Origin of the sequence: Arthrobacter alpinus (assembly GCF_001445575.1) — a bacterium.
Taxonomy (GTDB): Bacteria; Actinomycetota; Actinomycetes; order Actinomycetales; family Micrococcaceae; genus Specibacter; species Specibacter alpinus_C.
In genome coordinates this window covers 2,822,961-2,880,631 of sequence record NZ_CP013200.1, presented here as the reverse complement: position 1 = coordinate 2,880,631, position 57,671 = coordinate 2,822,961, and the positions used below count along the sequence as shown (strand labels likewise).

Genomic DNA, 57,671 nt, shown 5'->3' with positions numbered 1-57,671 from the left:
ACCCGGCGGCTGGCACCGCAGTCACGCTGCTGCTCGCGGTCCAGGGGCTCGCTCTGTCCTCTCGGGTGCTCCTGAAGATGGGCGTCTTCGAGGAATCCTTGGCGGAGCTGGCCAAAATGCTGGAACGCTACCTCACGCCGCCGGCCCCCTGCGGTGTTGAACTCGAGGGAGTCACGAAAGCCGCGTCTATGGAAGAAAATCTTCTGACCAACAAGTTTAAAGGGGACTAACCATGGGCGCTGTGGCCACTCCGAATCCGAGCTGGATTAATGACCAGACACGACGGCGTTCGCTGGCACACCTGGGCGGTCATGCCGTCGATGTGGCGGTTGTTGGCGGCGGCATCACCGGGGTGGGGGTGGCCCTGGATGCGGTGAGCCGGGGCCTGAGCGTTGCACTGTTGGAAAGCCATGATCTGGCCTCCGGAACCAGCGGCTACAGCTCCAAGCTCATCCACGGCGGGTTGAGGTATCTGGCCACGATGGATTTCCCCGTTGCCTGGGAATCGGCGGTGGAACGGCGCTGGCTAATGAGCAGGATTGCCCCGCACCTGGTCCACCCGCTGGCATTTGTCATTCCTGACGCCCGCAGTGCACCCGTATGGGAAGGTCTGGTGGCCGGTGCCGGAACGCTCATTTAAGATGTGTTGCGCAGGCTTTCGGGACTGGGCAGCACGGTGCTGCCGCGCCCCCAGCTGCTGTCCCGCCAAGCCGTGGGTGCCCTGGTGCCGGCGCTGGATGGGAAGGAGTTGCGCCGCGGCTATCTTTACTGGGACGGGCAGCTGGCCGACGATGCCCGGCTGGTGCTCGGCGTTGCCCGGACAGCGGCTGGCCTCGGCGCGCATGTTCTCCGGGATGTGAAGGCCACGGCCGTGACAGCGGAGAGCGTGGACGCCGTCGACACCAGGACGGGTGCGCTGGTGCACATCCGGGCTCGCAGCGTGGTGAATGCCACTGGGGTGTGGAGCGCCGATTTCGAGCCGCGGCTGAGAGTAAAACCCAGTCGCGGCACGCACCTGGTGGTTCGGGCCGAGCGGCTGGGTAATCCCCACGCCGCACACACCGTAGCGGTGCCGGGACACTTCGGCCGGTACGTGTTCGTCCTGCCCCAGCCTGGCGGCGTCGTCTACATTGGGCTGACCGATGAGGAGGACCACACCTCCAACGGTCACCATCCCGAGGTGCCGGAGTACGACGTCGGCTTCCTCCTTGGCATCGTCAACACCACCTTGGCCGTGCCGCTGACCCGCGATGACATTGTGGGCACCTTTGCCGGACTACGGCCGCTGGTGGAGGCTGCAAAAGACCATGGCGTCACAGGAGCCGGGGGTACGGCCGATATCTCCCGGCGTCACCTGATCCGTGACGTTCCGGGCACGCCCATTACGGTGGTCGGCGGGAAAATGACCACGTACCGACGCATGGCTCAGGACGCGGTGGACGCCGTCACCTCCCGGCTCGGCATCGAGGTTCCCTGCCGCACCAAGACCCTGCCACTCGTGGGTGCCGGATCTGCGAAGCAGCTGCGCGCCGTGGCAGCCCCGGCTAGGTTGGTGGCGAAATACGGCACCGAAGCCGCCACCGTGCAGGCCCTGGGCCAGCAGTTCCCGCACCTTGCGGAGCCCTTGTTTGATGGGACGGCCATTACGGGCGCGGAATTGCTGTTCGCGGTGCAGGCGGAAGGGGCCGCCAGTGTGGCAGACCTGCTGGAACGCCGCACCCGGTTGGGCTTCGTGCCCGCCGACGCGCGCAAGGCCCAAGGCCCGGCCACGGAAATTCTGGCGTTCGCCGCCACGCTGGCGCCAGGGGACGGAGCGCGTACCTGAGCGCCATGACTGGCGGCAGTGCCCTGCCCCTGGGCAACCCAACGGCAGGCCCCGGGAGCGGGATGCGGCTGATGCACAGCGGATCGGGAGAACTCGCGGAGTTCTGGGAGCAGAATTCCTTTCTGACGGCACTATAGAGTCACTATTATCTGGCATGCATCACCTAAAAAGAGGGCACTTTCATAATGGAACTGAACTAGGTGATGACCGAGGGCGCTCCGGTACCTGTGGGCCCATACTCCCAAGCGTGTGGCGTCCCTAACGGCCTGTTGTTCCTGTCGGGGCAGACGCCCATCGACCCTGAGACCGGCCAACTGGTCAGCGGTGGGATCGAGGTGCAAACTGCTCGTGTCTTCGACAACCTCGGCATCGTTCTCGAGGCAGCCGGTTGCAGCTGGCGTGACGTGGTCAAGGTCAACGTCTACCTCGTCAACATGGATGATTTTGCCGCGATGAACTCCGTGTACGCCAGATACTTTGACTGTCAATATCCTGCGCGGACGACGGTTGCTGTCGCCGGCCTCCCCCTCAAGGCACGTGTGGAGATCGAACTGCAGGCGATGAGCCGCCTGCACTGACCATGCCGGGAATCTGGTCAGAGCGCTCAGGGGTGTGGTCACTACCGATGTCTTTGCTGCTGCAGTGGATCACCCGGTTCGGGTCAGCCGCCGCGATGGCGAGGCGCTTGTGCTGACGTCGGAAAGCGCAGATCAGGCGTGTGCCGCGCTGTTGGAGCTTGCGTTTCAGCTGGTCGCCGTGTCGACGAGTACGGATGGAAGTCTTGCATCTCCCGTGAGCGACCGCTTCCCTTGGATGCTTGCTCTGAGCCCACTTGCTCTGAGCCCACTTGACCGGGAAGCCCGCGCGAATTCGAGCGTCGGTCCGCATCTGTTCTGGTGAAAGGTTGCTGGAAAGATCTGAAAGCTACTCCCAGGAATCAGTTGACCGATGAACGATGGCAGACCAAACCAACGATTAGAGGTGACGCGCCATCTGGTTCAAGTCCCACTTCGGGCCCCGAAACTCGAAAACCTCCTGTTTGCAGGGAATTCCGGGAAGGTCCTTGGATTCACTTCTTATGGGCCCGCACACATTCAGGATCATTCCGGGATGACAGCCAATATCCGGTCATCCTCTGCGCCTGGCGTGCCACGACCGTCGGTGTTATTGGTAAGGACCCACAACGCCCCGTTCGGAGCAACGGTGACATCTCGGAGCCGGCCGAACTCCCCGCCGAAATAATCGGTGGAGGTGGTGGGGTCTGCGACCGGAACCGCGCGCAGCACTTCGCCGCGCAGGTTGGCGATGTACAGCATGCCGTCACGTTGGGTCATACCGCTGGGGCTGGCCCTATCAGGTGCCCATTGCTGGACCGGGTTGGTGAAGCCGCCCGCCGTAGCGATTCCCTCCACTGTTGGCCAGCCGTAGTTGGCTCCTGCGGTGATGATGTTCAGCTCGTCCCACGTATTTTGCCCGAACTCCGTGGCGAACATGGTGCCGTCCGCGGCCCAGGCCAGTCCTTGCGGATTGCGGTGCCCATAACTGAAGACGAGGGAACCGGAAAAGGGGTTGTCCTTCGGCACGTCACCGTCGGGCGTCATGCGCAGGATCTTGCCGCCGAGTGAACCGAGGTCCTGCGCGAGGGACCGCTGTCCGGCGTCGCCCGTGGTGGCGTACAGCATGCCATCGGGGCCAAAGGCGAGGCGGCCGCCGTTGTGGTTGCTGGCCGAGGGAATGTCCTCGAGGATGGTTTCGGCTTGCCCTAGGGCCAGCGACCCAGGCTTGCCGGAGATTGCGAATCGTTGGATTCGGTTGCCTCCGGCCGCGGTTGAGTAAGCATAAAGGCGGCCTTGTTCATCGACCGCTATGCCCAACAGTCCGCCTTCACCTGTCCCTTCCACACCCTGGATGGTTCCGACGGCGCGTGTGGAACCGTCGCTGGCAACCTCCAGAATGCGCGAACTGTCGCGTTCGCTGAGCAGCGGGGTGTCATTGAGAAACGCCACCGACCACGGTGCGTCCAGTCCTGTCGAGACGGTTGTAGGGGTGCCCATGCCCGACGCCGGCATCTGGCTTCCCGAGCCCGGCTTGCTGGATGTGGGGTCATGGATTGCGGCGGTGTGGCTGACGGTTGGGCTGTTGTGCACGATGACAGCAGGATGCTGGCAGCGAGACTCAAGCCCAAGAAGGTGGCGGCGGACGAACGAGTGCGGGTCACAAGTAACTCCTGAGGTAGTTGCGCCCCTGACGGCTGCGCACGGTAAGGGCATGGCTCAACAGCGTGTTCACTTCACGATCTCGACACTGATAGCGCCACCTTCGAGTTGGGCCAGCTGTGCGACGGTGGCGTTGTAGGTGCCCAGATGGATGGTTTGATCGGAGTACCCGATCCCGTCGGCGTTGTAATAGAAGCCGAGGTTCCCCCACGGGATGAAGTAAATGAGATCTCCGTCTTCGGGGTCGGAGCCGGGGGAACCCTCCGTCGCCAACTCCCGGGGGAGCGCCCCTAGTTTCTCCTTACCGGCGAATTCCTCCACCGGGATGGTCAGCGGGAGCAACGAAAGGAAGTCCCTAGCGGTGGGATTGTCGGGGGCAATGCTGACATCAACAGCGGTTTCCCCGGAGGTGAAGCGGACAAGCACCTTCTCTGCCGGGGAAACTGTTGCTCCTGTTGCCGTTGTTGCCGGATCTGATGCGGCGTTGCTGCTGACCCCTTGGCCCTGGTTTAGCTGAGTTCCGGTTCCGCTCGCTGTGCCGGTAGGTCCTGATTCAGTGGCTGATGTGCAGCCGGCCAAGGCCAACAGTGCTGCCAAAGACCCGATGGTGAGGAAGCGTCGCCGCATGGGGTTACCTTTCTGAGGCCGGAACCCCGGGGCTGGCGGGGTCGGCTTAGCTAGTTACAGTGTGGCTGTGTCTATGACAAAGCGGTAGCGGACATCGGAGGCCAAGACGCGTTCGTAAGCATCATTGATCTGCTCAGCGGAGATGACCTCGATTTCGGCGCCCAGTCCGTGTTCGGCACAGAAGTCGAGCATTTCCTGTGTTTCGCGGATGCCGCCAATGGTGGAGCCGGCAAAGGCACGGCGTGCCGGGATCAATGTGAATGCCTGAACGGGCAGTGCCTCCGGGGGTGCTCCCACCAAGACCAGCGTGCCGTTAACTGCGAGCAATCGCAGATAAGCGTTGATGTCGACTTCAGCGCTGATGGTGCTGACGATCAAATCGAAGCTGCCAGCTAATTCGGTGAACGTCTCCGGGTCGCTCGTTGCATAGTAACGATGTGCACCAAACTTAAGTCCGTCGTCGCGCTTGCTCAAGGTTTGAGACAGTACGGTGACGTCGGCACCCATGGCCGCAGCGAGTTTCACACCCATGTGGCCCAGACCGCCCATGCCGACGATCGCGACCTTCTTGCCCGGGCCCGCGTCCCAATGGCGCAGCGGCGAGTAGGTGGTGATGCCGGCGCAGAGCAGAGGGGCAGCGACGTCGAGAGCGAGCCTGTCGGGGATGGTGACGACGAAGTTTTCGGTGACCACCACGTGAGTGGCATATCCGCCTTGAGTGATGGTTCCGTCGCGATCAACGGCGCCATATGTTCCGGTATTTCCTTTGAGGCAATACTGCTCTTCGCCAGCCTGGCAATGGGTGCATTCGCCACAGGAGTTGACCATGCAGCCGACTCCCACGCGGTCGCCCACTGCGTGACGGGTGACGGCGGAGCCAATCTCAGTCACGATGCCGGCAATTTCATGGCCGGGTGTTAGAGGGAAGCTTTGCGGGCCCCAGTCGCCGCGGACCGTGTGGATGTCGGAGTGGCAGATTCCGGCAAACTTGATGTCGATCAGGACATCATGCGGGCCCACATCGCGGCGGGTGAGCGTGGTCGGCACGAGTGCCTCAGTGGCGGACGGTGCGGCGTAGGCCTTGACGGTGAGCATGATTCTCCTGGTGTTAATGGACTGGTGTTAATGGGCTGGTGTGGATCGGTGGTCGCGGGTGGATCGTGCAGGACGGGGACAGCGCAGTCCCGCACCGGTGTTAGTGGTGGGCGGGGAATGCTGTACGGCGGGCGGTGAAGACGATAATCAACGCTATCGCGCCCAGGGCCACCATCACGAGTGCCAGGAGCGTTGCGTCGTAGTTGCTGATCAGAATAGCCCCAGCACGCCGGCGCCGAAAATAGCGAGGTTGAACGCCACCCGAGCAAAGAGTTGGCGACGTCAGCGTTCTCGCCACTTGCCTCACTAATGGCCGTTTGCAATTGTGGCGCTGCTCCGCCAAAGGCAACTCCCCACAACACTAGCGCTGTGAGCACAGCCATGAGGGAGTGGGATCCTGCGAAGAAGATCACGCCGGCCGTGAGGAACAGGGCCAGGCTAGCCAGCACCAGGGGTCTGGGTGCGCGGTCAATGAGGACACCGGTCAGGGCGATGCCGATCAGGGCGGAGACGCCGAACACCACCAGCGCCACATCAACGCTCAAGGGAATGTTTGCCGAGCGCAGATAAGAAGCGATGTAGGTGTAGGCGGTGTTGTGTGCCAGCATCCACGCGAAAATGACCACAAGGATCACGCTGACACCCGGGATGGCAAAAACGCGCACCATGGGGATCTGGGATTCGGCCCGCTGTCCCGACGCGTCTGGGACAAATAGTAGGGCCAGCAGGGCCGTGAGAGTGGTCAACACCGACAGGACCGCAAACGACCAACGCCAATCGAACGTGGTCCCCAACCATGACCCGAACGGCGTTCCCAGCGCCAATCCCAGCGGGGTGCCAAGGGAAGCGATGGCCAGAGCTCGGCCTGCCAGCTCCGGTGCGGTGATGCGGCGGGCGTACCCGGCAAGCATGCCCCACAGCAGGCCCGAGAATGCCCCGGCCAGGAAGCGGACAGCCAAGGTCAACAAAATGTCGGCAGAGAAGGCCGCAATGGTGTTGGCGAGCAGAAATCCCAGGATGCCCACAAGGAAGACGGGTTTGCGCCGCATGCCGCGGGTCAATGCGATAGCGGGGACCGTCAGAATGACTGTGCCGAGGGCGTAGGCGCTGACCAGCTGACCTGCGGTCCCTTCTGCAACATTTAGGCCGCCCGCGATTTGCGGCAGCAGCCCGGCCGGCATCGTCTCGGTGGAGATCAGGATGAATCCCATCAACGCCATAACCAACAAGGCTGGCAACGGCAGACGGTGCCCCACCGCGACCTCTGGAATCTCCTGCTTGGGTAGCTCGGTTGGGAGCACCGGCACGGTGCTGCTGCCCTTGCTACTTGGCGTAGTTTTTGAAGTCAAGGTGCTCAGACTCTTCCTTGTGGCTGGGGCAATTGAGGGGTGGTGAGACAGCGTTGCTGACTGCTGTGAGTCAAGTAAACACTGGTTGAAGGGCTCTAGGGAGTCCCGGTTGGTAGGGGCACTGGCAGGGACTCCCTCAAGGGGCGGACCGTAGATAGGGTGGGGATATGAACAATCGAGCAGAAGTGCGTGAGTTCCTTTCCTCACGCCGCGCCAAGGTCAGCCCGGAGCAGGTGGGGCTCCCCGCTGGCACCAACCGGCGGGTCGCGGGTCTGCGACGCAGTGAAGTGGCCACCATGGCCGGAGTGAGCATCGAGTATTACACCCGCATGGAACGTGGCGCCATCAGCGGCGCGTCACCGGAAGTCCTCGATAGCCTCGCCAAGGCGCTGTGCCTTGACGACGCCGAACGCGCGCACCTGTTCGATCTCGCCCATGCGGCCAGTCCTGTGGCCAGGCCGCCGCGGCGCCGCAACTCCAAAACCTGGGCGGGGCACCAAAGTCTGCAGTGGACGCTGGACGCAGTCACTGCCGGCCCAGCGTTCGTTCGCAACGGACGCATGGACATCTTGGCCGCCAACCCGCTGGCCCGGGCGTTCTACAAGGACGTCTATGACATGCCGGGCCAGCCGCCCAACATCGCCCGCTACACCTTCCTGGACGAGCGGGCACAGGACTTTTATCCCGATTGGGAGTTGTTCGCGGAGGTGACGGTCGCCATCTTGCGCACTGAAGCGGCCCGCGACCCGCACAACAAGGACCTTCACGAGCTGATCGGGGAGATCAGTACGCGCTCCGAGGACTTCCGGCGACGGTGGGGCGCACACAACGTTCGCCATCACGGGACCGGATCCAAGACCTTCCACCACCCGATTGTTGGCGAGCTCACCCTGGCCTTCGAGGGCCTAGAGATGGCTGCCGAACCTGGTCTGACACTGACCATTTATGCCGCCGAACCGGGCTCCGCCTCCGAACAGTCGCTGCGCCTGCTCGCCTCGTGGGCGGCTACCGAATATGGTGCCCAGCCCACCGCAGTCCAGAACTCCGCAGTTCCGGCACCGGAATCCACTGACCGCTGATGCCGGCTGGCTCCGGATCGCACGGACGCTTTCAAGGTACCCCAGGACCCCAGGAAAGTGGCAGCCAAGGTGGCTGGCGAGGAGCCAAGGAGTAATATGTCGCCATGACCAGCACGGAGCATGGCAAGAACGCTGCCACACCTTCAGGCGTGCCCAGCGCTACGTCAACCCATGGCAACTTCGAGCTGCACGTGGCCATGACCGGCAGGGCAAGCCCCGCGAAAGCGGCGGTTGGCGACAAGCCGGTGTTCGCGTATATCGCCAGTCTTCCGCAACCTCAGCGAGGTATTGCCGAGGCTGTGGATGCACTGGCGGCCAAGACTCTGCCGGGCCTGGAGCGCTCCGTTAAGTGGGGCATGGCGTACTACGGTGTAGGTGAGGGCTGGTGTTTCAGTAGCGGTGCCTTCGTGGACCACGTTAAGCTCATGTTTGTGAACGGAGCAGCGCTCCAGCCTGTCCTCCGGTGACGCCAGTGGGCATGGGCAAGGCGACGCGCGGCGTAGAGATTGAGTCTCTGGCCGCCATGGACCAATCCCAGATTGCCACGTGGATGCAGCAAGCCACCTCCGTGCCCGGCGTGGGTGGTAAGCGGCGTTGACCACGCCTTCGCTGATGGCCACCGATGCACCTCATCGATTCGGCTCGTGCAACCGGTTGCCAGCCACTATGGTTGGTCTGACAAGTCCACATGATTCAAGAGCTAGGTTGGCTGATATGGCAGAGACATTTTTTCAGGTTGTTGTCCGTTACACCGTGAAATCCGGGGAGGTTAATACTGTGCTGGCGTTGCTCGGCGAGATGGCTGCTGCCACCCGCCAGGAGGCCGCGAACGTGTCTTACGATTTCTTCCAAGGCACCGAGGACCCCGAGAACATCGTCATCCTGGAACGCTACACTGACGCCGCAGGATTTGCCGCCCACCGCGAATATGAACATATTGAGCGGATTGGCGCATCGCAGATCATTCCGCGCTTGGCCAGCCGGTCCATCCAGACCTTTGCGAACGCCACCGATTCTTAGTCAGGGCCTTAGCAGGCTTACCCCGGGTACCTAGCCGAGCTGCTCCATGGAGCTCAATGACGGGGGAGCGGCCGCCAGAAGGGATCGCGTGTACTCATGCGCCGGCGCCGTGAAGACCGATTCGGTAGCCCCGGACTCAACCACTTCCCCTGTGCGCATGACCAACACGTGATCGCTCATGTGTCGGATGACCGCAAGGTCGTGGGAGATGAGTAGGTAGCTCAGGCCAAGGCGCTGCTGCAGCTCATCCAGCAGGTCAAGGACCTGGGCCTGGACGGAGACATCCAGCGCCGAGACCGGTTCGTCGCAGATCAACACCTTCGGCTTCGCTGCCAGCGCACGGGCGATGGCGAGGCGTTGCCGTTGCCCGCCCGAAAGCGTGGTGGGACGGCGTTGTGCCAGGTCCGGCGCCAAGCCGACCAGCCCGAGTAACTCAAGGATTTGCTGCTTGAAGGCGCGGGGGTTGCGCGTGGCACCAAAGCTCAGGGCGTCAGCCAAAATCGCCTCGGCACTCAGACGGGGATCAAACGATGACAGCGGATCCTGGTACACGGCTCCCAACGACGAGCGTCGGCTTCGGCGGGCCGATTCGGGCACCTGACTCCACGGGCCACCGAGCAGTTCCACCGTTCCGGCGTCGGGCCGCAGCAGCCCCAGTGCCATACGGGCAGTGGTTGTCTTTCCAGAACCAGATTCGCCCACCACGCCTAGAGTTTGGCCTGGTAACAGATCGAAATTGACGTTGTGCACGGCTCGGAAATCTTCCGTTTTGGAGAGCGGAAAGTTCTTGGCCAGCCCCCGTGCGCTCAAAACTGGAAGCACGACGCCGTCTTCCCCACCCTTGTTCGCCGTCGCCTGCTCGGGTTGCAGCGGAGCCGGTGTTGGATGGGTGCTCGCGGGGGAGAGCTTGGCAAAACGGGGTTTACCAGCGGGGGCAGCCGCCAACAATGCGCGGGTATAGGGGTGTTGGGGACTGTTGATAATTTGTTCGCGCGGTCCGCTTTCCACGATGCGTCCGGCCGCCATGACGGCAATTGAATCGGCCACACGGGACACCGTGGCAAGGTCATGGCTGATCAACAGCATTGCCGATCCCGCTCGACGCAAATCACCCAACAGCTCCATGACGGAAGCGGCAATCGTTGCATCCAGTGCAGTGGTGGGTTCATCGGCAATGATCAGCAGCGGATCGAGTGCAATGGCTGATGCAATGAGTGCCCGCTGGCGCATCCCGCCAGAGAGTTCACCTGACCGCTGGGAGGCCCGCCGGAGCGGATTATCCAGACCAACAGCCTCCAGCAGTTCAACCACGCGAGCCGCGCGCTGCGAACCGGAACCACTCGAATGCAGGCGCAGGGCATCGTCAATTTCCTTGCCCACGGTCCGCAGCGGATCCAGCGATGTCAGTGCGTCTTGCAGGATGAACCCCACCTCTTTGCCACGCAGTGAGCGCCAGCTTCGCTGTGAGAAGTTCCGGGCGTCCCGGCCCGCAATATCCAGTGCCGTGGCACGCACACGCGAGCCGGGCCCCGCCAGGCCGATAAGAGACCTTGCGGTCACTGATTTACCGGATCCGGATTCGCCCACCAGCGCCAAACATTCGCCCGGGTGCACGGTGAAAGAAATGCCGTTCACCACGCTGTTCCCGCCAAAGGAAACGTCCAAATCTTTCACTCGCAAGAGTGGTGCAGTAGCGCTCATCGGGTTCCTCCAGACTTCATCGATCGAGACAGGACAGTCGCGGCGGCGGCAACCAGCACAATGGCCAGCCCAGGGAAGAACGTCATCCACCACGCCAGCGACAGGTAGGTGCGCCCGGCCGACAACATAGTGCCCCACTCAGGGGCAGGCGGGGGCGAGCCCAGACCCAAGAAGCTCAAGGACGCCGCCCAAAGAATCGCCTGCCCCAGCCCCAGTGTTGCTAAAACTGCCAAGGGAGCAAGAGCGTTAGGCAAGATGTGAACGAGAAGGATCCGTGACCGGCGTCGTCCCAGCACCGTGGCAGCCTCAACCATCGCGGAGCTGCGCAGGGCGATGATCTGCGCACGAATCATCCGGGCGTATCCAGGTGCCGAGGTCAGGCCAACGGCGATGACTGTGGTGGTCACTCCGGGCCCCGCCAAGGCAATGAACACGAGCGCCAGCAGCAGCCCTGGAAGGGCAAAAAGGACCTCGAGGATGCGGCCCACGCCAAAGTCCAACCATCGTCCACCAAAACCCGCAAGGGTGCCCAGTACTAACGCCAGGCCGAGCCCAATCGCCGTAGCCGCAGCGCCAATGAGCAGCGAGGACCGAGCGCCGTGAATGATGCGTGAGTAAATATCGCGCCCCGATTCATCGGTGCCAAGAAGGTGCCCTGGGCCGGGAGCCGAGAACGCAGCGGCAGGATTAATGGCCAGCGGGTCAACGGGCGCCAGTAGATGGGGTGCAATAGCTGCCAGCACAAAAAAGAGCAGAACGGCAGCGGCCAGAAGACGGGGGAGCTTCGCTATGTGGGTGCTCATGATCTGCCAATCCGAGGATCAACCAAGCGTTCGGCAAGATCGGAGAACGCCATGATCAGCACGTAGGCCCCAGCCGAGAACAAGGCCACACCAGTGACGAGGGGGATGTCCCGGGCCGTGACGGCTGAGAGCAGGGATCGGCCCAGGCCGGGACGGGCAAAGATGGATTCAACCACCACCGCGCCAGAGAGCAGTGAACCCAAAGCCCATCCGGAGAGCGCAATGCCGCCCAGTGCGCCGTGCCGCAGGGAATGCCGCAAGAGCACGCCGGTCTCCGATTCTCCGCGGGCCCGGGCAGACAGTGCAAAGGCGGAACGCTGGGCTTCAGCCATGCTGTCTCGCATGACCTGACCCATAAATCCAGCCAGCGGCAGGGCCAAGGTAATGACGGGCAGCACCAGACCTGCCGGGGTATTGGTACTCACCGGCGGAAGCCAGCCCAACATCGTGGAAAATAGCATGATCAGCACGCTGGCCAGCCAAAAGTGTGGCACGGCAGCTGCGATAATCTCCAGTCCCGAGCCCAGTGCCACACCCACGGCCCCGCTGCGTGTGGACAGCACGGCAAGAACCAAGGCCATGGCCCAGGCTACGAGCAGGGCCAGCCCGGCAAGGATCAGCGTGGGCGGAAGCAGCTCGGCAAGAACCTCCACCACGGGGCTCTTCAACGAATAGGAGGTGCCCAAATCGCCCTTGATCAATCGCCACAGCTGCCCAAAGTACTGGACGTACAGCGGTTGGTCCAAGCCATACTGTGCACGCGCTTGCGCCAAGGCCTCGGCCGAAGCCTGCGATCCGGGGCCACCCATGATGGCCTGTGCCGGGTCTCCAGGAATCATCCGGAGTCCAAAGAATATGGCCGTAGCAACGGCCCAGAGCACAAAGATTCCGCCCATGATCTTGCTCAGCAGCCAGCGCACAGCAGACCCCGCACCTTGGGACGTCCCGGCTACGCCGGATGTTCTACTTTGAATCTTGGCGAATTCACTCATCGTGGGCTTTGCTCGAAGGGAGGTTAGTTCGCCAACCAGGTATCGAAGAAGGTGGGCGAGGCCACGGCAGTGGTGGCAGCTACGTTCTTCAATTTCTCCGAGTACAAGAAGTGGTTTTGCTGATCATAGAGCGGCAAGAGGTAGTAGCCCTCGAGCACCTTCTTCTGCGCTTGGGTATAGAGGTCCTTACGCTCGGCCTCATCCTTGGTGGACCCTGCGGTGTTCAGCAAGGCATCCAGGGCCGGGTCCTTGACCTGGGAGAGATTGGCGAAGTAGCCGGACGGTGCAGGGATGGTGGAATCAGAATGGAAGAGGATGGACAGCACACCAGGGCCCACCTTGGTGTACGGAGCGGAGACCAGGTTGTAGCTGTTGGTAAACAGTTCGCCGTACCAGCTGGAGATATCCAGCAAGTTGATTTTGATCTCGATGCCCGATTCCTTGGCCGTCGCCTGCATCTGCTCAAAGAGAGACTGCTCGGCGGGGATGGACTGGCTGGTGCTCACGGGGAAGGTCAGGGAGAGTCGGACGCCGTCCTTGACGCGGTAGCCCTGGGCATCACGTTCACTCCATCCGGCCGCGTCCAACAATGCGCCCGCCTTCGTGGGGTCGTAGCTGAACAGCGATTCTTCTGAGTAAGCCAAAGGCTCCACACTGGATAGCGGCGAGTATGAGCGTTTGGCGGTGCCAAAGAACAAGGAATCGACGCTGGCGTTGACATTCACCGCGTGAATGAAGGCTTCGCGGACCTTTTCGTCATTGAAGGGGCCTTGGAAGAGTTCAGCTCAATCCGGTTGGACGCACCGGGACGCGGTGCATCCAAATGTTTGATGGTTGAGGTCTTCACGGCCGTGGCGATGGCGTCTGGCTGGGCGTTGTCAATGATGTCTACTTCACCGGCCTGTAGCGCGGCGTAACGCGTGGCTGCCTCGGGGATGAAGCGCCAGGTGATGGAGTCTAGGTACGCCTGCCCATCATGTGCGGCGCCTGGAACCGGCAGTACGTAGTCTGTGTTGCGGACCATCTGCACGGAGTCCTGCTTCTTCCAAGTCTCCACCTTGAACGGTCCGGTGCCCACAGGGGCTGCACAGTTTTCTTCCTGGGTGCGCTTCAGTGCTGTGGGGGATTCGATCGCCACCCACGGCATGGAGAAGGACTCGAGCAGGGAGTTGTCCGGCGTCTTGAGCTTAAGCTCGAGGGTGCTCGCATCAACGGCCTTCATGGAAGCGATCTTGCCCAGCGCCAAATAGCCTGTGGAGGATGCCGTTTTAGGGTCCAAGAGGTGTTCAAAGTTGACCTTGACGGCGGCGGCGTCCAAGGCGGTGCCATCGGTAAAGGTGATACCGTCACGGATCGAAACAGTCCGCGTTAGCCCGTCGTCGGACACGGTGGAGTCCTTGGCGAGCCAAGGGATCAGCTTGCCATCAGCATCCTTGGTGTACAGCGTTTCCAGGAACTGCGAGGCAACCAGAGCCTGGGGATAGTTGCCGCCAACGTGCGGATCCAAACAGCTGGGTTCAGCATCACCGGAAGCGTACACAAGGTTCCCGCCGGTGACGGGTGTGCCGGGATCAGAGCTGGCGTCCGACGTCGTGCCTGAGGGTGTGCAGCCGGCCAGAACCAATGCTGCGGCCAGGGCGGTCGCGATCGGAAATAGCTTGGTGGCCAAGGGGCGAGCGAGAGTCATGAGGGTCTTCCTGCGAACCGGTGAATGGAGCGATGCAGGTGCTCTCTCCCTCGTTCCTCACAAGTCCTAGCCTGGAGGCACGCGTCAGCGGGCACCGCCACCAACCTTAGCGGCTCTAGGGACCTATGTGCGGCGAAATATGAGGCACATCATAGCTGCTGTGGACTTTGCCTCAGGTAACGGCCTATCGCGTGAAGGTTACGTGGATGGTGCCGCTCTCGGAAACCTCGGTCCGCACGTTATGGGTGTGGTCGAGCCCGCCCAGCCCGTCCCAGAGCCGAGTTCCCCGCCCCAAAATGATCGGGGCAATCATCAGATGCAGATCATCGACCAGGCCCGCGCGTAAAAAGTTGCGTGCTGTGCCGACCCCACCGCCGATCCGCACGTCCAAGCCGCTGGCGGCCTTGGTGGCTTCGGCGAGCACGTCCTCAATTGTCACGTTTCTGAAGTGGAAGGTTGTTCCGCCCTCCATGGGGATCATGGGACGCGGTGCGGTAGTGCTGAGAACATAGACCGGGCATCCGAAAGGTGGCCGGACACCCCACCAGCCTTGCCACTGCGGATCATTTGGAAACGTGTGCAGGCCGAACATGCCCGCACCCATAATCTCGGCGCCTATACCGTCAAAGAACGCGCTGGCGTAGGCATCGTCGATGCCGGTGGTGCCAGCGCCGCTGCTGTCCTTGAAGACGTGTTCGCGGAACGTGCGGGTTGCGGCGTAGTTCTCTGTGAGACGCCCCCAGTCCTCGCCCATCGGATTTTCAGCGCTTTGCTTGGTCGATGAGGTGAAACCATCCAGTGAGAGGAACAGGTCGAGTCGAACGCGAGTCATCTACATGCTCCCATCGTGGGGTGTGGGTCAGTGCCGCCCATCAAGAATCACTGTACTGGTGCGGTCTCAGGGCTGGGAAGGGCCTGGGCCACCCGCCGGTTGAATGCTGGTCAGTGCCACGATGTGGGCTTCTTCCGGCTGTGAGCGGGGAATGCACAGTGCCAGCGCTCCGGCCAGCACTGTGGCGCCCAGAGCGATGGCAAAGCCCAGCTGGAATCCGGCCGCCGTGGGTGCGCCGTGTCCGGCACTGGATGCAGCAAGAATGGCACCCATGACTGCGGCCGCACTGCTGGTGCCTAGGGCCCGCATGAGGGAATTTAAACCGTTCGCGGCGCCGGTTTCGGTGTGCTTGACTGCGCCCATAATGAGCATGGGCATGGCGGAATAACCGATGCCGATCCCGGCCCCCACCAAGGCATTGGCGAGTAGAATGTGCCAGATTTCCGTGGATGCCAGCAGCGCTAATACATAGGCGAAGGCAATGACGACGGCGCTCAGCACCAAGGTGGCACGTCCTCCCACGGTGCGGTTCAACCGGGCCGCTATCGGCGCCATGGCAATTTGCACCAGCCCGGCCGGGGCAAGGATGAGACCGATGGCAATCAGCGTCTGGCCCAGTCCGAAGCCGGTACTTTTGGGGAGTTGCAGAATTTGGGGGAACAGCACCGCGGATGAAAAGAACGCAAAACCCAAGGCTATCGAGGCGAGGTTAGTCATCAGGACAGCCGGGCGTGCGGCCACGCGAAGATCAACCACGGGGTCTTTGAGCCGCAGTTCAAAAGCTCCCCAAGCCAAGAGCGCCAGGACGCCGCCGATACCCAGAATCAAGGTCGCCGGTGAATTCCATCCCCACGTGTTGCCCTGAGCCACCGCTACGAGAATTGCGGACAAAGAAAAGGACAGGCCAACGGCACCCACGTAGTCGAAGCTACCGGCCGCGAATTCCGTATCTTTGGGCACGATCCACGCCACGAGCGCTAATAACACCACGCCGAGCACCGTAGCGGTCCAGAATAGGGCATGCCAGTCAAAGGAATCTGCAATAAAAGAGCTGATGGGCAACCCTAGGGCGGCGCCGAAGCCGAATGACGCGCTGATCAGGGCAACGGCACCACCAACACGTTGTGCCGGCAAATGATCGCGCAGTACGGCAATACCCAGTGGGATGACGCCGGTCATGAGCCCCTGCAGCGCGCGCCCCACCAGCAAGACTGTCAGATTGGTGGAGGCGGCTGCCAAGATGTTCCCGACTATCAGTGCGAGCAACAGCACCAAAATGATTTTCCGTTTGCCTAGGAGATCGCCCAGACGCCCGGAAATTGGGGTGACGACGGCCGAGGTAAGCAGCGTAATGGTGACCACCCAAGCCGTGGCTTCGCGCGGTGCGTTCAACAGCTCTGGCAATTGAGCCTGAATCGGCACCACCAGGGTAAACATGAACGATGCGCACGCACCAGTGACTGCCAAGACGGCAATGAGCGGCCACGAACGGCGGACTGTGGTGGCGGGTTGAGCTGTTTTCATTGCTTCCTTTGGTGCGGGCATCAAGTGGTGCGGACAGAACCCGACGAGTTGGCGCTGTGCGCAAAGCTATCTATGGCAATCGGATGCCACCAATCCATTATTCCCATTCTTGCCGCTGGTCCACACTGTGGAAGGGTGGCGCGTCGTGCTTAAGCCGCCGAGTCGGACGGAGGCCCGTTGAGTCAGACGGGGCGCAGCGTCTGACTCGGCGGCTCTCCGTCTGACTCGAGGAACTACGGCGCGCGCGTGCCGTGGCCCTTCCGGCTTGAGGAACTGCGGCGTAGTCCTCTAACCCGCGCGGGCTCGAGCGCCAGCAGTGACAGGGGCGCGGCAATGGTGAATCCGTCCAGTGGACCCGGGGTATCCAGACCGATAGAGGCGCTGGTAACGATGACCAGCGGATCATCACTTGCTATGAGGGTGACGCTCGTGGGCTGTGAAACGGGTAGCTCAAGCGGTTTGGCGCAGCGTTCTCCGGGCTCGTAGACGTCCAAACGGTGCCCGCCCCACACGGCGTTCCAGAGTCGACCGTCGCGATCCACATGCATACCGTCAGGCGATCCGCCGTCGACCTTGAGGAACGGGTCAGCGCTGGAACCGGGCACCAGACTCTTGCTCAGGATCACTCCGGCCACAGTGTCCCCGATCAACATGGCTTGAATTTCTGGCAAGAAGATTGGTCCGTTGGGGATCTCGATCCCGCTCATAAGAGCGCTGACCTCGCCGGTCTCGGGGTCCCAGCGCCAGAGGTGACCATCGGGCGGCGAGCCGTCGTGCACCATTGTGCCGAACCAGCACGATCCGTCCGGGGCGAACGAGCCGTCATTGACCCGGTGGCGGCTGGGATTGAGCCCGGTGGAGGCGATTTCGGTAATGCTCCCGTCCTCGCGGAGCCAGGAAAGCCCGGTTCCGAGGGCCGCGATCAAACGTCCGTCGGGTGCCTTTTCCACGAAGCCCAGCGGGGCGTCGAAGGTGCGCACTAGTGTGGCCCTATCCGCCGAACCCGGTGTCCACGCATAGAGCTGGCCGCGGAGCAGATCCACCCAGCGGATGGTGCCGTCAATGATACGTAGGCCTTCGCCCAGTTCCAGGCGTGAGCCGCTGATGGGTTGCCAGGGGGAGTGGGTCATTGATTGCGCTTCCTGTGCTGCGGATAGATTTGGCCGGGGTGAGCTACGGGGAGCTCGAAATTCCGGAATCGGCAGTGGTGAACCCGGTGGACTCACGTTTCACGATGGAGAAGCCAGCTTTGACTGTTTGCGGTGCCGAGCGCGGTCCCTTTTCATTGATGCGCTCCACCAGCAGGTCCACGGCAGTCTCAGCGATTTCGAGCCGCCCCGGATCAACGCTAGTGAGCGACGGTAATGAGAATCGTCCTTCGTCGATATTGTCGAAACCAATCAGCGCCACATCCTCGGGCACGCGCCGGCCAGCATGCACCAAAGCACGCAGTGCGCCCAATGCCAGGGTGTCGTTGAGGGCAAAGATGGCGTCGAAATCGACCTTGGAGCGCAGCAGTTTTCGAGCTCCGGCGAGCCCGGTTTCCCTGGTCCATTTACCACCTCGCACCACCAGTTGGGGGTCTTCTGCGATGCCTGCCGCCGCAAGGGCTTGGTGATAGCCCCGCTCACGCAAACTCCCTGAACTTGCATCATCGTCGGCGGTCTCTGGCGCACCGATCAAGGCGATGCGAGTGCGGCCGATCTCCAATAAATGTTCAACTGCGGCTCTGGCAGAGGAGGTGTTGTGCATGGTGACGTGGTCCGTTGGTCCGCCAAAGATTCGTTCGCCGAGAAGAACCAGGGGATCGTTTCCGCGCAGGACATCTACGTCCTGCTGACCAATCTCCACGGGGCTAAAGAGTAAACCATCAATGTAGCGCAGCTGTCCGCCGGACAAGGTGGAAATTTCTTGTTCCCTGTCACCGTCGGTCTGTTCAATGAGAACCCGCAATCCACGTTTTTCCGCGGCCCGGATGACTGAATGGGCAAGCTCTGCAAAGTAGTTTTCCCGCAGTGAGGGAACCGCTAGGCCAATCACGCCGGTCTTTCCAGAGCGCAGACCCCGTGCAGAAAGATTGGGTCGGTAGCCCAGCTCGTCAATGATCGCACGAACCCGCAATCGCGTAGCGGGACCCACCTTCGGGTTGTCGTTCATGACATTAGAGACGGTCTTGATGGATACTCCGGCTGCGCGTGCCACGTCATGGATCGTCGGACTCATAACGATGTCACGCTCCTTTGCTCCTGGTCGTTTCTGCGATGGGGCACCTCTACATTGGCAATGTCTAGATCATAGCCAGCCTGCGCACTTAAGCCGTACAGCAGGGCCGCCACTTTCCTCGAATGTGCCACTTTCCCCGATCCTTGTGTAGCAAAAATAGAAAACCCTTGACGCTGTGCGAAACGCCGTTTAGCATTTTGGTACAACGTTGTACCTAGTGTAGCGCTAAGCAGTTCTCATTCGAGGAATGTGCGCTCCCAACCTTCTTTCTGACAGGAGAAACATGCCACATGCGCACCTGACTCTCGATCCGCACTTCACGGTGGGCCGGATTAACCGCCGTCTGTTTGGCTCCTTCGTGGAACATTTGGGCCGGTGTGTTTATGACGGGATCTACGAGCCTGGCCATCCCACGGCCAATTCCCAGGGCTTCCGCACGGACGTCATTGCTCTTGTCCGTGAGCTCGGCACCACCACCATCCGTTATCCGGGTGGCAACTTTGTCTCCGGCTACCGTTGGGAAGACGGCGTGGGTCCCCGGGCGCAACGGCCCAACCGTCTGGATCTTGCCTGGCATTCCACCGAAAGCAACGACGTCGGACTCGATGAGTTCGCTGGCTGGCTCAAGGACGTGGACGCGGATCTCATGTACGCCGTCAACCTTGGCACGAGGGGAACGCAGGAAGCACTCGACGTGCTTGAGTACGCCAATATTGACTCTGGCACGGCACTGTCCGATCAGCGCATCGCCAATGGCACCCCAAAGCCGCATGCGATTGGCATGTGGTGCCTTGGAAACGAGATGGATGGACCGTGGCAGTTGGGCCATGGAACCGCCATGGATTATGCCCAGCTGGCTGGTAAGACAGCCCGTGCCATGCGACAAATTGATCCCGATTTGGAACTTGTTGTCTGTGGCAGCTCCAGCGCCACCATGCCAACTTTTGGCGAGTGGGAACGTACGGTTCTGCTGGAGACCTATCATGACGTGGACTTCATCTCCTGCCACGCCTACTACGAACCTCACGGTGATGATTTTGCGAGCTTCTTGGCATCTGCCGTGAGTATGGACAGCTTCATTGAATCGGTCGTTGCCACCGCAGATCACGTCAAGGCTGTGCTGCACAGTGAGAAAACGATCAACCTGTCCTTCGATGAATGGAACGTCTGGTATCAATCCCGGTACAACGAGGTCGATAAAATCACCGATGCCAACGTCTGGCCCCAGGCTCCGCGGCTGTTGGAGGATTCCTATTCGGTGCTGGACGCCGTGGTCTTCGGAAACCTGATGATCGCCTTGCTCAGGCATGCTGACCGGGTAACATCAGCAAGCCTGGCGCAGTTGGTCAATGTGATTGCTCCGATCATGACCGAGCCCAATGGTCCGGCCTGGCGCCAAAGTACGTTTTACCCATTCGCTATCACCTCACGGTTGGCGCAGGGCACTGTTCTGGAACTCAAGCTCAGTTCCCCGACAGTACACACGGATGCCTACGGGGAGGTTTCCATGATCGATTCGGTGGCCACTCACGATGAGACTACCGGAGCGAGTGCTGTCTTCTTGGTCAACCGAAGTCTCACCGAAACCCTGGACGTGCGCATCGATGTCAGCCGCCTGGGCGTGAGTCGAATCGTCAGCGCAGAAACACTGCACGATGCCGATATCCATGCAAAGAACACCTTGGACGATCCTCTGAGGGTGACGCCTCACAGCAACGGCACGGCCAGCCTCGATGCCGGAACCGTCACCGTGACGCTCCCGCCGGTCTCCTGGACGGCGCTGGCCCTCCACTAGCGGAGAGAGCTCTCAATCGTCAATATCGCCTCCGTCATCGGGCTGGTGGCAGGCAAGGGGGATGTGGCTTACGCGGCATCCCTCGGGGCATGAAAATAGGGCGTGGTCCGTCCGGTGTCGGGCGGACCACGCCCTATTTTGGCCTTAAAGCCTGAGCAGTTGAACGGTTCTAGTCGTCAGAGACCGTAATGGTGACCTCAATGTTGCCGCGAGTGGCATTGGAGTACGGGCAGACCTGATGAGCGGCATCAGCCAGCGCCTGAGCGGCAGCGTGCTCGATTCCCGGCAGGACAACCTCCAGAAGTACGGAGAGTTCAAATCCGCCCTTTCCGTTGGATCCGAGGTGGACCTGGCCGCCTACTGAGGAATCGGCGATGTCGACCTTTTGTGTGCGGGCAACCATCTGCAATGCCGAATGGAAGCAGGCCGCATAGCCAGCTGCGAATAGTTGCTCAGGGTTGGCTCCGGCTCCTGATCCGCCCATGGACTTGGGGATAGCAAGGTTCAAATCAATGCCGCCATCGGAGGAGCGGACGTGGCCGTCGCGGCCGGCTCCGGTGGCGATGGCTTCGGCGGTGTACAGGGGTGTCATAGGACTGCCTTTCATAGACATGAGTTATGGATTGGAAGTGCTGGGTCAATCTCGGTGCGCGGTAATTGCGCGCATGCCCTTGGTGATGCGATGCAACTCCTGGACCAGCGCGCGAGCTTGTTCGGGGAGTCGAAGCCATACGCGCCGCGGAGTTCCTTCAGGGCCACAAGAACCTTTTTGAGGACTGAAGCGCCTGTGTCGGTCAGTGAGGCGGTGACCACGCGTTCATCTGGGGAGGTGCGTGCCCGGGACACCAGCCCGCGTTCATCGAGCCTGCGCAGAACTGGGGACAATGTTCCGGAATCTAGGCTCATGCGTTTGCCGAGATCACTAACGGTTAGCCCCTCGGGCGCAGTGCTGAGCTCTAGTAGCGCAATGTACTGCGTGTAGGTCAGCTCCCATGGTTCCAAGGCAACTTTATGCGCCTTGGCAACCGCGTTCGACGCGGAGTAAATGGCGAAGCAAACCATGGAATCGAGGTGGTATTCGTTGTCCAGCATGTTTCAAGTGTACACAATTAAATTGCGCACAACCAATTAGCTCAAAAACTAGAGCGGATGGCAGTGAATCACCGTCAAAAATAGGCTGGTAGAGCTGAACGCGGAGAGCTACACCAGTACAGAACTAGACCCGTGCAGAACTAGACAAGCGAGTCTTGCCACGCCCCGTGTAGTGCGGCGAAGCGTCCGCCGCCCGCGATCAATTTCGCGGGGGAGCCGTCCTCCACGATGCGCCCCTCGTGGACGACCAGGACTCGATCAGCCATGACTACGGTGGACAAGCGGTGCGCGATGATCAGCGCAGTCCGGCCCGTTGCGCCACCCTCAGAATTTTGGAGACCCTTGGTCCCTGTAACGTCTGCCGTCTCTGCCGCCCCCGCAGCACCCAGCAGCTTCTGCAAGCCGCCTTGGACCAGTCGCTCCGACGGGATATCCAGCGAGGACGTTGCCTCGTCAAGGATGAGCACCGCAGGATTGGCCAGGAAGGCCCGGGCAAAGGAGATCAGTTGCCGCTGCCCAGCTGAGACGCGGCCGCCGCGCTTGTTCACGTCCGTGTCGTAGCCTTCCGGAAGGGCCCTGATGAACTCGTCGGCACCTACATCGCGGGCGGCGGCCTCGATCTGGGCTCGGCTGGCTCCCGGGTTACCCAGGGCAATATTGTCGGCAACCGAGCCACTGAAAAGGAACGCCTCCTGCGTCACCATGACTACGGCACGGCGCAGATCGGCGGTCGATAGCTCACGCAACTCCACGCCGTCGAGCGTTAACGAGCCTGCGCTCACGTCATAGAAACGGGCCAGGAGTTTGGCCAGCGTGGACTTTCCGGCGCCCGTGGCGCCCACTACGGCTACCGTCTGACCGGCCGGAATATGCAGATCTAAACTCGGCAGCACCATGGGCCCGGTGGCATAACGGAACTCGGCGCCGGTGAAGCGGATCTCGCCACGCGCCGCGGGCAGCGGGCGGGGATGGCGCGGCGGACGTACGGTAGGGACTTCCTCTAACAGCCCGGAGACCTTTTCCAGCGCAGCCTGGGCTGACTGGAACGAGTTGTAGAACATGGCCATCTGACTCACGGGTTGGAAGAAGCGTTTGGTGGCCAGGAGGAGGGCCAGGAGCGCGCCCACCTCCAACGCGCCACCGAGCACGCGGAAACCACCGGCGAGCAAAACAACCGCAACTGCCAGGTTGCCGATCAACACCAGACCCGGCTGGAAAACCCCGTTGAGGTTGATGGAACGGACGGTGACGCGGCGGTAATCTTCGGCGAGAGCATCGTACTTGGCCGCGTTCTCCTCTTCGCGCCGGAACGCCTTGACCGCACGGATGCCTGTCATGGTCTCGATGAAATGCACAATCAGCGCCGCGGACACCACACGCGAGGAACGGTAGGCGGCCTGCGAACGCTTTTGGTACCAGCGCGAGAGCAGGAGCATGGGCACCGCCGACGCCACTACCAGCAAGCCCGTAATTGGATCCAGCGCGAAGATCGACACGGCCGTCAACCCCATGAAGACCAGCCCCGAGGCGAGCGAGGAAATCCCTGAATCGAGCAGCTCGCGCAGGGCTTCCAAGTCTGATGTCTGGCGCGAAATGATGCGCCCGGAGGTGTATTGCTCATGAAATTCCATACTGAGCCGCTGCGTATGCCGGAACACCTTAATGCGTAGATCTAGCAGCATCGCCTGACTCAGCCGCGCAGTCGCCGTCAGATACGCCGCCGTCAGCCAGGAGCCGATCAGCGCGGCCACAATGTAGCCGCCGCCAGTGATAATGAGCGGCAGGGCAGAGGAGTCGGGCTTCGTGGTAAGCGCGGGCAGCGCCGTATCAATCCCGTAAGCAATGAGCAGTGGACCGGCAACTTTCGCGGCCTGCGAGAGCACCACGAGCGCCACGGTGATAGCGAATCGCAGCCGCACCGGACGCAGCAACGCCCCCAAGAGCTTCACGGATCGACGGCGCACGGCACGGCTGGCCTCGCGGCTCAGATCTACCCGATCCTCATCCGTGGTGCCCTGCGGCGCGGCTTTTGTGGTCTTCAGCTTGCCGGCCTTAATGGTCGACGCCGGAGCGTCTTTACGTTGATGGCCGCGGCTCATGCGCGCGCCCCCTTCGGTGCTTGCGAGTCTGCCGGTGCGTGGCGCTCGGCCCCAAGGTCATCCGGTAATTCATCATCTGGATCGCTGTCCAGATCGCGCGGTTCCTCTGTCAGGCTGGCCAGTACGTAGCGGTAGTGGCTGTTGCCAGCGAGCAGTTCGGCGTGGGTTCCCACGGCGGTAATGCGACCTTCTTGCAACAAGGCCACCCGATCTGCCATGGCCACAGTGGACGGGCGGTGAGCCACGATTAAGGTGGTGGTGCCCACCAATTCTGACCGGAGCCGGTCACTCACGCGCTCTTCGGTGTTCACATCGAGCGCCGACAACGGGTCATCCAACACCAAAACGGCGGGTTTGGCGGCGATGGCACGGGCCAAGGCAATGCGCTGGCGCTGGCCACCGGACAGGCTGAGCCCTTCCTCGCCAATTAGGGTCTCCACGCCATCGGCGAGAGAGTAGGCAAATCCTGCCTGCGCCACCTCCAAGGCCCGTGCCAGGACCTGATCGCTGGATAGACCGGGGTGATCGGCCGCGCCCAGCAAAACGTTTCCACGGACCGAATGGGAGAACAGGGTGGTGTCTTCAAAAGCAACGGAGACGTGCCGGCGTAGCTCGGCTAGGGGCAGCTGGCGGATGTCTGTGCCATCGAGGAGAACCGTGCCAGAGGTGACGTCATAGAGCCGGGGCACCAGATTGAGCAGGGCACTTTTGCCGCTGCCGGTCACACCCACCAGCGCCATGGTTTCACCCGCGTGGAGGGTCAGGTCGATGCCGTTCAGTAGATCGTCGGTGCCATTCGGGCTGTCGGGGAAGCGGAAGTGGACGTCCCGAAATTCAAGGTCGCCGCGTACTTGATTTAGCGACGCCGGGGACTGTGGATCGGTGATGGTGTTCACGGCGTCCATAACTTCAAAATGTCTGTCCAGAGCGGTTTTGGCGGCAAACGTCATGGCGAGCAGCGGGCCCATCGATTCCACGGGGCCAGCCACCACGGCAGCCGTGGCGAAAAACGCAACCAAGGCTCCGACGTCGAGCCTTCCCTCAGAAACCAACAGGATGCCCACCACCAAGCCTGCGCCCAAGGCGAGCTCGGGCAGCAGCGAGACGACCAGCGAAAAAATGGCGAGGGATTTGGCTTTATGAATTTCGGTGGCCTGCAGCTCCTGCGCCTGGGACGCAAATGAATCCAACGCTTCCTGACCGCGGCCAAACGCCTTCAGCACGCGGATGCCATGGACGGACTCCTCCACGGTGGTGGCCAGATCTCCGGCCTGATCCTGGCTCTTGCGGCTGACCCGCCCGTAGGAGCGCCGGAAGCGGTAGCCGAAAATGACTATCGGCACGGCGGCGGCGAGGAAAATCAGTCCCAGTTCCCAGCTCATGGAGAACATCAGCGCCACACCAATTACGACTGTCAGCGCCGTCACTACCAGCATGATGGCGCCAAAAGCCATCCAGCGGCGCATGAAGTTCAGATCGCTCATAGCCCGGCTCAGCAGCTGTCCGGAGCCCCAGCGATCGTGAAATTCCACGGCGAGTTGTTGGAGATGCCGGTAGAAGGAGGTGCGCATGCGCGTTTCTACCGTGGTGACCGGGACCAGTACAAACTGGCGGCGCAGGGCGATCAAGCCAGCTTCGAGGATGCCCAAGACCAGGACCACGGCGGCCCCAATCCACAGTGCCTGCGCTCCATTGCCGGGGAGAAACGCCGTGTTGACCAGGGAGCGGTACACCTGCGGGATGGCCAGGGCCACGGCGCTGGCCGCGAGGGCGCTGAGGAAACCCCAAATGAGCGGCCACATCATGGGCCTTAGTTGTGGGGCCAGCCGGCCTAGGGAAGTCCAGAGTGTGGTGGTGTCGTTGTTCGCCATGCGTTGGTGTAACTGCCCCCAGATAAGGATGTGTTTGTGGATTTTCTAGCCTACGCCAGCCATCTTGGGGCAGGCGACGCCTGCGGTTGCTGGACAGCCACAACGCTCTATCGCGTCATGGGTGAAATGGCCTGTTGACTCGGTGCGTAATAGTGGCGCGATTGCCGCCGCGTGCCCTAAACGTGACTTACATTAGTCACTAAACAAAGTTTAAGTGGTCAGGAGTCAGTGTGGAAAAGTCTCAACAGCGCAGCATCCTTTTTGCCGGCGATAGTGTTACCGATTGTGGCCGTCGTGAGGACCCGCGAGGGCTGGGCGATGGGTACGTCAACTTCATCGCCGCCGAAGTAGCTCAGCAGGGGGTCGCCGTCAGTAATGTGGGCATTGGTGGTGACAGGGTAGTTGATTTGCAACGCCGATGGGCAAAGGACGTGCTCAGCAGTAGTGCGCAGGTGCTCTCCATACTGGTCGGCATTAACGACACCTGGCGCCGCTTTGACAGCAATGAGCCCACTACCGCGGCGGCCTTTGAAGAGGGTTACCGCGAGCTGTTGACGCAAGCCGAGCCGCACTTTCAGCGCATCGTCCTGGTCCAGCCTTTCCTGCTCCCCGTCACAGCAGGCCAACAGGACTGGGCGGAGGATCTGCGGGATAAGCAGCATGCCGTGGCCCGGTTGGCCGCCGAATTCGGCGCCGTTTTGGTCCCTGCCCATGAGCGTCTTACCGCCCTGGCAGCCGACGGTGGCGGCAATACTGCTCTTGCCAACGACGGCGTTCACCCAACGTCCCTGGGCCATGCCGAGCTCGCCAGCATCTGGTTGGAGACCGTTAATGTCTGAGCCCACGCGGTCGGAACCCACGCTCCTCCAGTTGCGTGCAGGCCACACCGGAGTTGTTCTTCGGCTGACAGAGACCGAACTGCCACAGATTCTGCACTGGGGCGCAGACCTCGGCGAGGTGACCGGCGTCGAGCTTGAGGACTTTGCCAACAACGCCCAGCTAGGGTTGGAGAATTCCGTTGACATCCCTGTTCGGGTGAGCGTGGTGCCCGAACTTTCCTCCGGATGGATGGGCATTCCTGGTCTGCGCGGCCACCGCAGCGGACAGGCGTGGACCCCGAAGTTCAGCGAATTGGGCCACACGCTCGAGGGCAACAACGTCACCTCACGTGGTGTCGATCGCGAATCGCAGCTGGAACTCACGGTGGACATGGAGCTGCTCGATTCCGGGCTCCTGCGCCTGCGCGCTACCGTGCGAAACCTTGGTGAAAGCGATTACAACCTTGAGCAGCTGCTCGTGGCACTTCCGGTGTCTGGCAGCGCCACCGAAACTTTGGATCAGGCCGGGCGCTGGAGCAAGGAACGCACCCCGCAGCGTCGCGATATCACCGTCGGTACGCATCTGCGCGAGAACCGCCGCGGGCGCACGGGAGCCGACGCCGCAACGGTGCTGATTGCCGGCGAACACGGTTTTGATTTTGGGCACGGAGAGGTATGGGGCCTCCATGTTGGCTTTAGTGGCAATCACGTTTCTTATGTTGAGCGCACCGCCACGGGCCGGACCATCTTGGGCGGTGGGGAGCTCCTGCTGCCGGGCGAGGTGGTCCTCTCAGCTGGTGCCAGCTACACCACTCCTTGGGTTTATGGCTGTCACGGAGTCGGCCTGGATGCGGCCGCACGCCAGTTCCACAACTACTTGCGCGCCCGTCCGCAGCACCCGAGCACCCCGCGCCCCGTCACCCTCAACACCTGGGAGGCCGTCTACTTCGATCACGACCTGACGCGCTTGCTGGCCCTGGCCGACAAGGCTGGCGAAATGGGCGTTGAGCGATTTGTGCTCGACGACGGTTGGTTCCGCGGGCGCCGCGACGATTCCGCTGGTCTGGGGGACTGGTTCGTAGACGAAGATGTCTGGCCGGAGGGACTTCATCCGCTCAGCAACCACCTGGCGACGTTGGGGATTGAATTCGGGCTGTGGTTCGAACCCGAAATGATCAATCCAGAATCTTTGTTGGCGCGTGAGCATCCGGAATGGATCCTCCAGCCTGCAGGCCGACTCCCGCTGGCAGCACGTTCGCAACAGGTCCTGAACATTGCCATCCCGGAAGCGTTCGCTTACATATTGGAGCGCATCAGTGAGTTGGTGAGTACCTACAACATTGGCTACATCAAGTGGGACCACAACCGTGACTTGCTTGAGGCTGGATCCACGGCAACGGGAAGCGCAGGCGTCCACGAACAGACCTTGGCTACCTACCGTTTGCTCACTGCCCTGAAGGAGGCTCATCCGGGATTGGAGATTGAATCATGTTCCTCAGGTGGTGCACGCGTGGATCTGGGCATTCTGGAGCACACCGACAGGATTTGGGCTAGCGACTGCATCGACCCGCTGGAACGCGCGCAAATCCTGCGCTGGACGGCACAATTACTGCCGCCGGAACTGGTCGGCAGCCACGTGGGCAGCCCGCAGTCGCACACCACCGGGCGCACCCATGACCTCTCATTCCGGGCCGCCACCGCGCTCTTTGGCCACTACGGCATTGAATGGGACATCACAGTCCTCACCCCAACGGAACAGGCAGAATTGAGCAGCTGGATTGAGCTCTACAAGGAACAGCGGGAGCTGCTGCATAGCGGCGACGTGGTCCGGGTGGACCATCCAACCCCGGAAATCAGCGCCCACGGCGTCATTGCCGCAGACCGTTCGGCTGCCCTCTTTGAGCTCACGGTCCTGTCCCGGCCCAGCTGCTGGCCGCCTGCCCCAGTGCGGCTGACAGGCTTGGACCCGGCGCGAAGCTACGCCATCAGTCATGTTGGTCCCAAGCCCCCTTTGGGGACCAATAATGATTCGCCTGCTTGGATGAACGACGGCGGGATTCGGCTCAGTGGTGCCATGCTCGCTGCGGCTGGACTCGCCATGCCGCCGCTGCAGCCTGAGCATTCGGTGGTGGTCTTGTTGGAGGCGCTTGATGCGGGCGGAAGCGCCTCATGAGTGCCACTAGTATCGAATCATGATCAAGGTTAAGGCTCCGCTCCGGCAAGATTCTCGTGGCAGGGTGCTGGATATTATCCGAGCCACCGAACCCACCAGCAGGATTGAGCTGGTCCGGGAAACGTCGCTAACCCCGGCCTCCATCACCCATTTGGTGCGTGACTTGTTGGTTCAGGGATTGGTGCGCGAAGTTGGACAGGCGGAATCCACGGGAGGCAAGCCACGCACATTGCTGCGACTCAACCATGATTCCATGACGGCCATCGGTGTGCAGCTCGGTGCTGCATCGGTGGGAATTGTCGCGGCGAATCTGGCCGGAGACATTGTGGGCCGGCAGGTTTTGCGTGGTGTTGCGGACCTGGACCCACAGGTCATTGTCGCATTTCTCGCCGATGCCGTGGCGGAACTCATTGACAACCTTGGCCTGGACCGCAGCACCATTGCCGGCATTGGGGTCGCGATGCCTGGTCCGCTGGATATCTCCGGCGGATACCTGCGCAATGTTTCGTATCTGGAAAACCTCTCCGGATTTGCCTTGGCTGATGAGCTGGAGACGGCAACGGGTCTGCCGATCGTCATTGACAACGACGCCACGGCAGCCGCCGTCGGCGAATATTGGTTGGGGACCACGGACAAGCACGCCGCGTATGCCACGGTGTATTTGGCGACGGGCATTGGCTCCGGGCTGGTGGTCAATGGAATGCCGTATCGCGGCAGCAGTTCCAATGCCGGGGAGCTGGGGCATGTGAGCGTGGATTTCCGCGGACCCGAATGCACCTGCGGCAATCGGGGCTGTCTGGAATTGGTGGCAGCACCACCGGTTCTTGTGGAGCGGGCCAGGCAGGCGCCGCCGTCGGCCGGTTTGGGGGAGATCTCCCGAGACAATGTTGAGGACGCCATGTCCCAGTTGGGCATTCTCGCCTCGCGGGGCAATGAGGCTGCCCTGACCATCATTCGCGACGGAGCGGAATTACTGGCCTGCGGCATTGTCACGCTCGTGAACCTATTTGACGTGGACATGGTGGTGCTGGCCGGTCCCGGATTCACATCGTGCGCGGCCATTTATCTCGAGGCCGCACAAAAGGCGCTGGATTCACGCACTCTGGCCAGGGGAGTGCACACGGTGAGTGTGGTTCCCTCGGCCAGCCCTCGCGATGCCGCAGCTCTTGGCGCCGCGACGTTGGCCCTGCAGGACAAACTTGAACGGAAACCTGCAGCCACCGAGAAGAAATAGAACGCACGGAGCTCTGTTGCCGAGCCCCGCCCCGCTCCGGACCTCTCCGGTCCTTCCACCCGCAACCGTCCCGGCCCTGTTCGCCCCGGTTGAGCAACCCTCCGTACCAACCCGGCTCGAGTGTCCACTTAACGTACGGTTTGGGCTGTTTTCGCGGCTAAAACGTACATTAACTGGACACTCGAGTCCCGAATCACGGTCCAGGGCCTGAATTCCGCCACCGCCACATCTAGCCCGAGCCCAGCCCGAGCCCAGCCCGGCCCTGCACGGACCTGCCCTGCCATGTCCTACCATGCCCTGCACGGACCTGCCCTGCCATGTCCTACCATGCCCTGCCCCGCCTTGCCCGGCCCCGCCCTGCTCTGCCCCGCCTTGCCTGGCCCCGCCTTACCCGGTCCTGCCACCCGCAACCGTCCCGGCCCTGTTCGCTCCGGTTGAGTAATCCTCCGTGCCAACCCGGCTCGAGTGTCCACTTAACGTACGGTTAAGGCTGTTTTCGCGGTTCAAACGTACATTAACTGGACACTCGAGTCCCGAATCACGGTCCAGGGCCTGAATTCCGCCAGTCTCAAGCCCCAGGACACTCACCCGCTACCGCCCCGAGCCCCGCAACCACCGCCAAGTCCAACCCCACCCACTATGGCCTGTGTCACATTACGACCCAATAAGCAAGCCTGAACCGTCTTCAAAAAACATTGTTGACAGACTTAATTAAGTCCAATATAAAAGTATCTATGCGTTTCAAACGGCGCACACAGTGCGGTGGATCACATTCGCCCCGATGCGCTGTGAATCTTCAATGAACGGTCAAAGATGTCTCATCTCAAGAAGCGCAAACTCGCCATGAGTGTTGTGGCTGTTGCTGCAGCCTCGCTCCTGGCGTTGTCCGGCTGTGGCAGTGACACAGGCAGTTCCAAGAACTCAGCCGGTGGCGGAGACTCCGCCATTACCGTCTTCAATGGAGCAACCGGGGCCATCTCCGAGAACTGGAACCCGTTCTCACCCACCATGCTCCAGCCCACCCAGGGTGTCATCTACGAGCCACTGTTTTACTACAACCTCGCAGCCGCCTCTGAGCCGACCCCCATCCTGGCCACCGCGTACAGCTGGAATGATGCCGGTACCGAGCTGACCATCACCAACCGCGAAGGCGTCAAGTGGTCAGACGGCCAGCCGCTGACCTCCAAGGACGTCGCCTACACGTTCAACTTGATCCATGAGAACCCCGCATTGAACACGAGCGGCCTGAACGCCACGGCAAAAGCCACGGATGAGAAGACCACGGTGCTGACGTTCGAGAAGAGCTCGTTCATGCAGGAACCGCAGATCCTGGGCAACCAGGCCATCATCCCAGAGCACATTTGGTCGAAAGTTACCGATCCCACCACCACCATCAACGCAAACCCCGTGGGCACCGGCGCGTACAAGGTGAAATCATTCAACGCACAGTCCTACGTGTTGGAAAAGAACCCCAATTACTGGGAAGCCGGTAAGCCGGAGATTGACAATGTTCAGTACATTTCCCTCGCTACGGCAGATGCCGCCAGTGCAGCTCTCGTGGCCGGCAAAGTGGACTGGATGAGCTCCTTCCTCCCCAATCTCAAGCAGATGATTGGGACTCAAAAGAACCTCAGCTACGTCAACACCCCGGCTATGACAACCTCGCTGTTCTCCTGCTCCAACGCAGCCCTAGGATGCAAGGGTGCGCAGACGGATGTGGCCGTCCGCCAGGCCATCTTCAACGCCATGGACCGCACCCAGCTGAACAAGCTGGCCGCGGGAGATTTCGCCGCTGCAGCTTCTCCCACATTGCTACTGCCGGAGCGTGATAAGAAGTGGATCGCCAACCCGGACGACGTCGAAATTAACCAGAGTGCCGACGTCGCCAAGGCCACCGGCATCTTGGAAGATGCAGGCTACGCCAAGGGTTCCGATGGTATTTACGCCAAGGATGGCCAGCGCGTGAGCGTCACGGTGCAGGTGGTTGCCGGTTGGAGCGACTACATCTCCGCCGTGCAGGTCCTGACCAGCCAGCTCAAGGAAGCCGGCATTGAGCTCAAGTCCATCCAGCTCTCCTACAACGAGTGGAGCAGCAACCAAACCAAGGGCACCTTCGAGCTGACCTTGGATTCCATTGGTCTGGGCGCCTCGGATAACCCGTACTACACCTACCAGCCTCGCTTCAACAGTTCCACCACGGCCAAGGTTGGCCAGGACGCCTCCACGGGTGGTAATTATGCCCGCTACCAGAACAAAACGGTCGACGCCGAACTGGCCAAGGCTGCCTCAACTGAAGACGAGGCTGCGCAGAAGGCATCGTACGCGGTCATCCAGAAGGAGATTGTCCGCGATCTGCCCTACATCCCGATCTACGTGAACTCCACACTGACCGAATTCAACACCGATCGTGCCACCGGCTGGCCCACCAATGATGACAAGTACGCGTTCGCCGCGTCGTGGAAATCATGGGATAACGGCATCGTGCTGAAGTCACTGACCCCGGCCAAGAAGTAGCCGTGGCGTTGGTGTCGAGCAACAGAACGGACGGTTGAGCAGGAATGCGGTTTTATCTTCAAAAACTGGTTTTTTATGTGGTGGCCCTGTGGGCAGCCCTGACACTGAACTTCTTCCTGCCCCGGTGGATGCCGGGTAATCCGGTAGACATCCTGATCTCCAAGCTCTCCGCGAAGGGTCCCGTCTCGGAGTCCACACGGCACGCATTGGAGCTGCTGCTCGGCACCAACTCCGACCAACCACTCATTCTCCAATACCTGAGCTACCTGGGCAGCGTGTTCCGCGGTGACCTGGGCGTTTCGGTCACGTACTTTCCCGCCAACGTCACCAACATCATTGGCGAGGCGCTGCCCTGGACCATCGGTCTGATCGGCGTCGCCACCATCATCTCCTTCGTGGTGGGCATTGCGCTGGGCCAACTAGCGGGCTGGAAGCGCGGCTCCTGGCTGGATAACGTCATCCCCGTCACCACCATGTTCCAAGCGGTCCCGTACTTCTGGCTGGCACTGGTGCTCTTGTTCCTGCTGGCCAGCAAGGTCCAGATGTTCCCGCTCAGCGGCGGCTACGACGTCTACTCAGTCCAACCCGGCATGAGCTGGGACTTCATCTCTAGCGTGTTTTATCATGGTGCCTTGCCGGCCCTCACCATCGTCCTGTCCTCCATTGGCGGCTGGATGATGGGCATGCGCAACATGATGGTCTCCACCCTCTCCGAGGACTACATCGTCACCGCCGAAGCCAAGGGCCTGCACCCGCGCCGCATCATGACCTCCTACGCAGCCCGCAACGCCGTATTGCCCTCCCTCTCCGGCTTCGCCATCTCACTGGGCTTTGTGGTCTCCGGATCCATCGTCACCGAGATGGTCTTCTCCTACCCAGGAATCGGCTCGGCCCTGTTGACCGCCGTCCAAAGCAACGACTACGCACTCATGCAAGGCATCTTCCTCGTCATCACCATCTCCGTCCTGGGCGCCAACTTGCTCGTCGACCTCCTCTACGCCCTCATCGACCCCCGCACCCGCGTGCGCGCTTAGCCGGAAGGAACACAATGGAAACAACTCTTGAAGTACAGAGTCCCGCCGCTGCCCCTGCGCCCGTGAAAGCGAAGAAGGTACGACGTCGGCCACGCTCAGCTAAGCTCGTGGCTGGCTTGGCGATCGCTGGGGCCATCACCCTCTTTGGCCTTGTGGGTCCGTGGGTTCTGGGTGATCCCAACGCCATTAGCAATGACACCTTGGCCGCACCGGGCAACGGCATGTGGCTGGGTACCACCCAGACCGGCCAGGATGTGCTGGCTCAGTTGGCCTACGCCACTCGAGGATCGCTCATCATCGGGGTGCTTGTTGGTCTGATGGCCATTGTGGCCTCAGCATTCTTCGGCATTGTGGGTGCTTACATAGGCGGCTGGGTCGATGAAGGGTTTTCCCTCATCACCAACGTCATGCTTGTCATCCCCGGCTTGCCCCTGGTCATCGTCATTTCCAGCTACGTCCCGGACAAGGGCCTGCTGCTGATCGCTGGGGTCTTGGCCCTGACCAGCTGGGCCGGCGGTGCGCGAGTTTTGCGCGCGGTAACCCTGAGCCTGCGCAACCGCGATTATGTGGCCGCATCCCGGGTCTCCGGGGAAAAGACCTGGCGCATCCTGTTGGTAGAAATCCTGCCCAACTTGATGCCCGTGCTGGCCTCTCAAATGGTGTTCGCCGTCATCTTCGCCATTCTGGGCGAAGCCGGCCTGGCCTTCATTGGCTTGGGCGCCTCAGGCACCTGGACCTGGGGTTCCATGCTGTTCTACGCACAGAATGGCCTGGCCTTGCGCTTGGGTGCCTGGTGGTGGTTTGTCCCACCGGGACTGCTCATCGCCCTCTTTGGTGCCGCACTGTCCCTGATCAACTTCTCCATTGACGAGATCATCAACCCCAAGCTGCGCGATCAAACCCTCGCCACCCGCAAGCGCTGGGCCAAGAACGCACCCAAACCCAGCGCCGACGCCGCAGTGTCCACTGGAACAGGAAGGTAAGCGGCCGTGAATGCAACTGAAAGAGAAGCAGTCCTGAGCATTGAAAACCTCAGCATTGACTACCAAGGTGAAACATCGTCCACGCCGTCAAAAACGTCACACTGTCCTTAGGCCGCGGGGAGATCCTTGGCCTGGCGGGGGAGAGTGGCTGTGGTAAAACCACGCTGGCCTACGGGGTGAACCAGCTGCTGAAACCGCCGGCCCGGATTGTTTCTGGCCGGGCTACCTTTCACGATAAGGACGGGAGCAACTTTGTCCTCAATGATCTCAAGGGTGAATCGCTGCGTGCTTTCCGCTGGAACAAGATCTCCATGGTTTTTCAGGGCGCCATGAACTCCCTGAACCCCGTGCTGAACATCCAATCCCAACTTGAGGACATCTTCACCACTCACCGCCCCGCCATGGCCAAGGCAGAGCGCCGGGAACTCTGCGGGGATCTCTTGGAACGTGTGGGTGTCAACCGCAACAGGGTCCGTTCCTTCCCGCACGAACTCTCCGGAGGCATGCGCCAGCGCGTCATGATCGCCATGGCCATGGCACTCGATCCGCAAATCATGATCATGGACGAGCCCACTACGGCCCTGGACGTGGTGGTGCAACGCGAGATCTTGCGTGAAATCACCCGGCTCCGTGAGGAGCTTGGTTTCGCCGTCATATTCATCACCCATGATCTGCCACTACTGCTGGAAATTAGCGACCGCATTGCCGTCATGCGCGGCGGGGAAATTGTGGAACTCGGCGACGCCCGTCAGGTTTATACCAACCCCACTCACGAGTACACGCGCAAACTCCTGAACTCGTTCCCCAGCCTGACAGGTGAACGCGGAGACTTCATCCGCCACGGGCGCACTTTGGAAGGAATCTCATGAGCAGCCTGGAATTTCACAACGTGGTCAAGGAATATCGGCTGCGCGGCGGCTGGCACGGGCGCGCCCTGAAGGCCGTCAAAAACGCAAGCTTCACGGTGGAATCTGGCAAAACCGTTGCCTTGGTGGGTCAAAGCGGCAGCGGAAAATCCACCATCGCCAAATTGCTGATGCAGTTGGAGCGTCCCACCAGCGGAAACATCATGCTCGACGGCGTTCCCGTCCAGCGCCGCGGTGCTGGCCTTCGCCAATACCGCCGTGATGTTCAAATGGTGTTCCAAGACCCCTTCGCCTCACTGAACCCGTTCCACACCGTGGGTCATCATTTGGCCCGTCCGTTGAAGCTCCACGGCAAAGCGAAAACACCCGAAGAGGTAGATGCGGCAGTCGCCGAACTCCTTACCCGAGTCAGCTTGGATCCCGAAGCAGCCCACAAGCATCCCCACGAGATGTCCGGTGGACAGCGCCAGCGGGTGGCCATTGCCCGTGCCTTGGCACCTGAGCCAAAGATTCTGGTGGCAGATGAACCAGTCTCCATGCTGGATGTCTCCATCCGCCTGGGTGTGCTGAACTTGCTGGCCGATCTGCAACGCGAAAAAAACTTAGGCGTTCTCTACATCACCCACGATCTGGCGACGGCCCGGCACTTCTCCGACGAAATCATGGTCATGTATCAGGGTGAAATTGTAGAAGCAGGCCCGTCCGATGAGGTCATCCTCAACCCGCAACACCCCTACACCCAGCTTCTCGCAGAAGCAGCCCCCAACCCGGAAAAGAGACTTGCCCAGTGACTATCGTTACCACTGACCTGCTCGCCGCACCCACCGTGACCGACCTGAGCAGCGCTGGCGGGACCCGCTGGCAGCTCTGTCCCACCACTGAACTCCCGGCGGGAGTGACGCTGGGCGCTGAGGCTGTTGACGCCGTCGTACCTGGCGAAGTACACACTGATCTCCTGCGGGCCGGGCTCATTCCGGACCCCTTTGACGGAAATAACGAACAGAAGCTGGCCTGGATCGGGCTCACGGATTGGCAGTACCGCACCGTGTTTATGTTGCGAACGGGCAGCATGCGCGCCATGATCTGGTGGCTGACGGGCTGGATACGGCAGCCACCATTCGCCTCAATGGCAAGGTGGTGGCCAGCACGGCAAACCAGCACCGCTCCTACCGCTTTGATGTGCGCGAGTTCCTGGTCCAGGGCGAGAACGAGCTGATCATTGATTTCCGCGCGCCCGTGACGTACGCCCGCGAGCAGAGTGAGCTGCTTGGGCCGCGGCCGCAGGTGAACCACCACCCGTACAACGCCGTCCGCAAAATGGCGTGCAACTTTGGCTGGGACTGGGGCATCGACATTGCGGGGGCCGGGATTTGGAAGGGCATCCGGATCGAATCGTGGTCTGGGGCGCGTATTGCCTCAGTCCGCCCGCTAGCAACGCTGGATCCCGACGGCACCGGTGTGCTCGAAACTCACGTGGAGCTGGAATGGGACGGCGGCACCGCTGCGTTGGGAACGGCCGAGTTGAGTATTTCCGTGGCCGGCCACCGCAGTCTTGTGAGCGTGGGATCGGCCGACGGCGTTGCCACCTCGGTGTTGCGGGTCCCGGATGTGGCCCCGTGGTGGCCGCGCGGACACGGCGAGCAGGCGCTGCATGAGGTTCACGTTGAACTGAGTAATGCCGGCACCGACAGCCGGGCCTTGCGCGTTGGTTTCCGCACCATTGAGGTCCGCACCGATCCCGACGCCGATGGCACGTCCTTCAAATTCCGCGTCAATGGCGCCGATGTGTACATCCGGGGCTCGAACTGGATCCCGGACGACGCGCTGGTCACCCGGATCACCCGCGAAAGCATCGAGGCTTCCATCCGCGATGCCGCTGAGTCGGGCATGAACCTGCTGCGTGTCTGGGGCGGGGGCATGTACGAATCCGAAGACTTCTATGACGTATGCGATGAGTTGGGCATTTTGGTTTGGCAGGACTTCCTGTTCGCCTGTGCCGCCTACGCGGAGGAGGAGCCGCTGCGTTCGGAGGTCATTGCTGAGGCACGCGAAGCGGTCACCCGACTCAGCGCTCACGCTTCCTTGGCGCTGTGGAACGGTTGCAACGAAAACATCTGGGGCTGGGTGGAGTGGAATTGGCAGGTTCCGCTGGCTGGCCGTACTTGGGGAGAGGGCTACTACCGGGAAATCCTGCCGGAAATTGTGGGCGAACTTGACCCGCGCACCCGGTATTCAGCAGGTAGTCCTTTCTCCTATGGTGACCACATGCACCCCAATGATCCGCGCCACGGGACCACACACATCTGGGACGTCTGGAATGAAAAGGATTACTCCCACTACGCCACGTACAAGCCACGGTTCGCCTCTGAATTCGGTTTCCAGGGCCCGCCGGCCTGGTCCACGCTGACCAGCGTTGTCCACGATGAGCCCTTGGCCCCGTACGGGGAGCAGATGCTGGTTCACCAAAAGGCTGATCAGGGAAACTTGAAGCTGGAGCGTGGCCTCGGCGAACACCTGCCGCAGCCGGAATCCATCGAGGACTGGCACTGGGCCACGCAGCTGAACCAGGCCCGTGCGGTGGCGTTTGGCATTGAGCACTTCCGCAGCCTGTTCCCGCTCAACCAGGGAACCGTCACGTGGCAGCTCAACGATTCCTGGCCAGTGGTTTCCTGGGCCGCTGTGGACAGCCACGGTATTCGCAAGCCCCTGTGGCACGCTTTGAAGCATGTGTACGCGCCGCGCCTGGCCACCATTCAGCCGCGCGAAGGAGGCCTGTCCGTTGTGCTGCACAATGATACGGATGAGCCTTTGACGGCGGCGTTGCAGCTTCAGCGTTTAGCCACCGGAATGGGTGGGGCGGTCTTGGCGCAGGAGCTGTTGAGTGTTTGCATTCCTGCCCGCGATGCGGCTACATACCTATTGCCCGCGCAGATTACTCAGCCAGGCGACGCAACTGCCGAGTTCATCCAAGTGTGCGCGCTTGATGCCGGGCTCGAGCTGGCGCCTGCCTTTGGCTACTTTGTTGAGGATACGGAGTTGGCCTTGGCGGATCCGGCAGCGGCATTGAGCGCATCTGCCCAGCTGATCGAGGGCGGCGTTGCTGTGACGGTTCAGGCCCATGCCTTGGTCAAGGATATTGCCTTGTTCCCGGACCGGGTGGATGCTGCGGCGCGGGTGGATTCCTCCCTGATCACCCTGGTGGCTGGTAGCGAACACACGTTCCAGGTTATGGGTGAAAAGCTGGATCCAGAAGCGCTATGCAGCGCCGCTGTGCTGCGTTGCGCCAACGATCTGGTGCAAGGGTAGTCTGATTGCATGATGAGCCCAGGGAGCACCAAGCCACTGCCGAAGGACCCCGGTGGTCCGACGATCAAACCGGTGGGCTTGGTGCTTCTGCGTTCCGCTCAGCCCGGCCAACTGGACTCTTATCATCAGGAATTTATTCGTGGTGTGGAGTCACGGTTGGCGCAGGCTGGGCGAAGCCTTTTGGTCATGCTGCAAGCGGATCCGCAGAAGGAAATTGCCACGTATCGCCGTTGGGCGCAGCAGGGCGGGATTGCTGGGGTCATACTCATGAACCTGCGCCAAGATGATGACCGGGTGCCGCTGTTGCAAGAATTGGGGCTGCCCGCAGTGGTGATTGGCGATCCCGCGATTAGCGACGTTTATCCCGCGGCTTTCACCGACGATAGGGCTGCCATGGTCGAGGCGCTACGGTACTTGATGGCGTTGGGGCACCAGCGCATTGGCCGGATCGCAGGCCCGCCGGAGCTGTTGCATACCCTCCAGCGCACCGAGGTTTATACGCAGATGATGGCGGCCTCGGGGGGAGCCGGGTGCCAGCGCAACGGCGAATATAGCTTTGACAGCGGCAAAGCGCTGACGGCCGAACTTTTCGCCGAGGTGGGTGGCGCGAGCGCGAGCTCAGTTGCCGGCTCATATGCGGGCGGCAATGCTGGTTCAACTACTGGTTCAACTATTGAGGCCACGCAACCCACAGCAATCATTTACGACGACGCCGTCATGGCCATGGGTGGCTTGGCGGCCCTCGCCGAACTGGGCCTAGCCGTGCCGGATCAGGTTTCCGTTCTGGCGTGGGATGACTCGGTGCAGTGTCAGCTGGCTGGCGTCTCGGCGTTGTCGCACGATGTGGCTGCCTATGGCGAACTGGCCGCAGAACTGCTCCTTTCTCATGTGGCGCAGACAGCTCAGCCGGCGGGGGAGTCCGCGGTGAGCTGTGCGGCTGAGGTGCCAACTCTCGTGAAGCGCTGTTCCACCGGCCCAGTGCCGTCATAGTTGATCCCTGAATAGTCGGGATCGTTTCACCATTGCGCCCCTTGCAGCGGTTCCACCATGGTCAGCTTGTTAAGGAATACTCCCAGAGCCATGGCGCGTGTCCCTTGCGGCCAATAGGCTTTCTAAAGGGCCTGAACAAACAGGACCAACACACAAAGGGGAAGTACTCCATGGCGTACATCGAAGTGGGATCGCAAAACAGCACAGACATCGAGTTGTACTACGAGGACCACGGCACCGGGCAGGCTGTCCTCCTGATTCATGGCTATCCGCTCGACGGCCACAGCTGGGAGCGCCAAACACGCGAACTGCTGGAGGCCGGCTACCGGGTCATCACCTACGATCGCCGCGGCTTCGGCCAGTCCAGCAAGGTAAGTACCGGCTACGATTACGACACCTTCGCTGCAGACCTCAACGCCGTCATCGAGACCCTAGACCTGAACGATGTGGTGTTGGTTGGCTTCTCCATGGGCACCGGCGAACTAGCACGGTACGTCTCCACCTACGGCCACGCACGCATTGCCAAGCTTGCTTTCCTTGCCTCCCTTGAGCCATTTTTGGTGGACAGCGACGGCGTTCCCCAGGAAGTCTTTGACGGCATCGAGGCCCAGGCCAAGGATGACCGTTTCGCCTGGTTCACCAGCTTCTTCAGCAATTTCTACAATCTGGACGAGAATCTTGGTTCACGGATCAGCCAGGAAGCAGTGACGGCAAGCTGGAACACGGCAACCGCCAGCGCACCCATGGCTGCGTACGCCGTCGTTCCTGCATGGGTGGAAGACTTCCGTGCGGATGTGGACGCTGTGCGTGCCAGCGGATTACCTGCGCTGATCCTGCACGGCACCAAGGACAACATTCTGCCCATCGATGCCACAGCACGGAAGTTCCGCCTTGCTTTGCCCGCGGCCGAATATGTGGAAGTGGAAGGGGCTCCGCACGGTCTGCTCTGGACGCATGCGCAGGAGGTCAATGCCGCGCTGCTGAGTTTCCTGCGAAAGTAGCTGCGGCCAATCGGGGCGTCAGGGCTGTAAACTTCAGGTGAATTTGCATCCAAGCGGGGCTGCCGTCGACACTCAACACGACGGCTGCCCGGCTGATGAATGATACTAAACAAGGAGTTTTGGCATGGCCGGTGGCCTCGTAGCACTACTGGATGACATCGCAGCACTCGTCAAGCTCACCGCCGCGTCTCTGGATGACATTGCCGTGGGCGCTGCCAAAGCCAGCGTCAAGTCACTAGGCGTGGTGGTCGACGATGCAGCGGTCACCCCGCAATACGTTGCAGGGTTGTCGCCCAAGCGTGAGTTGCCCATCATTTGGAAGATCGCCGTTGGATCCATCCGAAACAAGCTGCTGATCATCCTGCCGGTCATCTTGCTGCTGTCACAATTCGCCCCGTGGGCGTTGACCCCGATCTTGATGATCGGTGGTACCTATTTGGTTTTCGAAGGAGCTGAAAAGGTCCTCGAGGCCGTAGGTGTCATCAAGCCTCACGGTTCCGGTAGCGCTGATGGTGTGCGGGATGAGAAGTCCATTATCGGTGCTGCCGTGCGAACCGATCTGGTGCTCTCCGCCGAGATTATGGTCATCTCGCTGAATGAGGTAGCCCATGAAACCCTGCTCAACCGGGCCCTGATTCTCGTTCTGATCGCTGTCATCATGACGGTGGGTGTGTACGGGGTTGTTGGCCTGATCGTGAAGATGGATGACGTCGGCCTGCACCTGGCCCAGAAGTCCTCCAGGTTTACGCAGAAAGTTGGCCGCGGACTGGTTAAGGGCATGCCGATTCTCATGTCGGTCCTAGGTAAGGTCGGCGTCGTGGCGATGTTGTGGGTGGGTGGTCACCTGCTGTTGGTCGGCATGGACGAGCTAGGCTTCCACGCCCCTTACGGCTTTGTTCACCACATGGAAATGCTCGTCCATGACGCCACCGGATCCGCCGGTGCGGTGCTCGGCTGGCTCGTGAACACCGCCTTCTCCTGCGTCGCCGGGTTCATCGTGGGCTGTGTGGTCACCGCAGTGGTTATGGGCATCAACAAGCTGCGAGGCAAGCACTAGCCAGCTGGTTTCCTCACGCTTCTGAAGTACGACGGCGGGAGCCCACCTTTTTCTCAAAGGTGGGCTCCCGCCGTCGTACTGGGGAGGAACCGGATTGGAACTGGCTGAGAAGGCTAGGGCAAGCGGCGCCGCAATTCCAGCAGCAAGGTGTTGTGCAGATCGCCCTGAACGTAGCCCGTCCCGGGGGAGATTTGCTCGCGGTTGATCTGGGCCGTGGTCGGGTGGTCAGTGATCAGTCCGTCGATGCCCTCGCGCAGTAGTGCGCGCATGGTGGCTTCGCCATTGACCGTCCAGGCATAAACGTCCCGTCCCGTCTGATGAGCGGTCCGGATCATCTCAGGAGTCAGCGAGGCTTGCTCAATGACATAGAAATCGCAGGGTGAGTCCGGGAGGCCGCCATAGAGCATGCCGATGGTCAGTCCCACACGGAGTTCGGGCCGTTCGACCTTAATGATCTGAACCACGGACGGATCCAGCGAGTGGAACCAGTTGCCGCTCAGGGCGTCCAACTCTTCCAGCTCGGCGAGGAACGCCGCCACGAAGCCAGCCCGCTCATGGCCGGTGACCTTCAGCTCAACGAGCAGCGGCATGGACAGTTCACGAGCACGGGTGACGTAGGCGGCCAGCGTGGGAATCCTCTCGCTGTGGCCCTTCATGGTCACCGTGGTGGAGGTGACCTCCGCCGTGGTCAGCTCATAAATATTCTTGTTCTTCCCAGAAAGCACCAGCAGGTTCGTGTCATGGCTGGCGACAAATCCGCCGTCGGAGGTCTGTTGAAAATCCGCCTCGACAACATCGGTGTGCATGGCCGCGGCAGCCTCGAGACCGCCAATGGTATTTTCCACACCGCCGGAATCGTAGCCGCGGTGTCCAATGACCAGCGCATGCGAGGTGGTTGCAGGCACTGCCGTAACCGGGGAGCTGTGCGCACTGGTCGGCAGGGCTGCGGCACCGGTGACGCACACTACGGCGAGGACCACGAAGGATCTCAGTGCCGAGCGAACTTCTGTGCTGCGAGCTAGGAGCGTGTGTATGCGGAGGCCACCGTTTGGCATCACGCGCGTGACTGGCCTGACTGGCGTGGCTGGCGCGGCTGGCAGAGCCAAGTAGCTCCGGGCCTCGCCCACGAACAGGAAAGCAAATCCCTGCGCGATAGCAACGCTCAAGAAGCCAAAGGCCAACGTTGCCCCGAGAACGGCGGCGCCGGTGTTGGCCATGACGGAATCCAGGGCGTCTACCGCCTGGCCCAGCACCGTGGCTCCGAGCCGTGAAGCAAGCAGCGCCCCAAGGGAGGCAATGGCGAGCACCAAAGGCAGCCTGATCCCGCCCTGCCGGGTGGCGCGCAGGCTGAAGCGAAAGCTTTTTGAGAGCGGTTGGCGGCGGACCAGGGAGAACGGCAACGTCAGGATCGTTTTGTAGATCCCGTAGACAATGAAGGCAGCGATGGAACACCACAGCACTGCAGAAAGCGGTGTCTTCATGTATTCGCGCCCAATGAACGGCGGCATGCCAAGCCTGCCCGTCACCGGGGCAAAGAGCGTGAAGCCAACCAAGGGCGCCAGTAAACCCAGTTGGGCTGCCACCAAAAAAGCCCCGCCACGGTATTGCTTGTTGATGGAACGCACCAGACGGCATCCCACAGCGCCAAGGGAGGGCCGTGCTCCGGAGAGTTGCAGGTCAGCGATGACCAGCAACGTAGCAAAACAGAGCAGCGTAGCCACGGCTACCAGAACGAACGCGGCGGCAAGCAGCGCCACCGAGATCGGAGACGAGAACAGTGTGCCCATGGTGCGGTCGGTGAGGGTACGTAGACCCGCATGATGAACCGCGGCCAGCAACAGCTCACTGATGAGCGGGCTAACCCAGAGTCCCAATACGGCAAAAATGCCGCCGCTGAGGAACCAATAGCGCAGCGGCAGGATGCACAGTTCCCTCATTGAACGTCCAAGCAGTACAGGTTTGGACGGCAAGAAATTCTTAGGCATTACTCAAGTATTGCCACATTGGCTCGGCAACCCGCATTTTGAGGGAATGATTTTCGTCTCCACTGAGAGTGAGCCACGCCGCTGCCTGAACGCTCGGGGATGGTTCCCCTTCTATCCGTTTCCGAGCTGGATTTACATGCCTACGGGTGCCCCGGGGCCCCATGGGATGCCCAGTAGGAACCAGGCAGCGAAGATGGCGATCCAGGCCACCAGTAGCCACATCGTGTAGGGGACCATGAGAGCGATCACCGTGCCAATGCCGGCGTCCTTCTTATACCGCTGGGCAATGGTGACGATAAAGGGCATGTAGACCATCAAAGGAGTCAGCACGTTCATAGGCGAATCACCCACGCGGTAAGCGGCCAACAGTGTTTGCGGGGCCACATCCAGTGAGGCGAAGATGGGTAGGAAGATCGGGGCGAAAATGGCCCACTTGGGCACCAGGCCGGGCAGGATGATGTCCAGCAAAAAGATCACCAGAATGAACGCGATCAGTAGCAGCACGGCCGGGATGCTAGCCCGTTCCAGCAGTTGCGCAGCCTCGACCGCGGCAACGGTGGGTATGTTGGTCCAGTTGAACAGGGCGATGAACTGGGAAATCATCAAGAACATGATGAGCAGGCCGCCCAGGCTGCCAAAGGTTTTGGCGATCGCCCCAACCACCGCGTCGCCACCCTCCATGGTCTTGGCGCCCATGCCGTAGAAAATGCCGCAGACCAAGAATGCCAGCGAGATGATGAAGATCAAGCTCGCCATGAACGGGGTGGCTCCGATCAAGTCACCAGTTTCGGTGTCACGCAGCGGCGCTCCTGGTGGCAGTGAAATTGCCAGAACGGCAACCACCACCACTATCAAGGCCCGAAGTGCGAACTTCAGGCCCCGGGCCTCGGCCACGGCATCAACTTCTTCCTCCGCATTATCGGAGAGTGGATCGGCCAGCTCGTACTTGCCCAGCCTGGGCTCCACAATCTTCACGGTGACCAGCACGGCTACGAGCGCCAGCACCACTGAACAGACAATGCTGAAGTAGAAGTTCGCTGTGACGGAGAGCGGTTGTGCACCAATGTTCCCGAGGGCTTCGTTGGTGATCTCGGTCATCATCGAATCGGTGGGTGTAATCAAGATGTTGACGCCAAATATGGCGCCAACGCCCGCGAAGGCCGCCGCCATGCCCGCCAGCGGATGTCGGCCAACCGAGAGGAACGCAGCTGCCGACAGCGGAATCAGGATCAGGTATCCGGCGTCGGATGCTACTGAGGAAACCACACCCACAAAGATCAGGATGAAGGCAAGCGACCAGCGTGGGGCCACCTTCACGATCTTTCGAATCAACGCCGCCATCAGACCCGCATGTTCGGAGACACCAACACCTGCCATGGCAACAAGTACCACAGCGACCACGCTAAACGCGGCGAAGTTGTCCACGAAGGAGGAGAAGAAGACCTGCAAACCGTCACCGGAAAGCAGGTTTCTGACGGCGAAGGTCTGCTCGGAGACGGTGTAGTTTGGCAGTGTCACGGCCAAGCCAGTTGCTGTGTCAAAGGGTACGAGCGTGCCGCCCAATGCTTCGTTGAGATGCTGCAGCTGCTCCGTGGGCACCGGGGTCATCACGGTATCGGTCACTTTCACATTTGCCCACGACATGAACGCCGATAAAACGGCAATCAGTGCGATTAGATAAACAAACATGATGGTGGGGTTGGGGATCTTGTTCCCAAGACGTTCGATTGAATTCAGGAATCGACCCGATTCATTATTCTTGCCGGCAGTTTTGGGTTTTGCCGTATTGCCCCCACCTTGTGCCATGAAACGCCCCTAATAGCTCATGGTGTCATCGACAACGACTACACCAGCTCGATTCGTGCAGATTATCCTTAGAGTAGGGCTGTAAGTGCGTAAAAACAAGCATTTGCGGGGTGGATGACCCATACCGCGAATAAATCGAAACAGTGGATTGTACGGGAATCAACGATGGTCACGGGATGTCACGATCCCCGATAACTGTCGCCACGATTTTCCCCGATTATTACCAGCCGGGTGCGCTGGGTATTACGCCAGAATTCACCGCGGTGAGGAGTTGCTGGTGGTCAATTGATGTCTGGTCGGCGTAAGCCACCGCAAATTGGCCTAGGGCTTCGTCAAACTTCCGTCCTTTACCTATATAGGCGTTGATCGCAGTCGGGTCGCCACTGCGTGCGTGGGAGCGGGCCAGGACCCCGCCGCAAGCGGTAGCGAACTCCACCAGGCGAGGGGCCAGGATATCGGCGTCGGCCACCACCTTCATGTCGCGGAACTGGCGTACATAGAAGTCATGGCCGGAATCGGAGGTCCAACCAACGAAAATGTCTGTGGCACTTTGGATCAGGCGCTGTCCAGCCACCACCCGCTGCCCGTGGTTGCCATACTCGCTGGCCCCGGCGAACGGCTCGTAGACGGAGGGGCCGGCCTGCTTGAGTTGAAGAAACAACGGATCATTGTCGTGGACTCCATTGAGCAGGACCAAAAATACTCGCATGCCGACGCTACCGACGCCGACCACCTGCTGCACTGCGTCTACAGGGGTGAAGCCCTCCAATAGATGTCTGCGGTCGTCCTCCAAGGACTCTCTGTACGCGCTGTAGATGGTTTCGGCGGGGGCTGCCTTGAAATGAGTGCGGTAGGGCGGTTGCTCGGTGATCCGTAGAGTGCCATTGATCTTTTCGGTGAATTTTTTGGCCGCTCCGGCACTTGTCTTCTTGGCCGTCGTTTTTGTGATCATTGAACTGGCCCGCTTTTGATCTGCTTTGGAGAAGACACCAATGAGATCATCGACGGTGACCTTGTCATACCAGATATCAAGCTGTTTGGCGTTGCTGTACCTCGCCATCCGAGATCGGTAGGCAGCCAGACATGCGCTCACTGCGTGCTCGGCCACTGACGGGTTGAGGTTGGCATCCCTGGCCAGCACCACGATGCTGGCCACGAGTCGGGAGACGTCCCACTCGAACGGGCCGGGCAAAGTTTCATCAAAATCCCGGAGGTCGAAGGAGAGGTTGCGCTCAGGCGTGGCCCACAGGCCGAAGTTGAGAATATGAGCATCCCCGCAAAGTTGTACTGTCAGTCCGCTATTGGGACGTGAGCCCAGATCGGCGGCGGCGACAGCGGCCGCGCCGCGGTAGTACGTCCAGGGCGATGCCGCCATTCGGCCATGGCGCAGGGGCAGTAGATCAGTTTGCCGGATTGCGCCCTGCGCCAGGATCGTTTCGAGTGCGTCGTGGCCACGGGTCCCCGGATTCCACGTCCCGAGTGCGGACGGCCTAATCTGCTCCCGGGCGGCCAGGCCTTGGGCCACCCGATCCTGGAAACTGATGTTCGGTGCCGCATCGAAGACAATCGGGCTGGTGGGTGCTTTGTCCATCATTGATCTGTTCCGTTCCTCGCAGGGTCCGCAGCTTGTGTGCGTCCACTGACTCGACTGATTCCACAGAGACTAGCACCAGGCCAAGGCTCCTGACCTTGACCAGGAGCCCGTGCAGCGCGGCTTGATCGGGGATGGTCCCGGTGAAGGCTGTGGTCCCGTCGCTGAGGCGGGTCAGGGTGAGCCCGTCGAACCACGCCGCCCAGTGATCCCCAAGGAGCCCGCCGACCCGAATCCGGTATCGGGCGGGCTCCCCAACCACAGGTGAGCTGCTCATGGGAGGCGAGTCTGCGCCGTCGTCCGTTCGGAGGAAATCCGACCGGAGGAGATCTGGCCTGAACTGAGCCCAGCCGATGTTTCAGGCAAGGAACCGGCGGCGGGGGTGCGGCGCCACAATGAGTAGCCGAGCCCGATCAATGCCACGCCGGTGGGGACCGCGAACAATCTCTCGTTGATCATGGGCAGCAACGGGATAGCGAGCGTTGCGCCCGTGCCCACCGCGAGAACCACGGCAGCCCATCGGGCCAGCACCTTGGCCCTCAAGAGCGCGACTCCGAACATCACACCGCCGCCAATATATGCCAAACCCATTGCGGCGTTGAGGGACGCCAATGCCCCGATATCGCCGGCTGCATGCCCGCCCATAGCAACCGCGAAAACATCGTTGACATAGTCCGGTGCCCGGGTGGCAAGGGTGGGGATGACCACGGCGCCAATGACTTCCACGCTCATCATGACCAGGTAGCCGGCGCCGAACACGAGGTAACCGATCAGGCCAAGGACCCCCATCCTCTTCGCGTGCGGCAAGTACATGCCGGTGATGCCGATGAGCGAGAGCACCGCCATCACAATCTTCACGGATTGGCGCACCGTGTACTCGGCGGAGATGGCGAACGTGGCATCAAGGTGTGGATGGTTGATCTGGATGCCGATGAAAAGCAGTCCCGCGACGACGGCGCTAAGACCGGCCGAACGGGCAAGTGTGCTGGGGGTGATGGACATGTGGACTCCTGGGTTCGCAGCTTCTCCGGCGCGGTGCCGGGGGATAACTCAAATCTAGGAACCGAGTGGGTGAGCGGGCATCACCCCATGATGTGAATGACTGCGTGAAATTGCCCAGTGTGAGAAAACCCAGCGCAGCTAGATGAGGCCGCTTTCGCGTGCTAGCCGGACTGCCGCGCGGCGATCGGTAACGCCCAGTTTGGTGAAGATGTGCTTGGTATGACTGCGCAGCGTGTTGTAGGAAATGAATAGTTCTCTGGCAATCTGTGGCCCGCTCAGTTCACCGCCAAGGAGCCGGAGGACTTGGCGTTCCCGTTCGCTCAACACGCTAATGTTCGACGCCGGATCCTGGCGTTCCGGGGGATTGGCGCCTTCGCGCCGGCCCGCCATGGGTGTTCTCCCGCTGCCCTCGGTCCATACCTTGCCTTCGGTGCGCAGCAGCCACAGGTACGCGTCTGCTTCGGGTGCTTCGGCGATGACCTGGTCCACAAACTCACGGGCCTTGGATGGTTGTCCCTGCGCTTCGTGGACCAAGGCCAAAAGCAGCCTGATTTCTATCAGGCTCCCGGTGCGGCCGGATTCCGTGGCCGAGACCAGGTGCTTCTCCAGTAGTGCCTGCGCTTGTGCAGCGGCGCCGGAATGAGGCTGTGCCCGGTGCTGGGCAACTAACAACCGGACCAGGGTGAGGTGGTCGAATTCGTTCGGAAAGTTAGGCTGATCGGTGACGGTGACACCCTGATCGTGGGCCCAGTCGCCAGCGTCTAGAAGCTTGCCCTGACTGATGTAGATTCTGGCCCGCAAGGCCGGGATTGGCCGCACGTTAGGAAAGAATCCACGCCGGTAGAGCGGTTCGGCCTGCTCCAGGAGATCCAGTGCCCGCTCCGGTGCGCCCTCGGCCCAGGCCAGGAGGGCGCTGGCTACAAACCAGCGGTATCGACTCTCGGTCAGTGGGGCGTGCTCCTGCAATCCGGCAGCCGTCTCTATGTGGAGCCGTGCGCTGTCAAGGTCGCCCGATTCGCAGTCAAGTTCACTCAGGGCAACGTGCAATTCGGCCATAGCCCGGGCAACCGGGAGGCCCTGAGTCTGGGCAGTTTTTAGCGCGCTGTGTAGTAGCTGGCGGGCTTTTGTAGGCCGGGCAGCCGAGCGCCACAAATCTGCCAGTACTACCGTCCCGCCCAATTCGTCGATCACATTGTCCGCCGCCCGCAGGCTTGCCACAGACGCGGTGAAGGTGGACAGAGCCGTTGAAATATCGCCACGCGCCCAGGCCGACAGGCCAAGGAAGCCCGACGCGGCTCCACGCGTTAGATGATCGCCTGGGCGGGCAAGGGCCAATGCTTGTTGCGCGTACTCCACGGTCCCGGCGTCATCGCCCCGCGCCTGGGCCATGGATGCACGGTAGATGGCGATGGTGGCAGGCAGTCTCTGGAATTCCGCCACCTCGGCCCATGGCGACTCGGCTCCGATCGGGGCAGCCGCAATAGTGCGTTCAGCCTCCTGAAGGTACGGTTCCACGTCGTCGAGTTTGCCGGCCGTCATTAGGTTGCAGGCCTGGAAGACCGTGAGCACCGGGCTGCGCCGAACGCTCTCGCGGGGCAAGTCTTTGAGCCAGCCCTGAAAGAGTGCATCGCTCCGATCGCGCCTGATCTGCGGTGCGGCCATCTCCATCAGGTGCGCGGCGCGATCGAAGTTCCGGGCTGCAAGCGCGTGCCCGATTGCCTCCGACGGCATCCCCTGCTCCGCAAACCAGAGGCTGGCGCGCCCATGCAACAGTGGCATCAGTTCCGGTTCCTCGCTCAGGAGCCGGGCATGGAGCATCTCTGCGAACAGGAGGTGGTACCGGTACCACCGGCGCTTTTCATCCAAGGGGATCAGGAACAGATTCTCTCGCTCCAAGACCGCGAGCATGTTGTCACCGCGCATGCCGCTGCTTGCTGCACTGGTGCCCAGCACCGCATCGCACAGCGGGCCGCTAAGCTGGTCAAGAATGGCGCTGTGGAGCAGGAAAGAGCGGATTTCCGCGGGCTGTTGTGCCAGTACCTCCTCGAGGAGGTAGTCCAAAATGTACCGATCGTCGCCGGCGAAGCGGGCGATGAACTCTGCAACATCGCTCCGTCCTCTGAGCGAAACGCCGGCAAGTTGGAGGGCCGCAATCCACCCCTCGGTGCGCTGCGACAGGGCGTCGACATCCACTTTGTCCAAGTCAACCCCTGGCACGCCCCGGAAGTACTCGGCGGTCTCCTCGGGCGTGAAACGGAGGTCTGCAGCGCGGACCTCCACAAGTTCTCCGCGTGCCCGCAACCGCGAAAGCTGGAGGATTGGGTCCGCACGGGTACTGATCACCACATGCACGAGGGGCGGAAGATGCTCCAACAAGAAAGTCATACCCGCACCTACCTCACGGCCGTCGGCCAAATGGTAGTCGTCAAGTACTAGCCACAGCTCGTGGTTTGGCTGCTCTGTCGGTGGCCCTTTCCCAGTGTCTGTTGGCCGGGGCATTCCTGCAGCGAGCTGGTTTAGTACGGTGGTCAGTACCTGATCAGCAGGTAGCGAAGACCCCAGCTGCTCCAGCGCCTCGGGCGCGAGGCCGGGAACTGTTTTTTGAAGGGCAGTGATTACGCTCGTCCAAAACGTGGCAGGGTCACTATCTGCGGAGTCCAGCGAAAGCCACGTTACTCGACTCCCTTTTGAGCTATCGGGGTCAACCACTGCGCGAGGAGCACAGACTTGCCGAACCCGGCCGAGGCGGACAGTAAAGTCAACTTCAAACCGGCGCTGCGGCGCATCAAGCCTGCAAGGCGGGGACGCGAAATGAGCCCGTTCTTGAGCGATGGAATCAGTAACTTGCTGGCAATGACCTCAAGGGCCACAAGAACGCCTCCTTGGCACGGGCAACAACAGAGGATTTGTTTGCCGATCACACCAGCCTAAAGCCGAGCCAGAAAATCTGCTCAGATTTTCTCAGCTGCGGATTAATAGGGGGGGTACGGCGAAGGTGGTCAAGTATTTTGCGTCACACTCTGGGATTTGTTGGTTCTTACTACCTATCCCCGATACCATCCGAACATAGATCCCGTGGGCAGACGGATTGCTCGGTTGTAGGTTGAGGAAGCTCCGTGGTTCGCGACTGATGACTTTTTGACGCGTCTACCCCTTTTCGGCCTAAGGAGCTCTCTCAAACAATGGCAACAAAATCCCCATCCTCTTCGGGAGCTGCAGCTGCATCAGCGGCAAAAGCAGCATCCTGGTTACCACTCATCGTCGTGGTGCTGACCCAGATTCAGGCGTCGTTCGCAGTCAATGCACTCACTGTCTCTATGCAGGGCATCACCACCGATCTCAATACTCCGGCCACATCCGTGGGAACCGCCATCACTGCGGGCACCTTCTCAATGGCTGCATTCATCCTGCTGGGCGCCAAGATTGGTGCCCGTTACGGAACCCGTAAGGTCTTCCAGATTGCAGTGGCCATTCACGCGGCCGCCATGGCGTGTGTAGCCTTGAGCGTCAGCCCTGCCATGCTGTTCATCGCGCAGGCTTCCTCCGGTGCCGTCATCGCGTTGGTGGCCCCTGCTCTCACAGTCTTTATTGCCACCAGTTACAAGGATGCTCAGCAGGCCAAGGCAATCGGTTTGCTGGCAGCAGCCATCCCCGCGGCAGGCGTTTTGGCACTGCTGATCGCGGGCTGGTTTGCGACCACCATTGGCTGGCGTTACTCGTTCGGCATCATGGTGCTACTTGGCGCCATTAACTTGGTCTTGAGCTTCAAGCTCAAGTCGATCCCTGCCCAGCCAAACCTGAAGATCGATTGGACTGGCGCATTCATTGCCGCCGCCTCCATCATCTTCCTCAGCTTCGGCTTCAGCGGCATGGCCAGCTGGGGTATCTGGTCCGCCACCGATCAGGCACCGTTCCAGATCTTGGGCGTCTCGCCGGCTCCACTGTTGATTCTGCTTGGTTTGCTGGGCGGGCAAATCTTCTTTGCCTGGATCCGCAAGCGCCAAGGTGCCAAGCTGCCCCGCATCTTTGATTTGCGGGTGCTTGCCTCTAGTTCCGAGATGGCCATCACGGCCTGCATGGCCATCATGCTCTTCGTTGGCACGGCAGCTAACTTCCTGATTCCGCTGTACATGCAAATGGTCCAGGGGAGATCCGGCATTGAGACCTCGTTCTCTCTGATTCCTTACACGCTGAGCATCTTCCTCGCCAGTACGTTTGTTGCCTACCTCTACGACAAATTCACCCCGAGCTTCATTGCCAGGATGGGCTTCATAGTTGTGGCCGGCGCCTTGTGCCTGATTGCCTTCACCATCAAGAATGACTGGGGCCAGCTGTTTGTGGTTCTTGGCCTCATCCTGCTTGGACTAGGACAGGGTGCAATCGTTGCGCTGGTCTTTAACACGCTGCTCAGCTCAGTGCCCAAGCAGTTGGCTGGGGACGTCGGCGCCTGGCGCGGTCTGGTGCACAACCTTTCCGGCTCTGTCGGCATTGCCGTGGCCAGCGCATTCGCCGTTGCCATGCTCGCCTCGCAAATATCTCTGGGTGCCAGCCAGCATCCCGAAATATCCGAGCAACTGATTTCCGAGGTCAACATCAGTGATACGAACTTCATGACAAATGCGCAACTCGAGGCGTCCATCAAGGACAGGACTTCCAGCCCGGAGGAACTTGCTGCCGCTGTGGCGGTCAACGCAGAAGCCCGACTGCATTCACTGCAGATCTCACTGCTAGGGCTCGCCGGATTGGCGTTACTGGCCATTGTCCCCGCAGGCCGCATGCCCAAACGTCGGCAAGACGGCTTACCTGAACAAATGGAAGCCGACGATCCGGACGCCTTGGCCCTGGAAGAACTCGATCTGAAGGCCTAGCCACCTCAGATGTACTGGTCAAACACCGGCGGGCACCTGTCCGCCGGTGTTTGATGTTAATAATCGTCCACGAACCTTGAGAACAAGGAAGCCGATGATTTTTCCTCAGAATGTCAAAAACTCCACTTCTCCCCAACCAGGTGAGCGTCATGGCAACTGCTAAACCCCAGAAGCATAAGTTCCATGCTCAGTTTTTCTCGGAATCGGCCATTTACGGACTCATCACCGTGTCGGCACTGATCATCGTCACTGGTAGATACGACATTACGGCCTATGCAATGTTCCTTAAGGTCTTGCTGGCAGTGGTGGTTTTTTGGGCTGCACATTTCTTTGCCAACGTTGTGGCACATCTGAGCGAGGCTCCAGATGGTGCGCCGCGCTTCAAGGAATCGTTCAAATACGCCATGAGCCATTCCGTGGGTCTGCTGCTGGCAGCCGTTATTCCTTTGACGATCGTGCTTTCAGGCGTTCTCGATCTAGTTAACGACGACACTGCCGTCTGGGTTGCCCTCTGGGTCGACGTAAGCCTGCTGGCACTCTTTGGATTCCTCAGCTCCCGAAGCTGGACACGCAAGCTGCACTATCGCTTCGGTGCTGCACTTGTGACTACGCTCTTAGGTGTTGGCATTGTGTTCCTCAAGGCCCTCATTCACTAGGGAAGCGTGCACGAGGGGAACCCCGCGCAGACAAGGGAGGTCTACCGATGCTGATGATCTCGCTGTATTTGCCCATCAGAAAATTGCCTACCAGAGTCAGGAACGGGAGAGTTGGACATGAAAGATTCCGGGACGCTTCATCCCTTTGTAACTCCAACGGTGAAAGTCAGCCGGCTCTACGAATCGTACGACGCTGAAATCTACGCAAAATTGGACCTGCTGCAACTTGCCGGTAGCACCAAGGAACGCACTGCACATGGCTTGATTGAAGAGCTGCTGCGCTCGGATCAGCTCCGCCCTGGCGGCATGATTATTGAATCGACCTCGGGGAATTTGGGCATTGCACTGGCCAGACAGTGCGTGGTGCGAGGCATCCGTTTCACCGCTGTGGTCGATGAGAACGCTAACGCTCTCGCTTTGGAGCTGATGAGGGCCTACGGTGCCACGGTGGATCTCGTGGAGACACCCGCCGACGGTAACAAGCTCGCTGCGCGCCGCCGGCGAGTTCAGGAGCTACTGTCTGCGAACCCCGGATCTGTGACTACTAACCAGTATGGGGCGCCAGCGAATCCGCGGGCGCACTACGAATCCACCATGCCCGAGATCATGGCCGGTTCCGGCGGGGACCTCGATTATCTGTTCATTGCCACCAGTACCACCGGAACATTGCTGGGCTGCCAGCACTATATTCGGGAGCACGGACTGAACACCAAAGTGGTTGCCGTGGATTCTGTGGGCTCCGTACTCTTTGGCGGACAATCCGGAATCCGGCGGCTTCCCGGGCTGGGCGCGGGTGTCTTGCCGGAACTTGCCGCCGGAGCCGAACCGGACCTCGTTTTCCAGATGGAGGAGATCGAGATGGTGCGCGGATGCCGACTGTTGGCCAGCCGTGAGGGCATTTTGGCGGGGGCCTCCACGGGCGCCATTGTTGCGGCCATGGGAAAACTACTGCCCTCCCTCGAACCAGGCGCGCGCATTGCCTTCATGGTTCACGATACCGGCGTGCCCTACCTGGAAACCGTCTACAACGATGCCTGGGTACGTGCCACCTTGAACGCAGAACCGCATGCCCATCCGTTGGTGCAAGCTACCCTGGGCCAACCCGCCAGTGCCGAAGAAGTCACGGGCCCATGATCCGTGTTGCCGTAGTAGGAGGAGGACCTAAATGCTTGTTCGCCCTACTCGCGCTCCATGACAGACTCCCTGCCCACTCACGAGCGCACATTAGCGCTGACGTCTATGACCCGTTCCCTCCTGGCTCAGGCAGCGTGTGGCGAGAAGACCAGCCGCACCTTCTGCGCCTGAACGTGAACGCTGGCATTGTGGATGCCTCCTCAACATTGAACGAGGCAGACTTTGCGGGATGGCTCGCACACGCTGCCCCTGGGTTCACTGGCGAAAAATATCCGCCGCGGGCGCTGGTGGGCTGCTACCTGCGGGAACAATTTCAACTCCTGGAAGAGCATGGCAATGTGGCCGTCACCCACGCACCCCATGCCGTGACCGCCGTCGACCGTGAAGGCGCAAAGTGGCAGGTGCAGGGTGCCTTCGGCAGCGAACTCTACGACGAAGTTCTGGTGGCAACGGGGCACGGGTTGGGGGACGTTAAGCCGTGGCAGCCACAGCCAGGACAAGCACTGACCGGAGCGCTCAATCCGTACCCGCTCATTGGCAGCTACAGCTCTTTGACCACCTCCTGCATCGGCGCCGATTCCAACGTCTGGATTCGCGGCTCCGCGCTGACCGCTTACGACGTGGCCCTGCTCCTCACCGAGGGCCGTGGCGGATCATGGCAGGGCCCCACGAACGGCGCGCCAACACGGGAATTGCGCTACGTACCCAGCGGACGCGAGCCGAAAAGCATCACGTTCGCCTCACGCAGCGGCCTGCTCATGAACCCCAAAAGTGAGGCCGTTCCCCCCGCAATTACAGCCTGCCTTGATCGCTTCAAAGCCTCACTGCATCTTGCCGGTAATCAGTTCCGGACAGCCAGGCCCGACGCCGGACAGCTGAATGGACTGTGGGTGGTGCTGCTTCGATGTGCTCAAGATTGTGCCCTGATCATGGGCACGCCAGTGAGCGCCTTGGCCCTGTGGCGCGCGGCGCTGACAGGCGTGTCCGTAGCAGCCGGAAGCGGCAGCCTCTCGGGGGCACGTTCACGCGGGCCAGAAGAATCCGGGCCACAAGAATCCGGTCCAGTAGGGGAACTGCGGAACAGCCTTCTGGTCAACTACTGTCAGGCTCCCGTCACCACGGGCTGGTTGTGGGCTCGGGTATGGTCGGGACTGTATGCGGACTTGATCGCCGTGCTGGATAGGGTACCCAAGAGCCCCCAGGCGGGGCGGCAATTTGCAACTGTGGCCCGCAACCTTGAACGGTTCGCCTTCGGTCCGCCCGAGCAGACGGCCAGGAAGCTGTTGGCGTTGTTCGACGCCGGTATTCTTCACATGGCCAGGGGCGGTGAGGATCCGGCGCAGGGGGCAGAACTCATCGATGCGGTGACTCCTGGACCCGGTGTGCTCAGCCGTCCAGCCCCGGAAGGCGGCCCAACAAGTGGGCTTTTCGCCGGCTTGTTGGCCCACGGTCACGTTTGGGTCAGGGCAGGGGAAAGAGGTTTGCTGACCGACCCCGATGGCACCTGCCTCGCTCGCGACGGCTCCAGAACCCTGTCTCTGGCTGCCGTGGGACGGCCTACTGAGGATCCCACGCTGGGTCATGACACCCTCAACCGTGGCTTACATGGGGAACATCAACGGTGGGCGCAGCGAATTGCCGCACGTGTCACCGCTCTAGAGTCAACGCCCACCCAACCTCGTGCACTGAAAGAGTGATGATGCGCCAGAAAATGTCCGGTACAGCCCCGCTGTCAGCCCGTCTGGAACCGTGGATGGAGGATTTGCTCAACGATCCGCAGCAGTGCCGGGCGTTGCTTGATGCTCACGGATCACCTGTCAATATTCACCATTTCGGTGCCATGGGACGCAACGTGGGGGAGTTGCGCTCCGCCGCTGCTACCCATGGGATCGACTTTGACATCTATTTTGCCCGCAAGGCCAACAAGACCCTGGGAGCCATTGATCAGGCCCTTCGCGAGGACTGCGGCATCGATGTAGCCAGTTTGAACGAACTGCGGCAGTGCCTGCAACGAGGTGTTCCGGCAGAAAGGATCATTGTCACGGCGGCAGTGAAGTCCACAGCATTGCTGAAACTGGCCATCGAATCTGGGGTGACTATCAGTGTGGACAACGAGGACGAATTGCGCGATGCGCTGGACCTGACCGGTGCGCAGCGGCTGCCACTCAACGTTGCGTTACGCCTGGCCGTCAGCCATCCCTCAATTCCGCCGACCCGCTTCGGACTCCGTGCACTCCAGTGGCTGGACGTTCTGCGTGACAGTGAGCTGATAAGCGGCGTCCAGGTAGCCGGCATCCACTTCCACCTCAACGGCTATGAAGCCCGGGCCCGAGCCATCGGCATCGGTGAATCACTCGGACTCATCGAGCAGTTACGCCAGCTAGGCCACGCTCCGCGTTTCGTGGACATGGGTGGTGGCATTCCTATGTCCTACCTGGATAGTGCTTCACAATGGGAAGGCTTCTGGACCGCGCTGCAGAACCTCCCTGCAGGGGACGAAGCCCTCACCTGGAAGTCCGATCGGCTCGGCGCCGGTGTCTACCCCTATCACCAGGAACTGGTCCGGGGCGGATGGCTCGATCAAGTCCTGTCAACAGTTCCTGACAATGGATCGCCTTCTGTTCAGGTTGAGCCGTCCGGTCAGGCTGGACAGCCCGGTCTTTCTGGACAGTCCGTGGCCCAGGCGTTGAGAGCCGCGCAGATACAGTTGCGCTGTGAACCTGGGCGATCGTTGCTGGACGGATGCGGTCTGACACTTGCCGAGGTGGCCTTCACCAAACAGCGCAGTGACGGTGTTCCGCTGGTGGGCTTGCACATGAACAG

46 protein-coding genes and 3 pseudogenes (2 of these 49 cut by a window edge) are annotated in these 57,671 nt (G+C 61.0%); 26 read left to right on the top strand and 23 right to left on the bottom strand.

What is annotated here, in order from left to right; translation table 11 throughout:
• From AS189_RS12775 to AS189_RS12765, 4 genes are all read left to right on the top strand, one after another.
• Positions 1 to 230 carry the 3' end of a TetR/AcrR family transcriptional regulator gene (locus tag AS189_RS12775; RefSeq protein WP_062289568.1) on the top strand. Its footprint begins 436 nt before the window's first position, so 230 of the gene's 666 nt are visible here — the last part of the coding sequence; its start codon lies off the left edge, out of view; it ends in the stop codon at positions 228 to 230.
• Positions 231 to 232: 2 nt separating this feature from the next.
• Positions 233 to 640 carry an FAD-dependent oxidoreductase gene (locus AS189_RS20515; RefSeq protein WP_202814096.1) on the top strand — a complete coding sequence of 136 codons (408 nt, stop codon included), beginning with the start codon at positions 233 to 235 and terminating at the stop codon, positions 638 to 640.
• A gap of 3 nt (positions 641 to 643) precedes the next feature.
• Positions 644 to 1,825 (top strand): glycerol-3-phosphate dehydrogenase/oxidase, encoded by a 1,182-nt coding sequence (locus AS189_RS12770; RefSeq protein WP_202814095.1) that lies wholly within the window; start codon positions 644 to 646, stop codon positions 1,823 to 1,825.
• 203 nt (positions 1,826 to 2,028) lie between these two features.
• Positions 2,029 to 2,403 (top strand): RidA family protein, encoded by a 375-nt coding sequence (locus tag AS189_RS12765; RefSeq protein ID WP_062289564.1) that lies wholly within the window; start codon positions 2,029 to 2,031, stop codon positions 2,401 to 2,403.
• 522 nt (positions 2,404 to 2,925) lie between these two features.
• On the opposite strand, the gene AS189_RS12755 is transcribed toward AS189_RS12765, so the two are convergent.
• The 4 genes from AS189_RS12755 to AS189_RS12740 all read right to left on the bottom strand — a co-directional run bounded on the left by AS189_RS12755 (position 2,926) and on the right by AS189_RS12740 (position 7,112).
• Positions 2,926 to 3,972, bottom strand: a complete 1,047-nt coding sequence (locus tag AS189_RS12755) for a PQQ-dependent sugar dehydrogenase (RefSeq protein WP_062289561.1) — start codon at positions 3,970 to 3,972, stop codon at positions 2,926 to 2,928.
• Positions 3,973 to 4,110: 138 nt separating this feature from the next.
• Positions 4,111 to 4,668 (bottom strand): cyclophilin-like fold protein, encoded by a 558-nt coding sequence (locus AS189_RS12750; protein WP_062289559.1) that lies wholly within the window; start codon positions 4,666 to 4,668, stop codon positions 4,111 to 4,113.
• A gap of 54 nt (positions 4,669 to 4,722) precedes the next feature.
• On the bottom strand, positions 4,723 to 5,763 hold the full coding sequence (locus tag AS189_RS12745; protein WP_062289556.1) for an NAD(P)-dependent alcohol dehydrogenase: 1,041 nt from the start codon (positions 5,761 to 5,763) through the stop codon (positions 4,723 to 4,725).
• Complete coding sequence (locus AS189_RS12740) at positions 5,667 to 7,112, bottom strand: MFS transporter (RefSeq protein WP_237759840.1); 1,446 nt, start codon at positions 7,110 to 7,112, stop codon at positions 5,667 to 5,669. Before AS189_RS12740 ends, AS189_RS12745 begins: the two co-directional genes overlap by 97 nt.
• A gap of 167 nt (positions 7,113 to 7,279) precedes the next feature.
• On the opposite strand from AS189_RS12740, the gene AS189_RS12735 reads away from it, so the two are divergent.
• The 3 genes from AS189_RS12735 to AS189_RS12725 all read left to right on the top strand — a co-directional run bounded on the left by AS189_RS12735 (position 7,280) and on the right by AS189_RS12725 (position 9,211).
• The gene (locus AS189_RS12735) at positions 7,280 to 8,191 is read left to right on the top strand and encodes a helix-turn-helix transcriptional regulator (RefSeq protein ID WP_062289552.1); all 912 of its coding nucleotides are present in this window, start codon (positions 7,280 to 7,282) and stop codon (positions 8,189 to 8,191) included.
• A gap of 104 nt (positions 8,192 to 8,295) precedes the next feature.
• Positions 8,296 to 8,658 (top strand): DUF1801 domain-containing protein, encoded by a 363-nt coding sequence (locus tag AS189_RS19465; protein ID WP_237759839.1) that lies wholly within the window; start codon positions 8,296 to 8,298, stop codon positions 8,656 to 8,658.
• Positions 8,659 to 8,905: 247 nt separating this feature from the next.
• Positions 8,906 to 9,211, top strand: coding sequence for a putative quinol monooxygenase (locus tag AS189_RS12725; RefSeq protein WP_062289551.1), 306 nt, complete (start codon positions 8,906 to 8,908; stop codon positions 9,209 to 9,211).
• A gap of 30 nt (positions 9,212 to 9,241) precedes the next feature.
• Here the strand turns inward: AS189_RS12725 and AS189_RS12720 are convergent, their stop codons facing one another.
• The 8 genes and pseudogenes from AS189_RS12720 to AS189_RS12685 form a co-directional block, all read right to left on the bottom strand.
• Complete coding sequence (locus AS189_RS12720; protein WP_062289548.1) at positions 9,242 to 10,912, bottom strand: dipeptide ABC transporter ATP-binding protein; 1,671 nt, start codon at positions 10,910 to 10,912, stop codon at positions 9,242 to 9,244.
• Entirely contained in the window at positions 10,909 to 11,715 is an 807-nt protein-coding gene (locus tag AS189_RS12715; RefSeq protein ID WP_062289545.1) for an ABC transporter permease, read from the bottom strand. The genes AS189_RS12720 and AS189_RS12715 overlap by 4 nt, the downstream gene beginning before the upstream one ends.
• Positions 11,712 to 12,707, bottom strand: a complete 996-nt coding sequence (locus AS189_RS12710; protein WP_082634282.1) for an ABC transporter permease — start codon at positions 12,705 to 12,707, stop codon at positions 11,712 to 11,714. The genes AS189_RS12715 and AS189_RS12710 overlap by 4 nt, the downstream gene beginning before the upstream one ends.
• Positions 12,708 to 12,730: 23 nt before the next feature.
• Positions 12,731 to 14,394, bottom strand: a pseudogene (locus AS189_RS12705) (ABC transporter substrate-binding protein).
• Positions 14,395 to 14,578: 184 nt separating this feature from the next.
• Positions 14,579 to 15,226, bottom strand: coding sequence for a dihydrofolate reductase family protein (locus AS189_RS12700; protein WP_062289543.1), 648 nt, complete (start codon positions 15,224 to 15,226; stop codon positions 14,579 to 14,581).
• 66 nt (positions 15,227 to 15,292) lie between these two features.
• Positions 15,293 to 16,750, bottom strand: a complete 1,458-nt coding sequence (locus tag AS189_RS12695; protein WP_062289539.1) for an MFS transporter — start codon at positions 16,748 to 16,750, stop codon at positions 15,293 to 15,295.
• Between the two features lie 233 nt (positions 16,751 to 16,983).
• Positions 16,984 to 17,880 carry an SMP-30/gluconolactonase/LRE family protein gene (locus AS189_RS12690; RefSeq protein WP_062289536.1) on the bottom strand — a complete coding sequence of 299 codons (897 nt, stop codon included), beginning with the start codon at positions 17,878 to 17,880 and terminating at the stop codon, positions 16,984 to 16,986.
• 43 nt (positions 17,881 to 17,923) lie between these two features.
• Entirely contained in the window at positions 17,924 to 18,973 is a 1,050-nt protein-coding gene (locus tag AS189_RS12685; RefSeq protein WP_062289535.1) for a LacI family DNA-binding transcriptional regulator, read from the bottom strand.
• A gap of 283 nt (positions 18,974 to 19,256) precedes the next feature.
• On the opposite strand from AS189_RS12685, the gene AS189_RS12680 reads away from it, so the two are divergent.
• Positions 19,257 to 20,768 (top strand): alpha-N-arabinofuranosidase, encoded by a 1,512-nt coding sequence (locus AS189_RS12680; RefSeq protein WP_062289531.1) that lies wholly within the window; start codon positions 19,257 to 19,259, stop codon positions 20,766 to 20,768.
• Positions 20,769 to 20,937: 169 nt separating this feature from the next.
• On the opposite strand, the gene AS189_RS12675 is transcribed toward AS189_RS12680, so the two are convergent.
• From AS189_RS12675 to AS189_RS12660, 4 genes are all read right to left on the bottom strand, one after another.
• Positions 20,938 to 21,360 carry an organic hydroperoxide resistance protein gene (locus AS189_RS12675; protein ID WP_062289528.1) on the bottom strand — a complete coding sequence of 141 codons (423 nt, stop codon included), beginning with the start codon at positions 21,358 to 21,360 and terminating at the stop codon, positions 20,938 to 20,940.
• Between the two features lie 11 nt (positions 21,361 to 21,371).
• Entirely contained in the window at positions 21,372 to 21,860 is a 489-nt protein-coding gene (locus AS189_RS12670) for a MarR family winged helix-turn-helix transcriptional regulator (RefSeq protein WP_062289525.1), read from the bottom strand.
• Between the two features lie 140 nt (positions 21,861 to 22,000).
• On the bottom strand, positions 22,001 to 23,959 hold the full coding sequence (locus AS189_RS12665; protein WP_082634281.1) for an ABC transporter ATP-binding protein: 1,959 nt from the start codon (positions 23,957 to 23,959) through the stop codon (positions 22,001 to 22,003).
• Positions 23,956 to 25,830, bottom strand: coding sequence for an ABC transporter ATP-binding protein (locus AS189_RS12660; RefSeq protein ID WP_062289524.1), 1,875 nt, complete (start codon positions 25,828 to 25,830; stop codon positions 23,956 to 23,958). The genes AS189_RS12665 and AS189_RS12660 overlap by 4 nt, the downstream gene beginning before the upstream one ends.
• Before the next feature lie 230 nt (positions 25,831 to 26,060).
• Here AS189_RS12660 and AS189_RS12655 point away from each other — a divergent pair, with 230 nt between their 5' ends.
• The 13 genes and pseudogenes from AS189_RS12655 (at position 26,061) to AS189_RS12600 (ending at position 41,806) form a co-directional block, all read left to right on the top strand.
• Positions 26,061 to 26,669 carry an SGNH/GDSL hydrolase family protein gene (locus tag AS189_RS12655; RefSeq protein WP_062289521.1) on the top strand — a complete coding sequence of 203 codons (609 nt, stop codon included), beginning with the start codon at positions 26,061 to 26,063 and terminating at the stop codon, positions 26,667 to 26,669.
• Positions 26,662 to 28,821, top strand: a complete 2,160-nt coding sequence (locus AS189_RS12650) for an alpha-galactosidase (RefSeq protein WP_062289518.1) — start codon at positions 26,662 to 26,664, stop codon at positions 28,819 to 28,821. Before AS189_RS12655 ends, AS189_RS12650 begins: the two co-directional genes overlap by 8 nt.
• A gap of 19 nt (positions 28,822 to 28,840) precedes the next feature.
• Positions 28,841 to 30,055: an ROK family transcriptional regulator gene (locus AS189_RS12645; protein WP_062289516.1), complete on the top strand. Its 1,215-nt coding sequence runs from the start codon at positions 28,841 to 28,843 to the stop codon at positions 30,053 to 30,055.
• Positions 30,056 to 30,868: 813 nt separating this feature from the next.
• Entirely contained in the window at positions 30,869 to 32,569 is a 1,701-nt protein-coding gene (locus AS189_RS12640) for an ABC transporter substrate-binding protein (RefSeq protein ID WP_062289513.1), read from the top strand.
• Between the two features lie 44 nt (positions 32,570 to 32,613).
• Complete coding sequence (locus tag AS189_RS12635) at positions 32,614 to 33,603, top strand: ABC transporter permease (protein ID WP_062289510.1); 990 nt, start codon at positions 32,614 to 32,616, stop codon at positions 33,601 to 33,603.
• Between the two features lie 14 nt (positions 33,604 to 33,617).
• On the top strand, positions 33,618 to 34,586 hold the full coding sequence (locus AS189_RS12630) for an ABC transporter permease (protein WP_062289496.1): 969 nt from the start codon (positions 33,618 to 33,620) through the stop codon (positions 34,584 to 34,586).
• A 33-nt stretch (positions 34,587 to 34,619) separates the two neighbouring features.
• A pseudogene (locus AS189_RS12625) lies at positions 34,620 to 35,455 on the top strand (ABC transporter ATP-binding protein).
• Positions 35,452 to 36,243, top strand: a complete 792-nt coding sequence (locus AS189_RS12620; protein WP_062289493.1) for an ABC transporter ATP-binding protein — start codon at positions 35,452 to 35,454, stop codon at positions 36,241 to 36,243. Before AS189_RS12625 ends, AS189_RS12620 begins: the two are co-directional and overlap by 4 nt.
• Positions 36,240 to 36,769: pseudogene (locus tag AS189_RS21265) on the top strand (glycosyl hydrolase 2 galactose-binding domain-containing protein); the annotation flags it as partial. The gene AS189_RS12620 and the pseudogene AS189_RS21265, both read left to right, overlap by 4 nt.
• Positions 36,770 to 38,758 carry a glycoside hydrolase family 2 protein gene (locus AS189_RS12615; protein WP_424581573.1) on the top strand — a complete coding sequence of 663 codons (1,989 nt, stop codon included), beginning with the start codon at positions 36,770 to 36,772 and terminating at the stop codon, positions 38,756 to 38,758. It begins immediately after the preceding pseudogene.
• A 9-nt stretch (positions 38,759 to 38,767) separates the two neighbouring features.
• Positions 38,768 to 39,748, top strand: coding sequence for a LacI family DNA-binding transcriptional regulator (locus AS189_RS12610; RefSeq protein WP_082634280.1), 981 nt, complete (start codon positions 38,768 to 38,770; stop codon positions 39,746 to 39,748).
• A gap of 170 nt (positions 39,749 to 39,918) precedes the next feature.
• Positions 39,919 to 40,749 carry an alpha/beta fold hydrolase gene (locus AS189_RS12605; protein ID WP_062289486.1) on the top strand — a complete coding sequence of 277 codons (831 nt, stop codon included), beginning with the start codon at positions 39,919 to 39,921 and terminating at the stop codon, positions 40,747 to 40,749.
• A gap of 124 nt (positions 40,750 to 40,873) precedes the next feature.
• Entirely contained in the window at positions 40,874 to 41,806 is a 933-nt protein-coding gene (locus AS189_RS12600) for a DUF808 domain-containing protein (protein ID WP_062289483.1), read from the top strand.
• A 113-nt stretch (positions 41,807 to 41,919) separates the two neighbouring features.
• On the opposite strand, the gene AS189_RS12595 is transcribed toward AS189_RS12600, so the two are convergent.
• The 7 genes from AS189_RS12595 to AS189_RS12570 all read right to left on the bottom strand — a co-directional run bounded on the left by AS189_RS12595 (position 41,920) and on the right by AS189_RS12570 (position 51,060).
• Positions 41,920 to 43,791: a glycerophosphodiester phosphodiesterase gene (locus tag AS189_RS12595; RefSeq protein WP_082634279.1), complete on the bottom strand. Its 1,872-nt coding sequence runs from the start codon at positions 43,789 to 43,791 to the stop codon at positions 41,920 to 41,922.
• Positions 43,792 to 43,923: 132 nt separating this feature from the next.
• Positions 43,924 to 45,597, bottom strand: coding sequence for an AbgT family transporter (locus AS189_RS12590; protein WP_062289476.1), 1,674 nt, complete (start codon positions 45,595 to 45,597; stop codon positions 43,924 to 43,926).
• A gap of 220 nt (positions 45,598 to 45,817) precedes the next feature.
• Positions 45,818 to 47,191 carry a DUF2252 domain-containing protein gene (locus AS189_RS12585; protein ID WP_202814093.1) on the bottom strand — a complete coding sequence of 458 codons (1,374 nt, stop codon included), beginning with the start codon at positions 47,189 to 47,191 and terminating at the stop codon, positions 45,818 to 45,820.
• Positions 47,088 to 47,465 carry a hypothetical protein gene (locus tag AS189_RS20510; RefSeq protein ID WP_202814092.1) on the bottom strand — a complete coding sequence of 126 codons (378 nt, stop codon included), beginning with the start codon at positions 47,463 to 47,465 and terminating at the stop codon, positions 47,088 to 47,090. The genes AS189_RS12585 and AS189_RS20510 overlap by 104 nt, the downstream gene beginning before the upstream one ends.
• Positions 47,462 to 48,190: a hypothetical protein gene (locus AS189_RS12580; protein WP_193393484.1), complete on the bottom strand. Its 729-nt coding sequence runs from the start codon at positions 48,188 to 48,190 to the stop codon at positions 47,462 to 47,464. The genes AS189_RS20510 and AS189_RS12580 overlap by 4 nt, the downstream gene beginning before the upstream one ends.
• Before the next feature lie 138 nt (positions 48,191 to 48,328).
• Positions 48,329 to 50,575 carry a LuxR C-terminal-related transcriptional regulator gene (locus AS189_RS20265; RefSeq protein ID WP_160320832.1) on the bottom strand — a complete coding sequence of 749 codons (2,247 nt, stop codon included), beginning with the start codon at positions 50,573 to 50,575 and terminating at the stop codon, positions 48,329 to 48,331.
• Positions 50,576 to 50,862: 287 nt separating this feature from the next.
• The gene (locus tag AS189_RS12570) at positions 50,863 to 51,060 is read right to left on the bottom strand and encodes a hypothetical protein (protein WP_062289470.1); all 198 of its coding nucleotides are present in this window, start codon (positions 51,058 to 51,060) and stop codon (positions 50,863 to 50,865) included.
• A 312-nt stretch (positions 51,061 to 51,372) separates the two neighbouring features.
• On the opposite strand from AS189_RS12570, the gene AS189_RS12565 reads away from it, so the two are divergent.
• The 5 genes from AS189_RS12565 to AS189_RS12545 form a co-directional block, all read left to right on the top strand.
• Positions 51,373 to 53,058 (top strand): MFS transporter, encoded by a 1,686-nt coding sequence (locus AS189_RS12565; protein WP_082634276.1) that lies wholly within the window; start codon positions 51,373 to 51,375, stop codon positions 53,056 to 53,058.
• 149 nt (positions 53,059 to 53,207) lie between these two features.
• Complete coding sequence (locus tag AS189_RS12560; protein ID WP_129587268.1) at positions 53,208 to 53,714, top strand: hypothetical protein; 507 nt, start codon at positions 53,208 to 53,210, stop codon at positions 53,712 to 53,714.
• 117 nt (positions 53,715 to 53,831) lie between these two features.
• A complete protein-coding gene (locus AS189_RS12555) occupies positions 53,832 to 54,848 on the top strand; it encodes a pyridoxal-phosphate dependent enzyme (protein WP_062289464.1) in 1,017 nt (338 codons plus the stop codon).
• Complete coding sequence (locus tag AS189_RS12550) at positions 54,845 to 56,545, top strand: FAD/NAD(P)-binding protein (protein ID WP_082634275.1); 1,701 nt, start codon at positions 54,845 to 54,847, stop codon at positions 56,543 to 56,545. Before AS189_RS12555 ends, AS189_RS12550 begins: the two co-directional genes overlap by 4 nt.
• On the top strand, positions 56,545 to 57,671 hold the 5' portion of the coding sequence (locus AS189_RS12545) for an alanine racemase (protein WP_202814091.1). The gene runs 310 nt beyond the window's last position; the window shows 1,127 of its 1,437 coding nt (coding positions 1-1,127); its start codon is at positions 56,545 to 56,547; its stop codon lies off the right edge, out of view. Before AS189_RS12550 ends, AS189_RS12545 begins: the two co-directional genes overlap by 1 nt.

Excerpts from the sequence above, each read along its gene's own strand:
- AS189_RS19465 (WP_237759839.1), top strand. The coding sequence starts at position 8,296 with ATGACCAGCACGGAGCATGGCAAGAACGCTGCCACACCTTCAGGCGTG.
- AS189_RS12725 (WP_062289551.1), top strand. The coding sequence starts at position 8,906 with ATGGCAGAGACATTTTTTCAGGTTGTTGTCCGTTACACCGTGAAATCC.
- AS189_RS12675 (WP_062289528.1), bottom strand. The coding sequence starts at position 21,360 with ATGACACCCCTGTACACCGCCGAAGCCATCGCCACCGGAGCCGGCCGC.
- AS189_RS12640 (WP_062289513.1), top strand. The coding sequence starts at position 30,869 with ATGTCTCATCTCAAGAAGCGCAAACTCGCCATGAGTGTTGTGGCTGTT.
- AS189_RS12550 (WP_082634275.1), top strand. The coding sequence starts at position 54,845 with ATGATCCGTGTTGCCGTAGTAGGAGGAGGACCTAAATGCTTGTTCGCC.
- AS189_RS12615 (WP_424581573.1), top strand. The coding sequence starts at position 36,770 with ATGGCGTGCAACTTTGGCTGGGACTGGGGCATCGACATTGCGGGGGCC.
- AS189_RS12665 (WP_082634281.1), bottom strand. The coding sequence starts at position 23,959 with ATGAGCCGCGGCCATCAACGTAAAGACGCTCCGGCGTCGACCATTAAG.
- AS189_RS20265 (WP_160320832.1), bottom strand. The coding sequence starts at position 50,575 with ATGACTTTCTTGTTGGAGCATCTTCCGCCCCTCGTGCATGTGGTGATC.
- AS189_RS12715 (WP_062289545.1), bottom strand. The coding sequence starts at position 11,715 with ATGAGCACCCACATAGCGAAGCTCCCCCGTCTTCTGGCCGCTGCCGTT.
- AS189_RS12685 (WP_062289535.1), bottom strand. The coding sequence starts at position 18,973 with ATGAGTCCGACGATCCATGACGTGGCACGCGCAGCCGGAGTATCCATC.
- AS189_RS12595 (WP_082634279.1), bottom strand. The coding sequence starts at position 43,791 with ATGCCTAAGAATTTCTTGCCGTCCAAACCTGTACTGCTTGGACGTTCA.
- AS189_RS12605 (WP_062289486.1), top strand. The coding sequence starts at position 39,919 with ATGGCGTACATCGAAGTGGGATCGCAAAACAGCACAGACATCGAGTTG.
- AS189_RS12580 (WP_193393484.1), bottom strand. The coding sequence starts at position 48,190 with ATGTCCATCACCCCCAGCACACTTGCCCGTTCGGCCGGTCTTAGCGCC.
- AS189_RS12585 (WP_202814093.1), bottom strand. The coding sequence starts at position 47,191 with ATGATGGACAAAGCACCCACCAGCCCGATTGTCTTCGATGCGGCACCG.
- AS189_RS12710 (WP_082634282.1), bottom strand. The coding sequence starts at position 12,707 with ATGAGTGAATTCGCCAAGATTCAAAGTAGAACATCCGGCGTAGCCGGG.
- AS189_RS12590 (WP_062289476.1), bottom strand. The coding sequence starts at position 45,597 with ATGGCACAAGGTGGGGGCAATACGGCAAAACCCAAAACTGCCGGCAAG.
- AS189_RS12750 (WP_062289559.1), bottom strand. The coding sequence starts at position 4,668 with ATGCGGCGACGCTTCCTCACCATCGGGTCTTTGGCAGCACTGTTGGCC.
- AS189_RS12565 (WP_082634276.1), top strand. The coding sequence starts at position 51,373 with ATGGCAACAAAATCCCCATCCTCTTCGGGAGCTGCAGCTGCATCAGCG.
- AS189_RS12660 (WP_062289524.1), bottom strand. The coding sequence starts at position 25,830 with ATGGCGAACAACGACACCACCACACTCTGGACTTCCCTAGGCCGGCTG.
- AS189_RS12695 (WP_062289539.1), bottom strand. The coding sequence starts at position 16,750 with ATGAAAACAGCTCAACCCGCCACCACAGTCCGCCGTTCGTGGCCGCTC.
- AS189_RS12620 (WP_062289493.1), top strand. The coding sequence starts at position 35,452 with ATGAGCAGCCTGGAATTTCACAACGTGGTCAAGGAATATCGGCTGCGC.
- AS189_RS12630 (WP_062289496.1), top strand. The coding sequence starts at position 33,618 with ATGGAAACAACTCTTGAAGTACAGAGTCCCGCCGCTGCCCCTGCGCCC.
- AS189_RS12635 (WP_062289510.1), top strand. The coding sequence starts at position 32,614 with ATGCGGTTTTATCTTCAAAAACTGGTTTTTTATGTGGTGGCCCTGTGG.
- AS189_RS12555 (WP_062289464.1), top strand. The coding sequence starts at position 53,832 with ATGAAAGATTCCGGGACGCTTCATCCCTTTGTAACTCCAACGGTGAAA.
- AS189_RS20510 (WP_202814092.1), bottom strand. The coding sequence starts at position 47,465 with ATGAGCAGCTCACCTGTGGTTGGGGAGCCCGCCCGATACCGGATTCGG.
- AS189_RS12735 (WP_062289552.1), top strand. The coding sequence starts at position 7,280 with ATGAACAATCGAGCAGAAGTGCGTGAGTTCCTTTCCTCACGCCGCGCC.
- AS189_RS12690 (WP_062289536.1), bottom strand. The coding sequence starts at position 17,880 with ATGACCCACTCCCCCTGGCAACCCATCAGCGGCTCACGCCTGGAACTG.
- AS189_RS12765 (WP_062289564.1), top strand. The coding sequence starts at position 2,029 with ATGACCGAGGGCGCTCCGGTACCTGTGGGCCCATACTCCCAAGCGTGT.
- AS189_RS12670 (WP_062289525.1), bottom strand. The coding sequence starts at position 21,860 with ATGCTGGACAACGAATACCACCTCGATTCCATGGTTTGCTTCGCCATT.
- AS189_RS20515 (WP_202814096.1), top strand. The coding sequence starts at position 233 with ATGGGCGCTGTGGCCACTCCGAATCCGAGCTGGATTAATGACCAGACA.
- AS189_RS12745 (WP_062289556.1), bottom strand. The coding sequence starts at position 5,763 with ATGCTCACCGTCAAGGCCTACGCCGCACCGTCCGCCACTGAGGCACTC.
- AS189_RS12720 (WP_062289548.1), bottom strand. The coding sequence starts at position 10,912 with ATGAGCGCTACTGCACCACTCTTGCGAGTGAAAGATTTGGACGTTTCC.
- AS189_RS12650 (WP_062289518.1), top strand. The coding sequence starts at position 26,662 with ATGTCTGAGCCCACGCGGTCGGAACCCACGCTCCTCCAGTTGCGTGCA.
- AS189_RS12560 (WP_129587268.1), top strand. The coding sequence starts at position 53,208 with ATGGCAACTGCTAAACCCCAGAAGCATAAGTTCCATGCTCAGTTTTTC.
- AS189_RS12645 (WP_062289516.1), top strand. The coding sequence starts at position 28,841 with ATGATCAAGGTTAAGGCTCCGCTCCGGCAAGATTCTCGTGGCAGGGTG.
- AS189_RS12700 (WP_062289543.1), bottom strand. The coding sequence starts at position 15,226 with ATGACTCGCGTTCGACTCGACCTGTTCCTCTCACTGGATGGTTTCACC.
- AS189_RS12600 (WP_062289483.1), top strand. The coding sequence starts at position 40,874 with ATGGCCGGTGGCCTCGTAGCACTACTGGATGACATCGCAGCACTCGTC.
- AS189_RS12610 (WP_082634280.1), top strand. The coding sequence starts at position 38,768 with ATGATGAGCCCAGGGAGCACCAAGCCACTGCCGAAGGACCCCGGTGGT.
- AS189_RS12680 (WP_062289531.1), top strand. The coding sequence starts at position 19,257 with ATGCCACATGCGCACCTGACTCTCGATCCGCACTTCACGGTGGGCCGG.